Annotated in this window: 41 protein-coding genes and 8 pseudogenes (2 of these 49 cut by a window edge); 18 read left to right on the top strand and 31 right to left on the bottom strand. The window is 67.0% G+C overall.

Features of this window, described 5'->3' with window-relative positions:
* On the top strand, positions 1-291 hold the 3' end of the coding sequence (locus ACZK2V_RS01255) for a LysE family translocator (RefSeq protein WP_032128209.1). It extends 345 nt beyond the left edge of the window; 291 of the gene's 636 nt are visible here — the last part of the coding sequence; the start codon falls outside the window, past its left edge; the stop codon is at positions 289-291.
* Positions 292-481: 190 nt separating this feature from the next.
* Here ACZK2V_RS01255 and ACZK2V_RS01250 read toward each other — a convergent pair whose 3' ends face one another.
* The gene (locus tag ACZK2V_RS01250; protein WP_008264781.1) at positions 482-1,501 is read right to left on the bottom strand and encodes a ribonucleotide-diphosphate reductase subunit beta; all 1,020 of its coding nucleotides are present in this window, start codon (positions 1,499-1,501) and stop codon (positions 482-484) included.
* A gap of 118 nt (positions 1,502-1,619) precedes the next feature.
* Positions 1,620-4,022 (bottom strand): ribonucleoside-diphosphate reductase subunit alpha, encoded by a 2,403-nt coding sequence (locus tag ACZK2V_RS01245; protein ID WP_180844600.1) that lies wholly within the window; start codon positions 4,020-4,022, stop codon positions 1,620-1,622.
* 530 nt (positions 4,023-4,552) lie between these two features.
* Here ACZK2V_RS01245 and ACZK2V_RS01240 point away from each other — a divergent pair.
* Positions 4,553-5,389 (top strand): DUF2884 family protein, encoded by an 837-nt coding sequence (locus tag ACZK2V_RS01240; protein WP_121503034.1) that lies wholly within the window; start codon positions 4,553-4,555, stop codon positions 5,387-5,389.
* Positions 5,390-5,464: 75 nt separating this feature from the next.
* On the opposite strand, the gene zapE is transcribed toward ACZK2V_RS01240, so the two are convergent.
* Positions 5,465-6,565 (bottom strand): cell division protein ZapE, encoded by a 1,101-nt coding sequence (gene zapE / locus ACZK2V_RS01235; protein ID WP_032128212.1) that lies wholly within the window; start codon positions 6,563-6,565, stop codon positions 5,465-5,467.
* Positions 6,562-7,233, bottom strand: coding sequence for an alpha/beta hydrolase (locus ACZK2V_RS01230; RefSeq protein WP_180844599.1), 672 nt, complete (start codon positions 7,231-7,233; stop codon positions 6,562-6,564). The genes zapE and ACZK2V_RS01230 overlap by 4 nt, the downstream gene beginning before the upstream one ends.
* A 43-nt stretch (positions 7,234-7,276) precedes the next feature.
* On the opposite strand from ACZK2V_RS01230, the pseudogene ACZK2V_RS01225 reads away from it, so the two are divergent.
* A pseudogene (locus tag ACZK2V_RS01225) lies at positions 7,277-8,132 on the top strand (EamA family transporter).
* A gap of 59 nt (positions 8,133-8,191) precedes the next feature.
* Here the strand turns inward: ACZK2V_RS01225 and ACZK2V_RS01220 are convergent.
* From ACZK2V_RS01220 to ACZK2V_RS01210, 3 genes and pseudogenes are all read right to left on the bottom strand, one after another.
* Positions 8,192-9,632: pseudogene (locus ACZK2V_RS01220) on the bottom strand (ExeM/NucH family extracellular endonuclease).
* Positions 9,633-9,804: 172 nt separating this feature from the next.
* On the bottom strand, positions 9,805-10,323 hold the full coding sequence (locus ACZK2V_RS01215) for a c-type cytochrome (RefSeq protein WP_005407662.1): 519 nt from the start codon (positions 10,321-10,323) through the stop codon (positions 9,805-9,807).
* 205 nt (positions 10,324-10,528) lie between these two features.
* The gene (locus ACZK2V_RS01210) at positions 10,529-11,137 is read right to left on the bottom strand and encodes a TetR/AcrR family transcriptional regulator (RefSeq protein WP_005407661.1); all 609 of its coding nucleotides are present in this window, start codon (positions 11,135-11,137) and stop codon (positions 10,529-10,531) included.
* A gap of 161 nt (positions 11,138-11,298) precedes the next feature.
* Between ACZK2V_RS01210 and ACZK2V_RS01205 the strand changes: the two genes are divergently transcribed.
* From ACZK2V_RS01205 to ACZK2V_RS01195, 3 genes and pseudogenes are all read left to right on the top strand, one after another.
* On the top strand, positions 11,299-12,462 hold the full coding sequence (locus ACZK2V_RS01205) for an isovaleryl-CoA dehydrogenase (protein ID WP_014645571.1): 1,164 nt from the start codon (positions 11,299-11,301) through the stop codon (positions 12,460-12,462).
* A 10-nt stretch (positions 12,463-12,472) separates the two neighbouring features.
* On the top strand, positions 12,473-14,083 hold the full coding sequence (locus tag ACZK2V_RS01200) for a carboxyl transferase domain-containing protein (protein ID WP_180844598.1): 1,611 nt from the start codon (positions 12,473-12,475) through the stop codon (positions 14,081-14,083).
* A gap of 26 nt (positions 14,084-14,109) precedes the next feature.
* Positions 14,110-16,090: pseudogene (locus ACZK2V_RS01195) on the top strand (acetyl/propionyl/methylcrotonyl-CoA carboxylase subunit alpha).
* 18 nt (positions 16,091-16,108) lie between these two features.
* Here ACZK2V_RS01195 and ACZK2V_RS01190 read toward each other — a convergent pair.
* Complete coding sequence (locus ACZK2V_RS01190; RefSeq protein WP_071229560.1) at positions 16,109-17,305, bottom strand: putative peptide maturation dehydrogenase; 1,197 nt, start codon at positions 17,303-17,305, stop codon at positions 16,109-16,111.
* 120 nt (positions 17,306-17,425) lie between these two features.
* On the opposite strand from ACZK2V_RS01190, the gene ACZK2V_RS01185 reads away from it, so the two are divergent.
* Entirely contained in the window at positions 17,426-17,713 is a 288-nt protein-coding gene (locus ACZK2V_RS01185; RefSeq protein ID WP_049462810.1) for an NHLP-related RiPP peptide, read from the top strand.
* Positions 17,714-17,716: 3 nt separating this feature from the next.
* Here ACZK2V_RS01185 and ACZK2V_RS01180 read toward each other — a convergent pair whose 3' ends face one another.
* The 4 genes and pseudogenes from ACZK2V_RS01180 to aceB all read right to left on the bottom strand — a co-directional run bounded on the left by ACZK2V_RS01180 (position 17,717) and on the right by aceB (position 24,717).
* Positions 17,717-20,206 carry a putative peptide modification system cyclase gene (locus ACZK2V_RS01180; RefSeq protein ID WP_486322905.1) on the bottom strand — a complete coding sequence of 830 codons (2,490 nt, stop codon included), beginning with the start codon at positions 20,204-20,206 and terminating at the stop codon, positions 17,717-17,719.
* A gap of 42 nt (positions 20,207-20,248) precedes the next feature.
* The gene (locus ACZK2V_RS01175; protein WP_071229558.1) at positions 20,249-21,292 is read right to left on the bottom strand and encodes a GGDEF domain-containing protein; all 1,044 of its coding nucleotides are present in this window, start codon (positions 21,290-21,292) and stop codon (positions 20,249-20,251) included.
* Positions 21,293-21,712: 420 nt separating this feature from the next.
* The gene (gene aceA, locus ACZK2V_RS01170) at positions 21,713-23,014 is read right to left on the bottom strand and encodes an isocitrate lyase (RefSeq protein WP_004153647.1); all 1,302 of its coding nucleotides are present in this window, start codon (positions 23,012-23,014) and stop codon (positions 21,713-21,715) included.
* A gap of 64 nt (positions 23,015-23,078) precedes the next feature.
* Positions 23,079-24,717: pseudogene (gene aceB, locus ACZK2V_RS01165) on the bottom strand (malate synthase A).
* A gap of 110 nt (positions 24,718-24,827) precedes the next feature.
* Between aceB and ACZK2V_RS01160 the strand changes: the two are divergent.
* On the top strand, positions 24,828-25,796 hold the full coding sequence (locus ACZK2V_RS01160) for a LysR family transcriptional regulator (protein ID WP_180844594.1): 969 nt from the start codon (positions 24,828-24,830) through the stop codon (positions 25,794-25,796).
* 406 nt (positions 25,797-26,202) lie between these two features.
* Here ACZK2V_RS01160 and ACZK2V_RS01155 read toward each other — a convergent pair whose 3' ends face one another.
* Positions 26,203-26,583, bottom strand: coding sequence for an immunity protein TriTu family protein (locus ACZK2V_RS01155; protein ID WP_180844593.1), 381 nt, complete (start codon positions 26,581-26,583; stop codon positions 26,203-26,205).
* Between ACZK2V_RS01155 and ACZK2V_RS01150 the strand changes: the two are divergent.
* Positions 26,576-27,482: pseudogene (locus ACZK2V_RS01150) on the top strand (LysR family transcriptional regulator). The gene ACZK2V_RS01155 and the pseudogene ACZK2V_RS01150 sit on opposite strands and share 8 nt — an antisense overlap.
* Positions 27,483-27,564: 82 nt before the next feature.
* Here the strand turns inward: ACZK2V_RS01150 and ACZK2V_RS01145 are convergent.
* Together ACZK2V_RS01145 and lepB are read right to left on the bottom strand one after the other, a co-directional pair.
* Complete coding sequence (locus ACZK2V_RS01145; protein ID WP_180844591.1) at positions 27,565-28,821, bottom strand: MFS transporter; 1,257 nt, start codon at positions 28,819-28,821, stop codon at positions 27,565-27,567.
* Positions 28,822-28,944: 123 nt separating this feature from the next.
* Positions 28,945-29,571, bottom strand: a complete 627-nt coding sequence (lepB, locus tag ACZK2V_RS01140; protein ID WP_180844590.1) for a signal peptidase I — start codon at positions 29,569-29,571, stop codon at positions 28,945-28,947.
* Positions 29,572-29,753: 182 nt separating this feature from the next.
* Between lepB and ACZK2V_RS01135 the strand changes: the two genes are divergently transcribed.
* Together ACZK2V_RS01135 and ACZK2V_RS01130 are read left to right on the top strand one after the other, a co-directional pair.
* Positions 29,754-30,155, top strand: a complete 402-nt coding sequence (locus tag ACZK2V_RS01135) for a hypothetical protein (RefSeq protein WP_021203742.1) — start codon at positions 29,754-29,756, stop codon at positions 30,153-30,155.
* A 3-nt stretch (positions 30,156-30,158) separates the two neighbouring features.
* Positions 30,159-30,605 carry a 3-dehydroquinate dehydratase gene (locus tag ACZK2V_RS01130; RefSeq protein ID WP_032968155.1) on the top strand — a complete coding sequence of 149 codons (447 nt, stop codon included), beginning with the start codon at positions 30,159-30,161 and terminating at the stop codon, positions 30,603-30,605.
* A gap of 113 nt (positions 30,606-30,718) precedes the next feature.
* Here ACZK2V_RS01130 and dcp read toward each other — a convergent pair whose 3' ends face one another.
* From dcp to arfB, 3 genes and pseudogenes are all read right to left on the bottom strand, one after another.
* The gene (dcp, locus tag ACZK2V_RS01125; protein ID WP_107431618.1) at positions 30,719-32,875 is read right to left on the bottom strand and encodes a peptidyl-dipeptidase Dcp; all 2,157 of its coding nucleotides are present in this window, start codon (positions 32,873-32,875) and stop codon (positions 30,719-30,721) included.
* Positions 32,876-32,986: 111 nt separating this feature from the next.
* Entirely contained in the window at positions 32,987-33,547 is a 561-nt protein-coding gene (locus ACZK2V_RS01120; protein WP_223276957.1) for a lysophospholipid acyltransferase family protein, read from the bottom strand.
* Positions 33,548-33,593: 46 nt separating this feature from the next.
* Positions 33,594-34,021, bottom strand: a pseudogene (arfB, locus tag ACZK2V_RS01115) (alternative ribosome rescue aminoacyl-tRNA hydrolase ArfB).
* 134 nt (positions 34,022-34,155) lie between these two features.
* Between arfB and ACZK2V_RS01110 the strand changes: the two are divergent.
* Positions 34,156-34,683, top strand: a complete 528-nt coding sequence (locus ACZK2V_RS01110; RefSeq protein WP_010487093.1) for a DUF2059 domain-containing protein — start codon at positions 34,156-34,158, stop codon at positions 34,681-34,683.
* Between the two features lie 75 nt (positions 34,684-34,758).
* On the opposite strand, the gene ACZK2V_RS01105 is transcribed toward ACZK2V_RS01110, so the two are convergent.
* The 4 genes from ACZK2V_RS01105 to ACZK2V_RS01090 form a co-directional block, all read right to left on the bottom strand.
* Positions 34,759-35,502: a pseudouridine synthase gene (locus ACZK2V_RS01105; RefSeq protein ID WP_180844589.1), complete on the bottom strand. Its 744-nt coding sequence runs from the start codon at positions 35,500-35,502 to the stop codon at positions 34,759-34,761.
* 141 nt (positions 35,503-35,643) lie between these two features.
* Positions 35,644-36,222, bottom strand: coding sequence for an O-methyltransferase (locus ACZK2V_RS01100; protein ID WP_180844588.1), 579 nt, complete (start codon positions 36,220-36,222; stop codon positions 35,644-35,646).
* Positions 36,223-36,227: 5 nt separating this feature from the next.
* The gene (ubiB, locus tag ACZK2V_RS01095; RefSeq protein WP_107431620.1) at positions 36,228-37,883 is read right to left on the bottom strand and encodes a ubiquinone biosynthesis regulatory protein kinase UbiB; all 1,656 of its coding nucleotides are present in this window, start codon (positions 37,881-37,883) and stop codon (positions 36,228-36,230) included.
* Complete coding sequence (locus tag ACZK2V_RS01090; RefSeq protein ID WP_032130462.1) at positions 37,880-38,515, bottom strand: ubiquinone biosynthesis accessory factor UbiJ; 636 nt, start codon at positions 38,513-38,515, stop codon at positions 37,880-37,882. Before ACZK2V_RS01090 ends, ubiB begins: the two co-directional genes overlap by 4 nt.
* Positions 38,516-38,995: 480 nt before the next feature.
* On the opposite strand from ACZK2V_RS01090, the gene ddlA reads away from it, so the two are divergent.
* Positions 38,996-40,090: a D-alanine--D-alanine ligase gene (gene ddlA / locus ACZK2V_RS01085; RefSeq protein WP_180844587.1), complete on the top strand. Its 1,095-nt coding sequence runs from the start codon at positions 38,996-38,998 to the stop codon at positions 40,088-40,090.
* Positions 40,091-40,236: 146 nt separating this feature from the next.
* Here the strand turns inward: ddlA and ACZK2V_RS01080 are convergent, their stop codons facing one another.
* From ACZK2V_RS01080 to oleC, 3 genes are all read right to left on the bottom strand, one after another.
* The gene (locus ACZK2V_RS01080; protein ID WP_004153593.1) at positions 40,237-40,392 is read right to left on the bottom strand and encodes a DUF1328 domain-containing protein; all 156 of its coding nucleotides are present in this window, start codon (positions 40,390-40,392) and stop codon (positions 40,237-40,239) included.
* Positions 40,393-40,474: 82 nt separating this feature from the next.
* A complete protein-coding gene (gene oleD, locus ACZK2V_RS01075) occupies positions 40,475-41,467 on the bottom strand; it encodes a 2-alkyl-3-oxoalkanoate reductase (RefSeq protein ID WP_032130147.1) in 993 nt (330 codons plus the stop codon).
* A complete protein-coding gene (gene oleC, locus ACZK2V_RS01070) occupies positions 41,464-43,122 on the bottom strand; it encodes an olefin beta-lactone synthetase (RefSeq protein ID WP_180844586.1) in 1,659 nt (552 codons plus the stop codon). Before oleC ends, oleD begins: the two co-directional genes overlap by 4 nt.
* Positions 43,123-43,226: 104 nt before the next feature.
* Here oleC and ACZK2V_RS01065 point away from each other — a divergent pair, with 104 nt between their 5' ends.
* Entirely contained in the window at positions 43,227-43,652 is a 426-nt protein-coding gene (locus ACZK2V_RS01065; RefSeq protein ID WP_004135417.1) for a YkgJ family cysteine cluster protein, read from the top strand.
* A gap of 87 nt (positions 43,653-43,739) precedes the next feature.
* Here the strand turns inward: ACZK2V_RS01065 and ACZK2V_RS01060 are convergent, their stop codons facing one another.
* From ACZK2V_RS01060 to ACZK2V_RS01045, 4 genes are all read right to left on the bottom strand, one after another.
* Positions 43,740-44,630, bottom strand: a complete 891-nt coding sequence (locus ACZK2V_RS01060; RefSeq protein WP_107431622.1) for an alpha/beta fold hydrolase — start codon at positions 44,628-44,630, stop codon at positions 43,740-43,742.
* 116 nt (positions 44,631-44,746) lie between these two features.
* On the bottom strand, positions 44,747-45,763 hold the full coding sequence (locus ACZK2V_RS01055) for a 3-oxoacyl-ACP synthase III (RefSeq protein ID WP_014035559.1): 1,017 nt from the start codon (positions 45,761-45,763) through the stop codon (positions 44,747-44,749).
* Positions 45,764-45,866: 103 nt separating this feature from the next.
* The gene (locus tag ACZK2V_RS01050) at positions 45,867-46,184 is read right to left on the bottom strand and encodes a DUF4156 domain-containing protein (protein ID WP_005407628.1); all 318 of its coding nucleotides are present in this window, start codon (positions 46,182-46,184) and stop codon (positions 45,867-45,869) included.
* A 214-nt stretch (positions 46,185-46,398) separates the two neighbouring features.
* Positions 46,399-49,248: a M16 family metallopeptidase gene (locus ACZK2V_RS01045; RefSeq protein WP_180844585.1), complete on the bottom strand. Its 2,850-nt coding sequence runs from the start codon at positions 49,246-49,248 to the stop codon at positions 46,399-46,401.
* A 416-nt stretch (positions 49,249-49,664) separates the two neighbouring features.
* Here ACZK2V_RS01045 and ACZK2V_RS01040 point away from each other — a divergent pair, with 416 nt between their 5' ends.
* Positions 49,665-50,141 carry an XAC0231 family protein gene (locus ACZK2V_RS01040; RefSeq protein WP_180844584.1) on the top strand — a complete coding sequence of 159 codons (477 nt, stop codon included), beginning with the start codon at positions 49,665-49,667 and terminating at the stop codon, positions 50,139-50,141.
* A gap of 69 nt (positions 50,142-50,210) precedes the next feature.
* Positions 50,211-50,690, top strand: a complete 480-nt coding sequence (locus ACZK2V_RS01035) for a tRNA (cytidine(34)-2'-O)-methyltransferase (protein WP_005407625.1) — start codon at positions 50,211-50,213, stop codon at positions 50,688-50,690.
* A gap of 376 nt (positions 50,691-51,066) precedes the next feature.
* Here ACZK2V_RS01035 and ACZK2V_RS01030 read toward each other — a convergent pair.
* Positions 51,067-52,229, bottom strand: a pseudogene (locus ACZK2V_RS01030) (acyl-CoA dehydrogenase family protein).
* A gap of 257 nt (positions 52,230-52,486) precedes the next feature.
* Between ACZK2V_RS01030 and ACZK2V_RS01025 the strand changes: the two are divergent.
* A complete protein-coding gene (locus ACZK2V_RS01025) occupies positions 52,487-54,163 on the top strand; it encodes an electron transfer flavoprotein-ubiquinone oxidoreductase (protein WP_180844583.1) in 1,677 nt (558 codons plus the stop codon).
* 65 nt (positions 54,164-54,228) lie between these two features.
* Positions 54,229-54,630 (top strand): c-type cytochrome, encoded by a 402-nt coding sequence (locus ACZK2V_RS01020; RefSeq protein ID WP_032130140.1) that lies wholly within the window; start codon positions 54,229-54,231, stop codon positions 54,628-54,630.
* Here the strand turns inward: ACZK2V_RS01020 and ACZK2V_RS01015 are convergent.
* Positions 54,624-57,033, bottom strand: a pseudogene (locus ACZK2V_RS01015) (ATP-binding protein); it runs 1,187 nt beyond the window's last position. The gene ACZK2V_RS01020 and the pseudogene ACZK2V_RS01015 sit on opposite strands and share 7 nt — an antisense overlap.

Genomic DNA, 57,033 nt, shown 5'->3' with positions numbered 1-57,033 from the left:
ATGGGGTTCCTGACCAATCTGTTGAACCCGAAAGTGGCGGTGATGTACCTGTCGCTGCTGCCGCAGTTCCTGCATCCGGACGGCGAGGGCAGTGTGCTGATGCAGTCGATCGTGCTGGGCTCCACCCAGATCGCGGTGAGTGTGACCGTGAACGGCATGATTGCGCTGACCGCTGGCAGCATCGCCGGTTTCCTGGCCGCGCGCCCGACCTGGCAGGTGGTGCAGCGCTGGCTGATGGGCACGGTGCTGGCCGGGCTGGCGGTACGCATGGCGGTGGAAGGGCGACGCTGATTGTAGAGTCGAGCTTGCTCGACCGCTTTGCGCGAACGGCAGTCGAGCAAGCTCGACTCTACAAAGGCCCGCGTGCAGCATGACGGCCGGTAGCACCAGGCAGGCTCCGCCGGGCATGGCCCGGCGCCACCAACAAAAAACCCCCGGCGTTGGCCGGGGTTTTTTGTTGCGACAGATCTGACCGGTTCGATCAGAAGTTCATGTCGAAGGCGACTTCGCCCTGCACGCCGACCTGGTAGGCCGAGACGCGGCGTTCGAAGAAGTTGGTCAGCTCCTGCACGTCCTGCAGTTCCATGAACGGCAGCGGGTTGCGCACGTTGTACTTCTTTTCCATGCCCAGCTTGGCAAAGTGCTGGTCGGCACAGTGCTGCAGGTACTGGCGCATGTCGCGGGTCGAGATGCCGGCCACGCCACCGGACAGCACGTCCTCGGCGAACTGCACTTCGCATTCGATGGCTTCGGCCAGCATGTCGTAGACCTGCTGCTTCATCTCGTCGTCGAACAGGTCCGGTTCTTCCTCACGCACCACGCGCACCGACTCGAACGCGAACTCCATGTGCGCGCTTTCGTCGCGGAACACCCAGTTGGTGCCCGAGGCCAGGCCCGGCAGCAGACCGCGCGAACGGAAGTAGTACACGTAGGCGAACGCAGCAAAGAAGAACAGGCCTTCGATGCAGGCGGCGAAGCAGATCTGGTTGAGCAGGAACTGGCGGCGCTCGGCACGGGTCTCGATGCGCTTCAGGTCCTGGATCGAGTCGATCCACTTGAAGCAGAAATCGGCCTTCTTCTTGATCGAGTCGATGTTCTCCACCGCGGCGAACGCTTTGACGCGCTCTTCCGGATCCGGCAGGTAGTTGTCGAGCAGGGTCAGGTAGAACTGCACGTGCAGCGCTTCTTCATACAGCTGGCGCGACAGGTACATGCGCGCTTCCGGCGCGTTCAAGTGCTGGTACAGGTTCAGCACCAGGTTGTTGGACACGATCGAGTCGCCGGTGGCGAAGAACGCGACCAGGCGGTGGATCAGGTGACGCTCGCCCGGCGACATCTTGCTGTGCAGATCGGTGATGTCGATCTGGAAGTTGATCTCTTCCACCGTCCAGGTGTTCTTGATCGCGTTCCGGTACATGTCATAGAACTGCGGGTAGCGCATCGGGCGCAGGGTCAGTTCAAAACCGGGATCGAGCAGCATCTGCTTGGGCTTGTCGGCCATGGGTGTTTCCTTGAATTCCTGGGTGAGCCGCCGGGCATGGCCCGGCGCTACCGTGGGTGATGATCGTTGGCCGGGGTTGCCGGCCAGCGGCCGGCACTACCGCGCGGCGGTGCCGCTCTTACTGGCAGGCCTCGCAGGCTTCCGGGTTTTCCAGCGAGCAGGCGATGGCTTCGTCCGGGCTGAACACCTTGGCCGGGGCTGCGCTGCTCACCGTGGTCTTGGCGATCTTGGTGGCCGGGCGCGAACGCAGGTAGTAGGTGGTCTTGATGCCCTGCTTCCAGGCGTACATGTACATGGAGGACATCGCGCCGATGTTCGGGCTTTCCATGAACAGGTTGAGCGAGGCCGACTGGTCGATGAAGGCACCACGCTCGGCGGCCATGTCGATCAGCGAACGCATCGGCAGTTCCCACGCGGTGCGGTAGACCTCGCGCAGCGTTTCCGGAATCTGTGCCACGCCGGCGATGGAGCCTTCGGCCAGCTTGATGGCATCGCGCATGTCGGCGGTCCACAGGCCCAGCTTCTTCAGCTCGTTCACCAGGTAGCGGTTGACCTGCAGGAAGTCACCGGACAGGGTCTCGCGCTTGAACAGGTTGGACACCTGCGGCTCGACGCACTCGTAGCAGCCGGCGATCGAGGCGATGGTCGCGGTCGGGGCAATCGCGATCATCAGCGAGTTGCGCAGGCCGTGTTCCTTGATGCGGGCACGCAGGGCATCCCAGCGCTCAGCGTCTTCCGGCACCACGTTCCAGGCGTCGAACTGCAGTTCGCCACCGGCGGCGCGGGTGTCGTTGAACGACGGGTGCTTGCCGCGTTCCTGGGCCAGCTCGCAAGAGGTTTCCAGCGCGTGGAAGTAGATTGCTTCGGCGATCTTCTTCGACAGGGCGCGGGCTTCGGCGCTGTCGAACGGCAGGCGCTTGCGGAAGAACACGTCCTGCAGGCCCATGCAACCCAGGCCGACCGGACGCCAGCGCAGGTTGGCGCGGCGGGCGGTTTCGATCGGGTAGAAGTTCAGGTCGATGACGCGGTCGAGCTGGCGCACGGCCAGGCGCACGGTCTCGGCCAGCTTCTCGAAGTCGAACTCGTTGTGCTCGTCGAAGTGGTTGCCCAGGTTGATCGAACCCAGGTTGCACACTGCGGTTTCATCGTTGGAAGTGACTTCCAGGATTTCCGTGCACAGGTTGGACAGGTGGATCACGTTGCCCGGACGCAGGGTCTGGTTGCTGGCGCGGTTGCACTTGTCCTTGAAGGTCATCCAGCCGTTGCCGGTCTCGGCCAGCGTACGCATCATGCGGGCGTACAGCTTGCGCGCGGAGATGGTGCGGTTGGCCTTGCCCTGGGCTTCGGCCTGCAGGTAGGCCTGCTCGAAGGCTTCGCCGAACAGGTCGGTGAACTCCGGCACGACGCGCGGATCGAACAGCGACCATTCCTGGTCGGCCTCGACGCGCTTCATGAACAGGTCCGGCACCCAGTTGGCCAGGTTCAGGTTGTGCGCACGGCGGGCTTCGTCACCGGTGTTGTCACGCAGCTCGAGGAAGTCCTCGACGTCGGCGTGCCAGGTTTCCAGGTAGACGCAGGCTGCGCCCTTGCGCTTGCCGCCCTGGTTCACCGCGGCCACGGACGAATCCATGGTCTTCAGCCACGGCACGATGCCGTTGGAGTGGCCGTTGGTCGACTTGATCAGCGAACCACGCGAACGCACGCGGGTATAGCTGACGCCGATGCCGCCGGAGAACTTCGACAGCTGGGCGATGTCGCCGTACTTGGAATAGATCGACTCCAGCGAGTCCTGCGGCGAATCCAGCAGGAAGCACGAGGACAGCTGCTCGTGGGTGGTGCCGGAATTGAACAGGGTCGGGCTGGACGGCAGGTAGTCCAGGTTGCCCATGCGCTTGTACAGCGCCAGGGTCTCGGACACATCCTCGCTCAGCGCGCTGGCAATGCGCAGGAAGAACTGCTGCGGGGTCTCGATCACCTTGCGGGTGTGCGGATGGCGCAGCAGGTAACGGTCGTACAGGGTACGCAGGCCGAAGTAATCGAAGTTCAGGTCCAGCGAGATGTCGATGGCATCGTTGAGCTTGCGCGCGTTGGTCTGCACGAAGTTCAGCAGGCGGTCGTTGATCAGGCCGACTTCATGGCCACGGCTGACCGACTGCGAGAAGGCGTAGATTTCCTGGCCCGAGACTTCCTTGGCGATGTAGTTGGCCAGCAGGCGCGCAGCGAGGCGGCCGTACTCGGGCTCTTCACCGATCAGCAGGGCGGCGGTGCGGATGGACAGTTCGTCCAGCTCGCGGGTGGTGGCGCCGTTGTACAGGCCGGAAATGGTGCGGGTGGCCACGCGCATCGGATCGACGGCGTGCAGGCCTTCGGAGGAACGCTGCACCGCGCGCACGATCTTGTTCAGGTCCACCAGTTCGGTCGTGCCATTGCGCTTGGTCACACTCATCGCGTTGGCCGTCGGCGGCGACGTCAACAGGAATTCGCTTTCCTTCTCGATGGTGGCGCTGGATTCGGTGGTCACGGCGTGTGTCCTCTTGGCGTGATTGGTGGGTGCTCGATGCATCGGGTGACGCAGCCCGGGACATGACAGCCCAGGATGGCAGGACGGCGTCGCAGGGGATGAGACCCTGCGCCTGCCACTACCGTTGACGATCGCGGATGGGTACCCCGGGCACCCCCTTGAATTGGGGTTGCTGCGACCGACGGCCACAAGATAGTGGGGGTAATGGGGTCCGTCAACGCCAAATGTAGTGAAATTCGGCAATCCCTTGCGCCGCAAGGATCGTGCCATCGGCGCCCGGATCAGACGCTTCAGACCTGCCGGAACGGGCTGCGCAGTCAAGCCCGAAAGGCGTCATCGCGGTGGTACAACGCACCGCGAAAACGGAACAATGACAGCTTCACATGACAGTGATGAAACTGGCTAGGGACAACCCTGTGGATAGCTGGTGGGCAGCCGGTGGGAATCCGGTGGACGGGTGACTTCCGGCCGGTGACGCCCGCGCGCTGGCAGCGGATGCTGGCCGCTCGCTCCCGGAAAAGGATGCTCCGATGCACCTGCGGTTGCCCGCGCTGGCCCTGCTGCTTGCCCTGTTCATTGCCCCGGCGCTGGCCGCCGAAGGGCCGGACCTGCGTTCGGACCAGTGCGGCATCCATACCGACTACGACGTGCTGGTGGACAGCGGCGGCATCTGGCTGCGGCATGGCCCGCAGGCGCCGCACGAGGTGGTGTTCCACGATGGCGTGCTGAGCCTGGACGACACGATCGTGCCGGTCAGCGAGGCCGACGCCGCCCGCCTGCGGCAGATGGAGGCCGGGGCGCGGCAGCTGATGCCGGCGGCCACCGCGCTGGCCCATGAAGTGAGTGGGCTGAGCTTCGACGTGCTCGACGGGGTCTATGAGAGCCTCACCGGCACCGCCAACAGCCGCAAGGTCCGGCGCCTGCGCCGGCAGGCCGATGACTGGATCGGCGGCACGCTGGGCAAGGGTTACTGGGAACAGGCAGTGTTCGGGCCGGGCTTCGAGGCCAAGGTGCAGGACATGGCCGAGTCGCTGTCCGCGTCCATCGCCCGCAGCGTGCTGTGGCAGGTGTTCACCGGTCGCAGCGATGCGATGGAGGAACGCGCCGACCGCCTGGACGCGCAGATGGAACAGCAGCTGGAAGGCCGCGCCGAGCGCATCGAGGCCCGCGCGCAGGCGCTGTGCCCGCTGGTGCAGTCGCTGGCAGACGCCCACGACGCGCTGGAGGTGCGCTACCAGGGACAGCCGCTGCGGCTGCTGGAGCGCGGCGAGAGCGTGCGGGTGGAGCACGGCGATGGCTCGGGCCTGCATGTGTCGGCCGGGCCGGATGAGCGGCCGCGTGGGAATGCGGTGGCGCCGACCCGGTAACCGCGCGGCGGATGCCGGCCAGCGGCCGGCACTACCGGAACCCTGGCCGGCAACGCATTTACCTGGGTGGCGCCCTCACGCCCGGTGCGGGGTACCCAGGTACTCGGCGCTCTGCATTTCGATCAAACGCGAGGCGGTGCGCTCGAACGCGCCCTGCAGGCGCTGGCCGGTGTACAGCTCGATCGGCGAGGTGCTGGCGGTGCAGACCAGGTTGACGTGGCGGTCGTACAGCTCGTCGATCAGGTTGACGAAGCGGCGCGCGGCATCTTCGTTCAAACGGTCGAAGGCGGGGATGCCGCCCAGCAGCACGGTGTTGAACTCGTGCGCGATCTCGATGTAATCCGACGGGCCACGCGGGCCTTCGCACAACGCGGCGAAATCGAACCAGGCAATGCTCTTGCCACGGCCGCGCACCGGGATCTTGCGGCCTTCGATCTCGATGTTGCCGGGCTTGGCCGGCTGGCCGCCGCTCAGTTCGTTCCAGCGCGTGGCCAGCCACTCATCACTGTCGGCGGCCAGCGGTGCGCGGTACACCGGCGAGCGGGTCAGCGCGCGCATCCGGTAATCCTCGGTGCCCTCGGCGTACAGCTCCACGCAGAAGCGCTGCAGCAGGCCGATGGCCGGCAGGAAGCTCTCGCGCTGCAGGCCGTTGAGGTACAGGTTCTCCACCGCTGTGTTGGAGGTGGTGACCAGGGTCACGCCTTCGGCGAACAGGCGCTCCAGCAGCCGTGCCAGCAGCATCGCGTCGCCGATGTCGGTGACGAAGAATTCGTCCAGCACCAGCACCCGCAGGTTGCTGCGCCATTCCTGGGCGATCTTCGCCAGCGGGTCGCTCTGCCCCTGGTGCTCGCGCAGGCGCTCGTGGACGCTGCGCATGAAGCGGTGGAAATGCGTGCGGTACTTCTGTTTGATCGGCAGGCCGTCGTAGAACAGGTCGACCAGGAAGGTCTTGCCACGGCCGACGCCGCCCCAGAAGTACAGACCCTTCACCGGCTCAGGCTTCTTCCAGAACGAGGACAGGCGGTCCAGCCAGCCGTCTTCGGCGCTGTCGACCAGGCCCAGGTGGATGCGGTCCAGTTCGGCCAGCGCTGCGTGCTGGGCCGGGTCGTTCTGCCAGTCGCCACGGGCAACCCCTTCCGCGTACCGCTGCGACGGGGTCAGCTCGGTTGCACTCATGCCGCCGCGCCCAGCCAGTGCTTCACGCCGTGGGTCAGCGCGCCACGCAGATCGATCAGCTTGCGGTGGAAGAAATGGCTGGTCTCCGGCATGCGCACCAGCTCATGCGGGACGTCCAGCGTGTCCAGCCACTGGTAGACGGCCTGCGGGTCGACGATCTCATCCTGCTCGCCCTGGATCACCAGCCAGCGCGCCGGCGGCGCGATGCCATCGAAATCCCAGCGGCCGGCCGGCGGTGCGATCGAGATCAGCGCTTCCGGCTGCAGCGCGGCAGCAGCCTTCAGCGACACGAACGCGCCGAAGCTGAAACCGGCCAGCCACAGGCGGTCGTCGGGCCGCTGGCTGCGCACCCAGGCGGCGACGGCTTTCAGGTCATCCTGCTCGCCCACGCCATGGTCGAACTCACCGGCCGACGCGCCGACGCTGCGGAAGTTGAAGCGTACCGTGGCGATGCCCAGCTCGCGCAGGGTGGTGGCGGTCATGGTGACCACCTTGTTGTGCAGGGTGCCGCCTTCGGTGGACAGCGGATGGCAGATGATGGCCACGATCGGCTGCGCCGGCACATCGGCCTTGGGCAGGTCGACGACCACTTCCAGCGGGCCGGCCGGGCCGGCCAGTTCGAGGCAGGCGGTTTCGCCGGGGGCGACGGGGAACGAAGGCTTGTGCATGGCACCATGATACCGTCCCCTGCCCCTGCCCTGTGCTCGCCCCATGCTCTACCTGTCCTTGGCCGTGATCTGCAGCGTGCTGGTTTCGGTGTTGTTGAAGGTGGCCGGACGCCGCCAGCTGGATGTTTCGCAGATGGTCACCTGGAACTATCTGGTGGCGGCAACGCTCACCGCCGTGGTGCTGCAGCCGCCGCTGGACGCACTGCGCGCCACATGCCCCGTGGCTGTCGCTGCTGGCACTGGCGGTGGTGCTGCCATCGATCTTCCTGGTGCTGGGCCGCGCAGTGGCGGTGGCCGGCATCGTCCGCAGCGACGTGGCGCAGCGCTTGTCGTTGCTGCTGTCTTTGGCCGCCGCCTTCCTGTTCTTCGGCCAGACTGCGACGCCGTGGAAGCTCGCCGGTCTCGCCCTGGGCCTGCTGGCGATGGTGGCGATCAGCCTGCGCCCGCGCGGCCCGGCGGTGGCGTCCTCACCGGGTGGCTGGGGCTGGCTGCTGGGCGTCTGGGCCGGGTTCGCGGTGGTCGACGTGCTGCTCAAGCAGGTGGCGCTGTCCGGCACGCCGTCGATGGCGGCGGTGCTGGCCAGCTTCAGCGTGGCCTTCGTGCTGATGCTGGCACTTCAGCTGTGGCGGCACGCCAGTGGCCGCAGCCGGTTGGCCTGGCGCAACCTCGGTGCGGGCGCGCTGCTGGGCCTGCTCAACGGCGGCAACATTCTTTTCTATGTGCACGCGCATCAGTCCATGCCGGAGAGCCCGGCCACCGTGTTCGCCGGCATGAACATCGGCGTGGTGGTGCTGGGCGCGCTGGTGGGCGTGTTCGCCTTCGGCGAGGCCACCACGAAGTGGAACCGCGCCGGGCTGGCGCTGGCGGTGCTGGCGATTGGATTGATCGCCTGGGGCTGAGCCCGGCCTCGGGGTCAGAGCCCATTTCGTTGGAATGGGATCCGACCCGGCGCTGGCCGTTATTTATCGAAGCCCAGCAGCAGCGGATCGTGGTCGGAACTGCGCCACGGGCCCTGCACGTTGCGGCCCTGGTAGCCGCTGGCGTCCTGTTCGTCGGCATTGCTGTGCCACTCGGCGGCACCGCGCAGGCGCTGGGCCATGCCCGGGCTCAGCAGCGCATGGTCGAGGCGGCCGGTATAGCCGTTGTAGACGTAGCTGTAAGGATGCTCGACCTGGGCGACCTTGAATGCGTCCTGCCAGCCCAGGTCATGCAGGGTGCGGATCGGGTCTTCCATCGCGTAGGCGTTGAAATCGCCCAGCAGCACCACGTCCTTCACCTTCAGGCGGCCAGCTTCGGCCTGCACCCACTGGTTCAACTGCTTTGCCGATTCCACCCGGGTGGCATTCCAGCAACCCTGGCCATCGTTGCGGTCGGCATCGCCGCCGCTGGCATCACGGCAGCCCTTGGACTTGAAATGGTTGGCGACCACCATGAACGGTGCGCCCTTGCCCTGGAAGGCCTGCGCCAGCGGTGCGCGGCTGTGTTCGGCGAAAGGACCGTCGGTTCTGGTCAACGGCTTGCCCAGCGGCTTGAACGCGCTCCTGCGATAGATGATGCCAACCCGGATCGGGTTGCTGCCCGGCCCCTCGCCGGCATCGACGAAGGCCCACTGCTTGTCGGCGGCAAGACCGGCGTTGAGGGCGCTGACCAGTTCGGCGATGGCCGACTGCGGGCCATAGCCATCGTTTTCCAGTTCCATCAACGCGGCGATGTCGGCACCGAGCGCGTTGACCGTGGCCACCAGCTTGCCGACCTGCGCCTTGTGCTCTTCCAGCGTGCGCGCCGCGCAGGGTCGGGAAGCCACCGCCCTGGCCATCGCCATTGAAGAAGTTCTCCAGGTTGAATGCAGCGATATGCAGGCTGCCCGGCACCGTCGGCACCGCCGGACGCTTCAGCTCGGGCAACGTGAGTGCACCCTCGACCTGCAGGCGCGGACGGCCCTGTGCGTCCACGTGCACGACACCTTCCACATTGCGCAGCTGCATGCCGGTGCGCAGCACCGGGTTGGCTGGCAGGTAGGCCACGCTGGCCGGGTCGCGGGCTTCGCTGCCGTCGTCCAGCAGCAGGCGGCGGCGCTGGTTGTCGGCCATCACCTGCTCATAGCCGGCAGTACCCGGCGCGGCCACTTCGGTCGGCTGCCAGAGGCGGCCATCGAAGGCCACGGTGAGCTGCCCAAAGCGCTCCAGGCCATCGGTGCCGGCCAGGGTGAGCGGTGCGGCGATGCGCACGCGCTGGCCATCCAGCGCACGCCAGTCGGCCGGCGCGGTGGTCAGCACCACGGTGGCGCTGCTGCGCGCGGCGGACGGCGACGCGACCGGTGCGGCCTGCGGCTGGGCCTGGGCAAAGGCGCCGGCCGGCAGCAGCAGGGACAGGGCAAGGGCGAGGGAACGGCGGCGCATCGACGGGCGACTCCATGGAAGAGGCGCACAGACTAACCCTGAAATGCGAAACCCCGCCTGCGGGCAGGGTTTTGACCTTGGTGGGCAAAGCCTGGGTCGTGCCGGCCGCTGGCCGGCAACCTCATGACCTTCGTGCGATGCGTGGTTGCCGGCCAGCGGCCGGCACTACCGGTTACTTCAGGTTGCCCAGCATCCAGTCCACGGTGGCGTGGATCTGTTCCTCGGTCAGCGCCGGGTTGCCGCCCTTGGGCGGCATGATGCCGCCATCCGGACCGGTATAGCCCTCGATGGCGTGCTTGTAGAGAGTGTCCTTGCCCTGTGCGATGCGCTTGTCCCAGTGCGAATGGTCCAGCGTCGGCGCCATGCCCACGCCGGTGGTGTGACAGGCGGTGCACAGGTTGTCGAAGATGACCTTGCCGTCCTTGGTGCCGCCGTAGGCCACCTGCGAGGCGGCCTTGGCCAGCGCGGCGGCCTTGGCCGCAGCCTGCGCGGCGGCGCCGGTGCTGCCGGCATAGACCGCGCCGGTGGGCGAGATGCGCTGCTCGGTGCGCTTGGCCGCGGTCGGCGACACCTCGGGCGGAATCCGGGTGTGGATGTAAGCGGCAAGGAGGATGAGGCCGAGGGTGATGGTCGCCAGCAGCGCGATCACCATGGAGAAGCGTTTCAGGAACTCCAGATCGTAATTCCGCACTCTTCGTTACCCCTGGCTGATAGTCGTTGGACCACGGCTGAGCGACTGCGTGATGGACCGAGTATAGAACGCGCTTTGCGTGCGACAACAGGCGTCACTGCTGGTGCGGCGCAGCATTCGGACCCGGTAGTGCCGGCCGCTGCCCGGCATCGCCAGCCCGCCGGATGGATCGTGCAGAAGCCGGCCAGCGACCGGCTCTACCGGATTACCGGGCGCCGATCGCGCGCAGGCAGAAGCTGCAGATCGCATCCACCAGTGCGTCTTCGTCGCGGTGTGCTTCGCGGCTGGGCGCGGTCGGGCCGACCATCGCCTCGGTGAAGGCGCCGACGAGGCAGGCGGCGGCCACATGCGCGTCCTGCGCCGGCAGCTCACCGGCGGCCACGCCCTCCTCCACCAGCCGCAGGAACACGTCGCCGAAGGCACGACGACCACGCATGCGCTCGGCTTCCACGTCCGGGTCGACCGGTTCGACGATGAAGGCATGCGCCAGCCCCGGCCCGGCCAGGGCGCGGCGGACGAAGGCGGTGATCGCCAACCGCAGGCGCTCGCTGGCCACCTCCGGGCCGCTGGCGATGCGCTCCATGATCGCGACCTCGTGGGCCACCGCGGCGTTGAGAACCTCCACGAACAGCTCGGCCTTGGACGGGAAGTGCCGGTAGATCAGGCCGGTGGACACCCCCGCCTGGGTCGCCACGGCGGTCACCGGGGCATTGCGCCAGCCGCCGGTGGCGACCAGCTCACGGGTGGCCAGCAGGATCCGTTCACGGGCCCCGGCCAGGCGTTCTTCCATCAGTGCAGAGCGTTTGTAGGCCATGTTTTGATTCTAGTTTCAATTTTTGAATTTGTATTCACTTCTTACCCGAACCCCGCTACGCTGGGGGCCAATCGCCCGTGCGGGCAGCGGTCCTGCAGACCGCCGCCCGCTCCCCCGCCGGGCGCGCCCATTTCCTGCCATCCCGTCGTGGAGCCACCACAATGCACGTGCCATCCCTGAACTTCGACCTTGGCGAAGACATCGACCTGCTGCGCCAGAGCGTGGCCCATTTTGCCGCCGCCGAGGTCGCACCGCTGGCCGCCGAGGCCGATGCCAGCAACCAGTTCCCGCTGGCCCTGTGGCCGAAGCTGGGCGAACAGGGCCTGCTCGGCCTCACCGTGGAAGAAGAATACGGCGGCACCGGCATGGGTTACCTGGCCCATGTGGTGGCGATGGAAGAAATCTCGCGTGCCTCCGGCGGCATCGGCCTGTCCTATGGCGCGCACTCCAACCTGTGCGTGAACCAGCTGCGCAAGAACGGCAACGAAGAACAGAAGCAGCGCTTCCTGCCCGGCCTGTGCAACGGCAGCCTGGTCGGCGCGCTGGCGATGAGCGAGCCGGGTGCCGGTTCGGACGTGGTGTCGATGAAGTTGCGCGCCGACAAGCGCGGCGACCGCTACGTGCTCAACGGCAACAAGATGTGGATCACCAACGGCCCTGACGCCGACGTTCTGGTGGTCTATGCCAAGACCGACATGGAAGCGGGTGCCAAGGGCATCACCGCGTTCCTGGTCGAGAAGGGCATGAAGGGCTTTTCCACCGCGCAGAAGCTGGACAAGCTGGGCATGCGTTCTTCGCCCACCTGCGAGCTGGTGTTCCAGGATTGCGAGATTCCTGAAGAGAACGTGCTGGGCCAGGTTGGCGGTGGCGTGCGCGTGTTGATGTCCGGCCTGGACTACGAGCGCGTGGTGCTGTCCGGTGGCCCGCTGGGCCTGATGGCTGCGGCGATGGACGTGGTGATGCCGTACGTGCACGAGCGCCACCAGTTCGGCGAGCCGATCGGCAGCTTCCAGCTGATCCAGGCCAAGATCGCCGACATGTACGTGGGCCTGGGTGCCTGCCGCGCGTATGTCTATGCCGTGGCACGTGCCTGCGACCAGGGCCGCACCACCCGCCAGGACGCCGCCGGTGCCATCCTGTACGCCGCCGAGAAGGCCACCTGGCTGACCGGCCAGGCGATCCAGATCCTCGGCGGCAACGGCTACATCAACGAATACCCGACCGGCCGCTTGTGGCGCGATGCCAAGCTGTATGAGATCGGCGCCGGCACGTCCGAGATCCGCCGCATGCTGATCGGCCGCGAACTGTTCCAGCGCACCCTGTAAGGCCAACGCGATGACCGTCCTGAACAGCCAGCTGCAACCGGGCAGCGAAACGTTTGAAAGCAACCGTGCCGCCATGCAGGCCGTGGTCGACGACCTGCATGCCACCCTCGCCCGCACCGCGCTGGGCGGCAGCGAAGCCGCGCGCGCCAAGCACACCGCACGCGGCAAGCTGCTGGTGCGCGACCGCATCGACGCCCTGCTCGATCCCGGCAGCGCCTTCCTGGAAATCGCGCCGCTGGCCGCGCACGGCATGTACGAAGACGCCGTGCCCGCCGCGGGCGTGGTGGCCGGCATCGGCCGCGTCAGGGGCGTGGAATGCGTGATCGTGGCCAACGACGCCACGGTCAAGGGCGGCACCTACTACCCGATGACGGTGAAGAAGCACCTGCGCGCGCAGGAGATCGCCGAGCAGAACCACCTGCCCTGCATCTACCTGGTCGATTCCGGTGGCGCCTTCCTGCCGCTGCAGGACGAGGTGTTCCCCGACCGCGATCATTTCGGCCGCATCTTCTACAACCAAGCCAACCTGTCCGCGCAGGGCATCCCGCAGATTGCCTGCGTGATGGGCAGCTGCACCGCCGGCGGCGCCTATGTGCCGGCGATGAGCGATGAGACGGTGATCGTGCGCGAGCAGGGCACGATCTTCCTCGGCGGCCCACCGCTGGTGAAGGCGGCCACCGGTGAAGTGGTGACGGCCGAGGAACTCGGCGGTGCCGATGTGCACACGCGCATTTCCGGCGTGGCCGACCACATGGCCGACAACGACCTGCAGGCACTGGCGCGGGTGCGCGCGATCATCGCGCAGTTGAACTGGCGCAAGCCGGAACCGGCGATGGCGGTGCAGGCCAGCGAAGAACCACTGTTGCCGGCACACGAACTGTACGGGGTGATCCCGGCCGATACGCGCAAGCCCTACGACGTGCGCGAAGTGATCGCGCGCCTGGTCGATGGTTCGCGTTTCGATGAATTCAAGCCGCGTTACGGCGCAACGCTGGTGACCGGCTTTGCGCATCTGAACGGCTACCCGATCGGCATCATCGCCAACAACGGCATCCTGTTCTCCGAGTCGGCACTGAAGGGCGCACACTTCATCGAGCTGTGCACCCAGCGCAACATCCCGCTGGTGTTCCTGCAGAACATTACCGGCTTCATGGTCGGCCGCAAGTACGAACAGGGCGGCATCGCCAAGGACGGCGCCAAGCTGGTGATGGCCGTGGCCTGCGCCAAGGTGCCCAAGTTCACCGTGGTCATCGGTGGTTCGTTCGGTGCCGGCAACTACGGCATGTGCGGCCGCGCATACTCGCCGAACTTCCTGTGGATGTGGCCAAACGCGCGCATCGGCGTGATGGGCGGCGAACAGGCCGCCAGCGTGCTGGCCACGGTCAAGCGCGATGGCATCGAAGCCAAGGGCGGCCAGTGGCCGGCAGTGGAGGAAGATGCATTCAAGGCACCTATCCGCGACCAGTTCGAGCAGCAGGGTCATCCTTACTATGCCAGCGCGCGCCTGTGGGATGACGGCGTGATCGATCCGGCCGACACCCGCCGGGTGCTGGCCCTGGCGCTGTCGGCCAGCCTCAACGCCGCCCCGCAGCAGACGCGCTTCGGCGTGTTCCGCATGTAACCCGTGCCATGACCGAGTCTGTTGCCATGTTCACCAAAGTCCTGATCGCCAACCGTGGCGAAATCGCCTGTCGCGTCATCGCCACCTGCCGCCGCCTCGGCATCGCCACCGTGGCGGTGTATTCCGATGCCGACCGCAACGCCCGCCACGTGCGCCTGGCCGACGAAGCCATCCACATTGGTCCTGCCGCCGCACGTGAGAGCTACCTGCGCGGTGATGCCCTGCTCGATGCCGCACGCCTGACCGGCGCGCAGGCGATCCACCCCGGTTACGGCTTCCTGTCCGAGAATGCCGACTTCGCCGACGCCTGCGCCGCCGCCGGCATCACCTTCATCGGCCCACCGGCCAGCGCCATCCGCGCGATGGGTGACAAGAGCGCGGCCAAGGCACTGATGGCCAAGGCCGGTGTGCCGCTGACCCCCGGCTATCACGGCGACCAGCAGGCGCCGGACTTCCTGCGCGCACAGGCCGACGGCATCGGCTACCCGGTGCTGATCAAGGCCAGCGCCGGCGGCGGTGGCAAGGGCATGCGCAAGGTCGAGCGCAGCGAGGACTTCGTCGATGCGCTGGCCAGCTGCCAGCGCGAGGCGGCCTCGGCGTTCGGCAACGACCATGTGCTGGTCGAGAAGTATGTCGAGCGCCCGCGCCATATCGAGATCCAGGTGTTCGGCGACAGCCACGGTGAGGCGGTCTATCTGTTCGAGCGCGACTGCTCGGTGCAGCGCCGCCACCAGAAGGTGCTGGAAGAGGCGCCGGCGCCGGGCATGAGCGCAGAACGTCGTGCTGCAATGGGCAAGGCGGCAGTCGATGCCGCGCGCGCGGTGGGCTACGTCGGTGCCGGCACGGTGGAGTTCATCGCCGGCCCGGACGGCGATTTCTACTTCATGGAAATGAACACCCGCCTGCAGGTCGAGCACCCGGTGACCGAGTACATCACCGGCACCGACCTGGTGGAGTGGCAGCTGCGCGTGGCCTCGGGCCAGCCGCTGCCGCTGCGCCAGGAACAGCTGGCGATCCACGGCCACGCCATCGAAGCGCGCCTGTATGCCGAAGATGCCGACCGGGGCTTCCTGCCCTCCACCGGCACCCTGCGCCGCCTGCGCCTGCCGACCCCGTCGGCCCATGTGCGCGTGGATACCGGCGTGGAGGAAGGCGACAGCATCACCCCGTACTACGACCCGATGATCGCCAAGCTGATCGTCTGGGACGTGGACCGCGAGGCCGCACTGCGCCGCATGAGCCAGGCGCTGGCCGACTGCCAGGTGGTGGGCGTGACCACCAATGCCGGTTTCCTGCGTCGCCTGGTCAACACCGATTCGTTCGCGCACGCCAAGCTGGACACCGCGCTGATCGAGCGCGAGCAGGCGGCATTGAGTGCAGTGGGCGACACGGATGATGCCCTGTGGCTGCTGGCCGCTGTGGCTGCGGTTGCAAGCACGGGCGGCGCCAGCACCGACGCGCGATCCGCATTCGCCGTGGCAGGCCCAGGACGGCTGGCGCCTTGGCGCATCGGCACCGCGCGTGCTGCCGCTGCAGCAGGGCGAACGCAAGCAAACACTGAAGGTGTGGGCGCAGGCCGATGGTTGGCGCGTGCAGCGCGATGACGCCGCGCCGGTGCAGGTGCTTGGCACGGCCGATGCACAGCATCTGACCGTGCAGCTGGGCGAGCGCCGCTGGTCACCGCAGCTGCTGCGCGAAGGCGACCAGCTGTATCTGTTCGGCGCCGATGGCCAGCACCGCTTCACCCTGCACGATCCGGTGGGCGAATCGGACCACGCCGTGGCCGATGCCGGCAGCCTGCTGGCGCCGATGCCGGGCAAGATCGTCGCGACACTGGTCGCGGCCGGCACCGAGGTCAAGCGCGGCACGCCGCTGGTGGTGCTGGAAGCGATGAAGATGGAGCACACCCTGCAGGCACCGGCAGACGGCACGGTGAAGGGCTACCGCGCCAAGGCCGGCGACCAGGTGGGTGATGGTGCGGTGCTGGTGGACTTCGAAGCGGCGTGAACGATGACGCGCCGGGCCCTAGGGCCCGGCTGCATCGGCATTCCCTGCGCGTGGGTCCGCCCGCGGCCACACGTGGCCATCCGGGTCCAGCTCCGCGGTGATCTTTGTGCCACTGCGCCAGCCCAGCCCGCAGATCGCCAACGCACCTTCGGCCATCGGCTGCAGGCCAAGCGCACGCCCGGCCTCGGATTCATTGATGGCCGCTGTAACAAAAGCGCCCAGGCCCAGTGCGGTGGCCGACGCATACAGTGCCTGTGAAACATGGCCTGCATCCAGCGTGACAGCGCGGTAGGCCTTGGCATGGTTCCGATACTTCCAGAAGTTGCGCTCGAAGCGGCACACCAGCACCAGCAGCACGTGTGCATCGGCGAACCAATGCTGCCCGGCCAGCAAGCGCTGGCACAGCGACTCCAGGTCCTGTGGCTGTGCCGGCAGCCGGCCCAGCTCGTGCGCCACCGCATGGTAGTGATACAGCCCCGGGGCCATTCCCTCCACGTTGCGTACCAGCAAGTAGGCCTCCAGCGGATGCAGGCTGCCGGCTGAAGGCACGTTCTTCTTCAGGAACCGCACACCTGGATCGGTTTCCACCTCGGCCTGTGCCATCAGCACCTGCTGCAGCACGCGCGCCAGCAGTGGCAACGGCAGCGCACGCGCGCTATCGAAGTTGCGGCAGGTAGCCCGTGCCTGCAGCTGCGACTGCATCGGATCATCCTCGTAGCACGGCAGTGCCTGTGCTCCATGTATACGCGGAGGTGCCTCGGGTGGCGGACTGCCGTAGCTGCGCACCAGATCGCGTGCGGTCACCAGCTGGTGCTGCTCCATGTCCTGCACGCTGTCCACCTCGTCCCAGCACGACTGCTGGTAGTGCAGCGCCGACAGCGGCCACCAATGACTATCGCGCAGGCGCTGCTCGGCAGCGCAGGCCTTGGCGTGGGCCGGATCATCGCTGACCAGCAGGCCCTGCTGCAGCAATGACAGCACCCGACCGCGCGCGTCCGCTGCTTCCGGCAACGGCTGCCACTGTTCGGCACTGCAGGCCAGCAACCAGGCACAGCTTTCCGCGTCGATCACCTGCACCGACGGCAGGTGCGCCGCACGCACCTGCAGGACCGGCTGCAGCTGCACGCCGGTACCACCAGCCAGCAGTTCCTGCAGGTTGAAGGACGGGCGTTCGACCGGCTCGACGAACAAGGTCCGGCAACGACGGAATCTCATCGCAATGGCATCCGAGGGCTGTTCGGGGCGCCGATCATAGCGTGGCGGGTGCACGTACCCATCAACTTCGCGGCGCCACCGCCGATAATTCCATTTTCCCATTCTGCTGGTGCTGATCCCATGTCTGCTTCCCCCCTTTCCGCCGACGTTGTCCAGCAGCTGCTGGAGCGCCTGGCCAGCGATGATGCCTTCCGGTCCGAGTTTGCCAAGGATCCCGGCCTGGCCCTACTCGCACTAGGTGCGGACGAAGACACCGTGCGTGCCTGCCGTGCATCACTGGCGTCCCTGGGCAGCAAGATGGAGTTCGCCCAGGCCGCATCACGCATGCGGACCCTGCTTGGGACACGCGCCGCCTTCAATGTGCCGTTCCTGTTCGAGGATGGCTTGCCTGGTCTCCAGCAGGAGTAACGATCAGGGTGCCGCTGCGTCCGGGCTGCTGTGAGAGGCCACGGGACTCTCGATCAATGCCAGCCGCTGCACGTCGTTCACGTTCAACGGCAGCAGTGCGTAGTCGCCGATGTTCTCTGCAAAGGCCAGGCCGGCATGGTGTTGAAGCCAGCGCAGCTGACGCTGCGCTGCATCGTGCTGACCCTGGGATCGCAGCAGATCCAACTGCAGCACGCGCCACTGGAACAAACTTGCCTGGCGCTGCTGCGCCAACAACTGCTGTGCACGCAGCGTTTCTCCAGCGTCCAGGGCCATGCGTGCCTGCAGCAGGTTCCACAGTTCGCGCAGGCGCGGATCGTCGTCGCGTTCGGGCAGCGCCTGCAGCGCGTCCCTTCGCTGCATGACCACCGTTGCCTGGCCGGCGCGCAGCGCATGGTAGGCAGCGGCAAGAGCGATGAATGCGTTGCGCCGTGCCGGTGCAGGCTGGTCACGATCGATCGCCGCGAGCGCGCGATCGAGCACCTGCTGGTACTCATGTCCCGGCACGGAAACGCCTTGCCGTGCACGCCAGGCCAGCGCCTGCAAAGCGAGGATGTCACACATCCCACCTGCGCTGGGGCACTGCGACGCAGCCTGCTGCATGTCGCCCGCAGCTTCAGCGCTGCGACCCTGCATGGTCAGCACGGCAGCCCGCTCCATGCGTGTCCCGGGGCCCAATGGCCCCATCGCGGTGAACCCGGCGTTGGCCGCGTCGAAATCGCCAGCCAATGCGGCAATCACCGGCTCCATGCCATCGCCGTTCCAACCCGGGTGCAGCCGCGCACCGCGCAGGGCTGCTTCCGCTACGGAGGCTTCGCCACGGGCCAATTGGATGCGTGCAACAAACGCCAGCACCAATGCACGGCGCGAATGCTGGCGTCCCAGCAGCGGCTGCGTCGCGGCCAGTGCGCCATCGTAGTCACCCTGCGCGAACTGCACCATCGAGTAGTTCATCCAGCCGGCCGGGTCGTCCGGGTACAACTCGGTCAGCATGCGCCATTTGTCAGCGATGCGTGCAGGCGGTGCCCCTTCGAAATCGGCCGCCCAGGCATCGAGATAGAGCTGGTCGCGCGCGGTCAGGTGCGTACGTTGGCTGACCGCCTTGCGGTACAGCGCCGCGGCCTGCTCCAGATTGCCCTTTGCGTGCTGGATGTTCATCTGCCCGACGTAGGCGAAGGCAAAGGCAGGATCCAGCCGGGTCGCCTGCTCGAAGAACATCAACGCATCGTCATAGCGCGCGGCAGCCGTTGCATCGACGCCCTTGGCATAGGCATGCAGTGCGTCCAGATTGGCGGTAGCCACGGTTGGCAGCGGCCGCTGGTCTGCGCCGACGTCACGAAGCGCTTCGCCAAGGTCCGTACGCAGCGCCGCAACCACGTGATCCGTCGAGGCGAGGATCGAATCCAGCCCGCGACCGTCGGCAAAGCGTGTGTAAACGGTCTGTCCGCTACGCGGATCCACGACTTCGACACTGACCCGTACTTTGCCATTGAGCTCCAGCACACTGGGGATCAGTACCGCACGAACTCCGTCACGCAGCGCGACCTCGATGGCCAGCCTGCGGTCCAGCCGCGCCTGCGGAGGGCGCTGCATCAGCTGCAGGGTGTCACGCACCTTCAGCTCGCTGAGGATGTTGACGAAACGCGACTGCCCCAGGCTGATGTACAGCGCCTGCTCCAGGCTGCTGTCCAACTGGGGATATGCCGTGGCGTTGTGCACCGCCGCCACGATCACCCAGTCGCGTTCGGCGAAGGCGATGGCCGGTGCCGGCCGAAACAGCGTCCACAGCACTCCGCATAGCGCCAGCATGAGTGCCGCCTCGGTCACCAGCGCCGCTGGGCGACGCCACAGCGGCAGATCCCGCCACGCTTTTTCACCCGAGCGCGGGCGACGTAGCGGGGCGCTGCCACGCAACCCCACTTCGAATACTTCCTGGCGTTCGCCGATGCCCTTGAAGCGCCAGCAGCCGTGATCCTTCCAGCGCAGCTCGTCAGCCGCCCAGGGCAGTTCGCTGGCTGCCCGACGCGTCATCTGTTCGGCGGCCGCGGACAGCAGGACCTGTCCAGGCCACGCCAGCTGCATCAGGCGCGCAGCCATGGGCTTGGCCAGGCCTTCCACCTCCACCGGTTTTGCGCCGTGGGCAACGGCCTCGGCACTGTTGTTCCACAGCAGCACGTCACCCACGTGCAGGCCGGCGCGTGCACGCAGAACAACGCCACGTTCGCGCCCCAGTGCATCAACGGCGTTCTGGTAGGAAAGAGCAAAGCCGATGCCATCGATGGGACGTTCGAACAGGATGAACAATCCGTCAGACCGATCGATCAGCTGGCCGTTCCAGCGCTGCTGCAGGCCAAGCACCAGGCGGTCATGCTGCTGGAACAGCTCAGCGGCGGCAATGTCACCGATCCGCTCGACCAGCTGCAGCGAATCGCACAGATCGGTGAACAGCAGAGTCCGCACCTGCGAACTCTGCATCGGGAGAAAATCCGGAATGCCGTCCATTGCCACCTCTGCTGCTCATTGTCCGCTTTCGGAGTCGCCGCCCCAGCGCAGGCAGTTGCCACCATCGCGCTTGGCCTGGTACAGCGCGCGGTCCGCGTTGGCGTACCACTCGCTCCAGCCTGCCTCCGGCGCCAGCAGGCTGGCACCGATGCTGACCAGGCTGACGTGCGGCGTGCCATGACTGCGTTCGAGCAGGCCATGCACCGCGCTGAGGATGAACTCGGCCGCGTGCTGCACGATCTCATGGTTGCCACGGCGCAGGATCAGGCAGAACTCATCGCCGCCGAGGCGGCAGGCCAGGTCCTGCTCACCGGCCATCGAGCGCAGGATGTTGCCCATGCTCTGCAGTACACGGTCGCCGGCCTGGTGGCCGTGGCGATCATTGATCTGCTTGAAGCGGTCGCAGTCGATCAGCAGCAGTGCCTGCGGCAACCCTTCGCCATCGGCGCGGCATTCCTGCAGGTACAGGGTGAGGCCACGACGGTTGTGCAGCCCGGTCAGTTCATCGGTACGTACCAGTTCACGGGTGTGGGTCAACTGGTGGGTGGTGATGTACAGGTTGTCCAGCGCGGTTTCCAGATCGTGGTTGCGCCGACGCAGCTGGCTGATCAGCGCCTGCTCGTTGGTCAGCACGCGCATGATCGTACGGCGCAGGAAGTAGGCGACCAGGCCGGGATCGGATTCCACCAGGCGATGGAAGTCGGCCGGGCCCAGCTCCAGTACTTCACAGTCGGCCAGCGCGCGTGCACTGGCGCTGCGCAGGTGATCGCCGACCAGCAGGCCAAGCTCACCGAAGAACTCATGCTGGCCGAGCGTCTTGATCACCAGGTCCTCGCCGAAGTCCAGTTCGATCTGGCCTTGGAGGATCACATACATCCGTTCGCCGCGATGGCCACGCTGGAACAGCCATTGTCCGGCATGAAGCTTGCATGGACGGGCAAATCTGGCGAACAATGCGACCTCGGCAGCGGACAGCAGCGCGTGCACGATCTCGGCCATCGCCACCCGGGCGATACCTGACGTCACATCACTGTTCTCGGCCGCACCCCTGCCGGTCATTCCCTGCACCCGCCGCCAGCGTCCCCTGGTGAGCCGCGGAGCATAGCACCGCTTTAAAGTGTGCGCCCTATCTCATTTTGACCCGTCTGCCGATCTTGATTGATGTGAAGATCGGTGGTGGCCCGTTCTGGTCACGGGTGTCCGGGCAAAACCCCTGCTGGATCAATCCGATGCTGGGTTTCACAGGCTTTCGGCCAAGTTGCCGGCACGCGGGGGTGCGCCTGATTGACGCTGGCTGCGCGCTGCTCCCTTGCATCGATACAACAACGCCGGCAGGTCCCCCGACCGGCCGGCGTTGTCTGGCCCTTCCCTGGCCACCCTGATCGGATTTCGAGGCTTCGGTAGCGCCGGCCGCTGGCCGGCTTCCCTGTGGTGCCCGAAGGATCGCGTGGTTGCCGGCCAGCGGCCGGCACTACCGCATCACGCCGCGCGTTCGCTGCGCCCGCCGTGGAACTGCTCTTCCTCAGTCGAGCCGGTCAATGCGGTGGTCGACGACTGGCCCTGCTGGATCGCCTGGGTCACCGCATCGAAGTAGCCGGTGCCAACCTCACGCTGATGCTTGACCGCAGTGAAGCCGCGCTCGGCCGCTTCAAACTCGGCTTCCTGCAGTTCCACGAACGCGCTCATCTGTCGACGTGCATAGCCGTGGGCCAGATTGAACATGCCGTAGTTCAATGCATGGAAGCCGGCCAGGGTGATGAACTGGAACTTGTAGCCGTAGCTGCCCAGCTCGCGCTGGAACTTGGCGATGGTGGCGTCGTCCAGGTTCTTCTTCCAGTTGAAGCTGGGCGAGCAGTTGTAGGCCAGCAGCTTGCCCGGGAACTTCGCATGGATCGCCTCGGCGAACTTGCGCGCGAACTCCAGGTCCGGCTTGCCGGTCTCGCACCACACCAGGTCGGCGTAGGGCGCATAGGCCAGGCCACGACTGATCGCCTGGTCCAGGCCGTTGCGGGTCTTGTAGAAGCCTTCCACGGTGCGCTCGCCGGTGGCGAATGGCTTGTCGTTGCCATCGATGTCGCTGGTCAGCAGATCCGCGGCTTCGGCATCGGTACGTGCCACCAGCAGGGTCGGCACGCCCAGCACGTCGGCGGCCAGGCGCGCAGCGTTGAGCTTCTCGATGGCCTCGCGGGTCGGCACCAGCACCTTGCCGCCCATGTGGCCACACTTCTTCACCGAGGCCAGCTGGTCTTCGAAATGCACGCCGGCGGCACCGGCCTCGATCATCGCCTTCATCAGTTCGAACGCATTGAGCACGCCGCCGAAACCGGCTTCCGCATCGGCCACGATCGGCTGCAGGAAGTCAATGTCGTCCTTGCCTTCGGCGTGGTGCAGCTGGTCGGCGCGCAGCAGCGTGTTGTTGATGCGCTTGACCACCGCCGGCACCGAATCGGCCGGGTACAGCGACTGGTCCGGGTACATCTGCCCGGCCAGGTTGGCGTCGGCCGCCACCTGCCAGCCGGACAGGTAGATCGCCTTCAGGCCGGCCTTGACCTGCTGCATGGCCTGGTTGCCGGTCAGTGCACCCAGCGCGTTGACGAACTCGCGCTCATGCAGCGATGCCCACAGCTTCTCTGCACCCAGGCGGGCCAGCGAATGCTCGATGTGGACGGTGCCGCGCAGGCGCACCACGTCGGCGGCGCTGTAATTGCGCTGGATGCCTTCCCAACGCGGGTTGGTATCCCAGTCGTGCTGGATCTGTTCGGCAGTGGGCAGCTTGCTCATGTCTTTCTCCAGTTCGGTTCGTGCGTGCAGCGGGGAGGGAAACGGCGGGATACGCGGGCGGCGATCAGTCGATGCGCGCGTAGGCCGGCAGGGTCAGGAAATCGGTCAGTTCGTCGCTGCGGCTCAGTTCGCCGAGCAGGGTGATGGCCTCGCCGATGCGTGCACCACCGGGCAGCGCGGCGGTATCGCCCAGCCGTGCCGGCAGCTGCGACAGGGTGGAATCCAGCAGCGCCAGGTCGATCGCGGTGCCATCGTCCAGTTGCTGGCCCGGCGTATGCAGCCACTGCCACAGCTGGCTGCGGCTGATCTCGGCGGTGGCCGCGTCCTCCATCAGGTGATGGATCGGCACGCAGCCGTTGCCATCCAGCCACGCCGCCAGGTAGCGCACACAGACTTCCACGTTGCCCTCAAAGCCGGCACGGGTGATGGTGCCCGGCGGCCGCGCGATCAGTTCGTCGCGGCCGACGCGCACATCCTGGCGCAGCACGCTGTGCTGGTTTGCACCGGGCATGTGTTCGTCGAAGATCGCCATCGCCACCGGAATCAGCGCCGGGTGCGCCACCCAGGTACCGTCGTGGCCGGCAGTGACCTCGCGCAGCTTGTCGAGCGCGCACACGGGCCATCGCCTGCTCGTTGGCAGCGGCATCGTTGTTGATCGGAATCTGCGCGGCCATGCCGCCCATCGCATGCGCACCACGGCGATGGCAGGTCTGGATCAGCAGCTCCGAATACGCCTTCAGGAACGGCTGGGTCATGGTCACCTGGCCGCGTTCGGGCAGCACGCGGTCGGCATGGCGGCGGAAGGTCTTCAGGTACGAGAAGATGTAATCCCAGCGCCCGCAGTTCAGGCCGACGATGCGGTCACGCAGCGCGTGCAGGATCTCGTCCATCTCGAACACCGCCGGCAGCGTTTCGATCAGCACGGTCACCTTGATCTGGCCATGCGGCAGGCCGAGCATCCCTTCGATGTGCGACAGCGCGGTCTCCCACAGCGCCGCCTCTTCCATGCTCTGCAGCTTGGGCAGGTAGAAATACGGGCCGCGATCCTTGGCCTGCAGGGTGCGGGCGTTGTGGAAGGCAAACACCGCCGCGTCGAACAGGCCACCAGCGATGAACTGGCCATCGATGCGCACGTGCTTCTCGTCCAGGTGCCAGCCGCGCGGGCGCACGATCAGCACCGCCTGTTCGTCGAACGGGCGCAAGGTGTAGTGCTTGCCGGCCTTCCCGTTGGATGCCGGTGCGGTGTACTCGAGATCGCCACGCACCGCGGCGGCCAGCGACTGCTGCCCGGCCAGCAGGTTGCGCCAGGTCGGCGAGGTCGAATCCTCGAAGTCGGCCATGAACACCTTGGCGCCGGAGTTCAGCGCGTTGATGACCATCTTCGGGTCGGTCGGGCCGGTGATCTCGACGCGGCGGTCCTGCAGCGCGGCCGGCAGCGGGGCAACACGCCAGTCGCCGCTGCGGATCGCGGCGGTGTCCTCGCGGAAGTCCGGCAGGCCGCCCTGGTCGAAGAACGCCTGGCGCACGCGGCGTGCCTGCAGCCGTGCCTGCCGGCCCGGTTCCACCGCACGGTGCAGCGACACCAGCAGGGCCAGCAGCGGCGCCGGCAGCAGGGTGTCCTGGCCGGCCACGCGGGTCGCCAGGGCGATGCCGGGGGTGGCCTTGCTGGCGGGGGTGGGAACAGCGGAAGCGACGGCGGACATGGGGCGACTCCAGCGGTGGGGGAACGCCTCCACGGTGCCGTCGGCGCCGAGTATTTGGCAAAACAGTTTTTGCAATGCTCTACATAAGTTGTGCTAATACTTGTGACGCCATGACCACGCGCCCTTCGCCAAGTCCTCGTTTTTCCTACAAATCCGACCGGTTGAAGCCGCTGCGCGCGTTCTGCCAGACCGTGCGCCTGGGCTCGGTCTCACGGGCGGCTGAGGCGCTTTTCGTCAGCCAGCCGGCCATCAGCCTGCAGCTGCAGGCGCTGGAGCGTGAGCTGGGGGTACCCCTGTTCGAGCGCAGCGGGCGCCGCCTGGTGCCCAGCCGCGAGGGCCAGCTGCTCTACGAGATGGCACAGCCGCTGGTGGAGAGCCTGGACGGGCTGGAGGCGCGCTTCCGCGACAAGGTGCGCGGCCTGGACGCGGGCGAGCTGAACATCGCCGCCAACAGTTCGACCATCCTGTACCTGCTGCCGAAGATCGTCGAACGCTTCCGCCTGCACCATCCGGATGTGCGGCTGACCCTGCACAACGCGATCAGTGCCGATGGCACCGACCTGCTGCGCGAGGATGCCGCCGACCTGGCGATCGGCTCGATGACTGATGTGCCGGCCGATCTCAGCTACGCACCGGCCTACCGTTTCGAGCAGGTGCTGATCGCGCCGCACGACCATCCGCTGGCCAGCGGTGGCGAGCTGGAACTGGCCGACATCGCGCGTTTTCCGCTGGTGCTGCCACCGAAGCGGCAGATCACCTACCGCCTGGTCGACCAAGTATTCCAGCGCCACCGCATCGCCTACATCGTGGCATTGGAAGTGGGTGGCTGGGAGGTGATCAAGCAGTACGTGGCGATGGGCATGGGCATTTCCATCGTGCCGGCGCTGTGCCTGAACGAGGCGGACCGCGAGCGGCTGGCGGCGCGGTCGATGAAGCGCTGGTTCCCGGAGCGCAGTTACGGGGTGATCGTGCGGCGTGGCAAGGCGCTGTCGGCGCAGGCGCGGGCGTTTGTGGAGCTGATCCAGCCGGAGTTGTTCAGTCCGCGCGACTACGACCAGAGCGGGCATTCCGAGCGGTGAGGGTTGTTCGGCAGGGCTGCGCCCTGCACCTGCCGAATCAACGTCAACGGCAACTGCAACGTCAAAAGGCGGGCTTCCGTGAGATGGCGGGGTAGGTCCGGTTGCGGGGGACGCTGCAAGTACGTCCCTGTAAGCTCGGTCGCCGCTTGCTCGTGTGCGCTGTCCTGCGCACACGGCAAGACCGGGGTTGGGCGTCTTGCCCAACCCGCCCGAGGCATGCCTCGGGCCCATGCGGCTCACGCCCCCGCAACCGGACCCACCCCGCCTTCGACAGATCACTAGCGCAGTTGGTAGGTGTCGACCTTGGTCGACACGGTAGATCCACGCCATGCGTGGGTGACGTACAAATGATCGAACTGTTGGATCCACGGGCTCTGACCCTGCGTGAAGCTCACGGCGGGAGCGATTACGCCGTGGGACCGTGCACGATGGCGAGCCATTGCGCGAACGCGGTGTCGAAATGTGCGGGCTGCAGGTTGGTCCAACTGCATTGGTAGATCCGCTGCTCTGATTCAACATCGAGAATCTCGGCATCGCATTCGCCGGAACTCCAGTAGGTGATGCGGGCGATGACCTGCGCGGTACCGATGTCAAGCCTGCCAGCCGTGTTGGCGGTGGGGGGACAGCGCGTGGCGATGCCATGGGGTGCAGCCCAGGCCAGGAAGGCGTTCAACCATTCGCGGTGGATTGTCGGGTCGAAGGGCATGGGGTTCCGGCCAAGGTGGATTCCTGACCGTAAGATAGGCAGGCCGACCGGGCGCGTCATCTGCCGCTGCTGCATGTCCATCGAACTCCGCCATCTGCGCTATTTCCTCGCCGTTGCCGATACGCTGCACTTCGGACAGGCGGCGGAGCGGCTGGGCATGTCGCAGCCGCCGCTCAGCCAGCAGATCCGCCAGCTGGAAGATCTGATCGGTGCGCGCCTGTTCGTGCGCAGCCATCGTCGTGTGCAGCTGACGCCTGCCGGTGAGCTGCTGCAGGAACGTGCACGCGCCATCGTGCAGCAGGTGGAAACGGCGGTGGACGAGGTGCAGCGCGCGCAGCGCGGTGAGCAGGGTGAGCTGCGCATCGGATTGACCCGCGCCACGCCGCTGTCACCGCAGATTCCGCGTTCAATCCTGCAGTACCGCCAACGCTATCCGCAGGTGCGGCTGCAGCTGAGCGAGATGAACACCCTGCAGCAGATCGATGCACTGCTCGATGGCAGCCTGGACGTGGGCATCATCCGCAAGCGCGCGTTGCCGCCGGAACTGGTGGCGCACAGCCTGTTCGTCGATCCGCTGGCGTTGATCGTGCATGCCGACCATCCTGCCCTGCGCAGACTGTCGAAGCAGGGCACGCTGTCGATGCGCGACTTCGCGCAGGAGCCGTTCGTGGCGTTCCGCCGCAGTGCCGGTGCCGGCATCCACGACCACATGATCGCGCTGTGTGCGGCTTCCGGGTTCACTCCGCGCATCGTGCAGGAAGCCGGTGAGGCATCGACGCTGATCAGTCTGGCCGCTGCTGGCCTGGGTGCGGCGATCCTGCCGTCGTCCTGCGATCACATCCGGGTGGAAGGCGCGCTTCGTCGCGCTGGCCGATGCCGGTGCGCATTCGGAAGTGCAGCTGGCGTGGCACCGCGAGGGTGTGACGCCGTTGATCCGCAACTTCGCCGGGCTGTTGCGTGAGGCGTTCGCGGAAGGGTGAGGTGCAACCCACCCGGTAGCGGCCAACCTTGGTTGGCCCACGGCCACAGCGCCGACCAAGGTCGGCATCTACCAGAGCAGGATCACGCCGTCACCGGCTGCGGGGCGCGCTGCTGCAGCGCCCAGACAATGCCACCGCCGATCAGGGTCAGCACGGCGGCGAACAGGCACACGCCCAGCCAGTCCCACGCCGCATAGGCCAGGCCGCCTACACCACCGAGCACGCTGGAACCCAGATAGTAGGCAAACAGATACAGCGCCGAGGCTTCCGCGCGCATTGCACCTGCGCGGCTGCCGACCCAGCTGCTGGCCACGGAGTGACCGCCGAAGAACCCAAACGTGACCAGCGCGATACCCAGTGCCATCGTGCTCAGCCACGGCATCGCCAACAGCGCGATGCCGGCACCAATCAGTGCGAACGAGATCGACAGGATGCGCCCGCGCCCGTAACGCGTCGCCTGCTGGCCCATCCACGCCGAACTGAAGGTGCCCACCAGGTACACGCTGAAGATCAGCCCCACCACGGTCTGGCTGAGGTGGTACGGCGGCGCCAGCAGGTGATACCCGAGGTAGTTGTAGAGGGTGACGAACACGCCCATCAGCACGAACGAGGTAGCGAACAGCCACGGCAGCCCCGGGTCGGCGAACAGCGTGCGCCAGCGCGACGGCAATTGGCGCAGGCCGCCGCGACGTGCATGGAAGTGCCGCGACGGTGGCAGCTGCAGCCACAACAGCACGGTACTGGCGATGGCGATGATTGAGACGACGCCGATGCCCCAGCGCCAGCCCCAGTGGTCGGCGATGATGCCGGCCAGCAGGCGCCCGCTCATGCCACCGATGGCGTTGCCGCCGATGTACAGGCCCATCGCCAGGCCCAGCGCGCGGCTGTCCATTTCCTCGACCAGGTAGGTCATCGCCACTGCCGGCACGCCGCTCAACGCCAGGCCGAGCAGGGTGCGCAGTACCAGCAGCGTGGTCCAGTCATCCACCAGTGCCGTGCACAGCGACAGCGTGGCCGAGGCCAGCAGCGCGGCGATCATCATCGGGCGGCGGCCAACCGCGTCGGAGAGCAGGCCGGCCAGCAGCATCGCCACTGCCAGCGTGCCGGTGGTCAACGACAGCGACATCGCGCTGCCGGCGGCGGACACGCCGAAATGACGGCTGAACTCCGGCAGCAGCGGCTGCACGGTGTACAGCAGGCCGAAGGTGGAAAAGCCGGCCAGGAACAGCGCCAGCGCGGTGCGGCGGAAGGCTGGCGTGCCCTGCTGGATGCGGGTCTCGGCGATGGGATCGACAGTGGGGGGGCGGCGTTCGACGGCCGCCGCGGTTTCGCCAGTCATGGGATCGATGGGCCGGTGGGGCGGCCAAGCGTGGGAGGGAACGGGCCTCAGACTAGGCCCGTCGATCCAGTCGATCCATAACCTGGTAGGTCAGGATTGATACATAAGAAGTATCAATTCAGCTTACAGACGCTGCCACTCGAAACCGTCGCCACGACGGTAGTACACCGCCACGGCGCGGCCGTAGAGCTTGTCGGCGTCAACGAAGCCGAAGAAGCGACCGTCGAAGCTGTTGCCACGGTGGTCACCCAGCACCAGTACCTTGCCGTCCGGCACCACCAGGTCAGCGATGTCCGGGCCGCCGCCCATGTCCAGGTCGAGGCGGGCATGGCGGTCGCCGAAGGCTTCCACGTCCTGCAGGTCGGCGGTCTGCAGCGGCTGGCCGTTGATGCTCAGATGGCCTTCGCGCAGCTGCACATGATCACCGGCCACTGCAGCCACGCGCTTGATCAGGCGGGTGCCGTCGGCCGGCGAGTCGAATACCGCCACTTCGCCGCGCTGCGGGGTGCCGGTCGCCATCAGTTCCTTGCCGGTGAACGGCAGGCGCAGGCCATAGGCGCGCATGTCCACCACCACCCGGTCGCCGGGCTGCAGGGTCGGCTGCATCGAGCCGCTGGGCACCACGTAGTGGTTGGCGAGGGTATCGCGGGCGGCGGCGAGCAGGCCGAGCATCACCAGCAGCGGCAATGCTTCCTTCTTCAGCCAGGCCAGCGCGCGTTCGGAAAAGGGAGGGCGGGCAACAGCATCCATGACAGGCTCCGGGTAGGTGATAGCGGTATCAGACCACACGCAGGCGCCGCAGGTTCCCGGTAGCGCCGGACACGGGTTACGCAGGTTTTACGCCCCGGCCCGGCAGCGGGCATCGCACCTTTACGGGCAGCACGCGCATCGTGTGCCCACCGCGCCGCAGGGCGCATTCCGCAAGGTGTTGTATGACCCTCCTGGTGATCCGCCACGCATCTTCGTCGGCGCCGCGTCCGCAGCTGCCGGCACAGTTGGCCGGCCATCGCGTGCTGTGCAGCGACTGCGCCAGCCTGTCTGAAGTGCGCCAGTGCCTGTGCCAGCCGCAGGCGCGCTCGGCCGACTGGGTGCTGCTGGATGTCGGCGTGGCCGACGAGGCGCAATGGCAGGCCGAGGGGGGCGCGCTGCAGGCGGCGCTGGAACGGTTGCCGGCGCAGTACATCGAACTGCAGTCACCCAGCGAACCCGGCCTGGATGCGCGCCTGCGCCTGCAGCATGGTCCTGCCGCGGTAGTGGTCGACCAGCGCAGCCAGCAGGCCGGCTATCCGCTGTCGCTGGCCATCGTCGGCCGCCGCCTGGCACAGGAGGGCTGAGCCATGTCGATCTTCATCATCCGTGGCCCGGAAGCGTCCGGTGCGTTGATCCGCACAGCAATGCCGCTGCCGGCGCCGGTACTGAAGTCGCTGGTGCATCGCGCGATCGACGCCGGTACCAGTGTGGCGATCCGTGCCTGCGGTTCGGAACAGGAACTGCTGGATGCGCTGCGTGTGGCCGACCACAGCCGCGGCGAGGTGACCCTGCTGGATCCGGGTGCATGTGCCAACAGCCTGCGCCTGCAGCGCCTGCTGCCCTACCTGCACAACGCCTATGTGGAAGTGCATGACGACGGTGCAGTGGCCGAGCCGTGCCTGCCGGCCGGTGTCGGCCAGCGCCTGGGCATCGCCGCTGGTTACGGCGCGCAGAGCTATGTGCTGGCGCTGGATATCGCGCTGGATCACCTGGGCCTGGCCGAGCAGGCGAACCGGGTGCACGTGGGGACGTAAGCCGCTTGTGTAGAGTCGAGCTTGCTCGACTGGCTTTTCGCGGAAAGACCGTCGAGCAAGCTCGACGCTACACAAAGAAAAACGGCGGGGTTGCCCCCGCCGTTTTCTGTTTCTTATTTCAGCCCGCGGAACTTCAGCAGCGGTTCCACCGACGGGTCCTTGCCGCGGAAATCGCGGTACAGGGTCGACAGCTCCACGCTGTTGCCGCGCGAGAGGATCTTGTCGCGGAACTCCTGGCCGTTGGCCGCGGTCAGGCCACCGTGTTCGGTGAACCACTGGTAGGCGTCATGGTCCAGCACTTCGGCCCAGAAATAGGCGTAGTAACCGGCCGAGTAACCGCCACCCCAGATGTGATCGAAGTAGGTAGTGCGGTAGCGCGGCGGCACCTGCGGCAGGTCGACCTTGAACTTCTTCAGCGCGCTGGCTTCAAAGGCGCCAACATCCTGTAGCGGGGCGTCAGCCTTCTGCGTGTGCCAGGCCAGGTCGAGCAGTGCGGCCGACAGGTACTCGGTGGTCGCATAGCCCTGGTTGAAGCTGCGTGCCTTGAGGATCTTGTCGACCAGTTCCTGCGGCATCGCCTCGCCGGTCTTGTAGTGCTTGGCGTAGTTGGCGAACACCTTCGGATCCAGCGCCCAGTGCTCGTTGAACTGCGACGGGAACTCGACGAAATCACGCGAGGTGGCGGTGCCGGCGATCGACGGGTACTTCACGTTCGAGAACATGCCATGCAGTGCGTGGCCGAACTCATGGAACATCGTGGTCACGTCGTCGAAGCTGATCAGCGCAGGCTGGCCGGCGGCCGGCTTGGTGAAGTTGCAGACGTTGTAGACCACCGGCTTGGCACCGGTCAGGCCGTCCTGCTCGACGAACACGTCCATCCAGGCACCGCCGGACTTGCTGTCACGCTTGAAGTAGTCGGTGTAGAACAGGGCCAGCGAGGTGCCGTCCTTGTCGAACACTTCGTACACCTTCATGTCCGGGTTGTAGGTCGGAATGTCGGTACGCGGCTTGAACGTGATGCCGTACAGCTGGGTAGCGGCGTAGAAGACGCCGTTCTGCAGCACGTTGTCCAGTTCGAAGTACGGCTTGATCTGCGACTCGTCCAGATCGTACTTGGCCTTGCGCACCTGCTCGGCGTAGAAGTCCCAGTCCGAAGCAGCGACCTGGAAACCACCCTTCTGCGCGTCGATCACCTTCTGGATCTCGCCGGCTTCGGCACGCGCCTTGGCAGTGGCGGCCGGCACGGTGTCGGTCAGCAGCTTGAGCGCGGCAGCCGGGGTCTTGGCCATCTGGTCGCCCAGCTGGTAGTCGGCGAAGGTGTCGAAGCCGAGCAGCTTGGCCTTCTGCGCACGCAGCTGGGCCAGGCGCTGCACGGTCTGCCGGGTGTCGTTGGCATCGCCACGCTCGGCGCGGGTTTCCGAGGCCTTCAGCACGGCGGCACGCTGGTCGCGGTCACTCAGCGAGCCGAGCACCGGCTGCTGGGTGGTGTTCTGCAGCGGCAGCAGGAATTTGCCATCCAGCTTGCGATCCTTGGCTGCATTGGCGGCATTGTTGATCGCATTCTCGTCCAGGCCGGCCAGCTTGGCCTTGTCGTCGACGACAACGGCCGCAGCGGCGGTGGCCGCCACCAGGCGGGTGTGGAACTGGGTGGAAAGGGTGGTTTCTTCCACGTTGAGCTTGCGCAGGCTCGCCTTGTCGGCGTCGGACAGCTGCGCACCGGCGCGCACCAGACCGTCGTAGTAGTGCTCGACCAGGCGCTTCTGCACCGGGTCCAGCTCCAGCGTGTCACGCTGGTCGTACAGCGACTTCACGCGCGCGAACAGCTTCGGATCGAGGTTGATCTCGTCCTGGTGCGCGGCCAGCTTCGGCGCCACGTCTTCCTGGATCTTCTGGCGCGCATCGTTGGTATCGGCCTGGACCAGGCCGAAGAAGATGCGCGACACGCGGTTCAGCGTCTCGCCGCTGCGCTCCATCGCCACGATGGTGTTGTCGAAGGTGGCCGGCTCGCTGCTGTCAGCGATCTTGCGCACGTCGGCCAGGTGCTGGCGCATGCCTTCTTCGAACGCCGGCAGGTAGTCGCTGTCCTTGATCTTGTCGAACTGCGGCGCCTGGAACGGCAGCGTGCTGGCGCTCAGCAGCGGATTGGTGGAGGCTTCGGCCGGCTGCTGGGCCGGGGCTTTCTGGGCATCGGACACGGGGGTGGACTCCTTGCCGGAACAGGCCGCCAGCGCCAGGCTGATGGCGGCGGCCAGGACTACGGTACGCGACATGTAAAACACTCCTTGGGCAGACGGTACGGGATACCAGCCCTCCACCCTACTCCTGTCGCGCTCGCCCGGCATGTGCCGGACGTGGCGTCTATGCGGCGGCCTGCGGCTGGCTCAGACCGTACCGCGGGTCTTGCCGATCCAGGGCCGGTAGAACTCGCGGATGGCGGCCATGTCGGCGGCGTCATCGCCGGTCGGCGTGAACAGCGGGCCGATGCCGATGGTCTTTTCCGGGTAGTGGAAATACGCGGCCAGGATCGGCACGTCGGCCATCCGCGCGATCTTCAGGAAGCCGGCCTTCCAGTCCTTCACGGCCTTGCGGGTGCCCTCGGGCGTGATGGCGAACCACATCTTCTCGTTGTTGCGCAGCAGGTCCACGGCCTGGCCGACGGTGCCCTGCGGCGAGCTGCGGTCCAGCGGGATCACGCCCAGCTTGTGCAGCAGCGGGCCGAGCGGCCACCAGAACAGCGATGCCTTGCCCAGCACCTTCACCTTCATGCCCAGCGCGATCTTCGCGGCCATGCCCCACAGGCCATCCCAGTTGGACGAATGCGGGGCGATGATGAAGACCAGCCTGGGGATGTCAGGCAGGGTACCGGTCACCTTCCAGCCGCCCATGCGCAGGGTGCAGCGCGCCAGCCAGCGCAGGAAGGCGTTGGGTTTGACCTGCGGCATCTGCGGCGGCACGGCCGGCAGCAACGAAGTCGGGTTGTTCAAGCAATCACTCCCAGTCACGTGATGAGCGCCCGCGCTTGATCTGCGCGCCCGCGTTTGGCGTCCAGACGACGCAGTTTCGACCCGAGGGTCGGCTTGGTGGCCTTGCGCGGCTTGGGCACGCTCAGCCCGGCCTGGATGAAGGCCGCCAGCCGATCGCGCGCATCCTCGCGATTGCGATCCTGGGTCCGGAAACGTTGCGCGTCGATGACCAGCACGCCTTCGCCGGTCATGCGCCGGTCACGCCGCGCCAGCAGGCGCGCGCAATGGTTCGGGCAACGAGGGCGAGTTGGCCACATCGAAACGTAGTTCCACCGCGGTGGAGACCTTGTTGACGTTCTGGCCACCGGCGCCACTGGCACGCACGAACCGCTCGACGATCTCGCCGTCGGGGATTTCAAGCTGCGCGCTGATGGTGACCGGTCCACTGCCCATCCGCGCATTGTAGCGGCAGCCACGCACCGGAGTGCGGCATCGCGCCCCGTATGCCGCCGATCAGGTACCGAACACGCCGCCTTCGCCTTGGCTGCGGGTATGCTGGCCGTCCCATGTACTGCAGGAAGCCCCGCATGACCCGCACCGCACCCGCCCTGCCGTCCCTGCTGCGCCGCGCCGCCCTGCTGCTGGCGCTGGCCGTGGCCAGCGTTCCGGCCCTGGCCGCGCCACCGACCGATGGCGACATCAACCGCCTGCTGTCGGCCTCACGCGCGCAGAGCATGATCGACACCATGCTGCCGCAGATCGAGGCGATGCAGCAGCAGCAGTTCCAGCAGGTAGCCGCACAGCGCCAGCTCAATGCCCAGCAGCAGGAACAGCTGAAGCGGATCCAGGCACGGACCAGCCAGACCCTGCGCCAGGCCCTGTCCTGGCAGCAGCTGCGGCCGATGTACGTGGACCTGTACAAGAAGACCTTCAGCAAGGAAGACGTGCTGGCGATGGCCGAGTTCTACGAGAGCGCGGCCGGCCAGAGCCTGCTGGACAAGACCCCGGCGCTGATGCAGAACGTGATGGTGGCGATCCAGGCGCGCATGCAGCCGCTGTTCGCGGACCTGCAGAAGGATCTGGAAGCGATCGTCAACGAGCCGGAAAAGAAATGAGGTAGTGCCGGCCGCTGGCTGGCTCCCCATTACATCTGGAATCGCGCAGATGCCGGCCAGCGGCCGGCACTACCGTCAATCGATATCCACCTGCCAGCCGAACAGGTCCAGCGCCTTCTGGAACCCGCCGTCCAACGGCGCACGCACGTCCACCGTGCCACCGTCCGGATGCGGGAAGCGCAGGCGCTCGGCGTGCAGCAGCATGCGGTGCACGCCCTGCATGCGGAAGATGCGGTTGTGGCGACCATCGCCGTGGCTGGTGTCGCCGATCATGTGATGCGAGAGGTGCTTGAGGTGCCGGCGGATCTGCCGGAAACGCCCGGTCTGCGGCTGGCAGCGCAGCAGCGCGTAGCGCGAGCTGATGAATTCACCGACCGGCACCGACAGCTCGCCGGTGGCCAGGCGCTGGAAGTCGGTGATCGCCGGCTTTTTCACCGGCTTGCCCGGGCCGCCGTCCAGATCATGATCGACCTGCCAGGCGAGCTCGGCCGGCCAGCCCCGGCAGACCGTCAGATAGTCCTTCAGCACTTCGCCGCCCATCAGTGCCTTGCCCAGCGCGCTGGCGGTGTCGCGGTCGAAGGCCAGCAGCAGGCAGCCACTGGTGGCCCGGTCCAGGCGATGCACGAGGAAGATCGGGCGGCCCAGCTGCTCGCGCAGGCGGTCGGCCAGGAAGTCGTCTTCGCCACGGGCCAGCTTGCTGTCGTGGACCATCAGCCCGGCAGGCTTGTTGACCACGGCCAGGCGCTCATCCAGGTGCAGCAGCTGCAGGGGCGCGGTGTCGGTCTCGACCGCGGCGAGGGTATCGGGTTCGGTGCTCACGGCAGGATTATCGGGGCTGGGCATTGAATGGGGTAGAGCCGGCCGCTGGCCGGCTGTCTCCGGGCAGTCGGATGGCTGCGGTTGCCGGCCAGCGGCCGGCAACAGCGTGCCAACCAAGATTGGCACCTACCTGTAGAGCGGTCAGGCGCTGCGCACGGCCAGCAGCTCGCCGTTGCCCACCGGCACCAGGCTGGTGCTGAAGTCCGGATCAGCGTCCAGCAGCACGCGCAGCGGTTGCATCTCTTCCGCATGCGAGGTGGCGTTGTCCACCACCAGCAGGCCACCCGGGCGCAGCACACGACGCAGCTGCGGCCACCAGCCGGCGTACTGCCCGCGGTCCGAATCGAGGAACAGCAGGTCGATGCAGGCATCGGCGGCCTGCGCCAGCCAGAGCCCGGCATCGTCGTGGACCAGCGTGATGCGATCGGCCAGACCACTGCGCGCGAAGGTATCACGCGCCATCGCCACCTTGTCCTCGGCGTATTCCAGCGTGGTCACGTGGCCGTCGATGGCGGCGGTTGCCTCGGCCAGCCACAGCGTGGAATAGCCGTTGGACGTACCGATTTCCAGCACCCGGCGAGCGTTGCCGAAGCGCACCAGCACCGACAGGAATTCACCGGTGTCGGGCGTGATGTTGAGCATGCGTCGGCCGCGCTCGCTCTCGCGTGCGTCGTTGTCGGCGCCGAAGCGGATCAGTTCGTCCTTGAGTGCCTGCAGCATGGGGCCTACTTCCACCACGCGCGCAGCAGCGCCACTGCGCCGAGCGCACCGGACAGCCAGCTCCACGCCGGCACGTCGCCCCAGTACCAGCCCGGCGGCTGCAGCACATACATCAGTGCAGCGATGGCCAGCAGGCCGACACCGGTGATCGCGCCGACCGCATGCTTCTGCAGGCGCTGCACGCTGGCATCCAGTGCGGCTAGGTCGCGCGAACGCATCGACAGTTCGTGGCGGCCTTCCACCTGCTGGGTCAGCCAGGCGTGCACCAGGCGCGGCATGTCCGGCGCATGGGTCATGATTTCCGGCAGGCGCTTGCCGATCTCGCGTACCACCCGGCGCGGGCTGTAACGCTCGCGCAGGATCTTCGCCAGCACCGGCTTGGCCACCGCCCAGATGTCGATCTGCGGGTCGAGCTGGCGGCCGACGCCTTCGATGTTCAGCAGGGTCTTCTGCAGCAGGATCAGCTGCGGCTGCAGGGTCAGCTGGTAACGCTGGGCCACGCGGAACAGCTTCATCAGCACTTCGGCCAGCGAGATCTGCGACAGCGGCCGGGTGAAGTACGGCTCGCACACCGAACGCACGGCGGCCTCGAGGTCATCGATGCGCACGTTGTCCGGCATCCAGCGTGCCTGCACGTGCAGTTCGGCGATGCGGCGGTAATCGCGGTTGAAGATGGCCATGAAGTTCTCGGCCAGGTAGTACTGATCTTCCTGCGAGAGCTGGCCCATGATGCCGAAGTCCAGCGCGATGAAACGCGGGTTGGCGCGGCGCGCCGGATCGGTGTCGACCCAGATGTTGCCGGCGTGCGCATCGGCGTGGAAGAAGTTGTCGCGGAACACCTGGGTGTAGAACACCCGCACGCCCTTGGCGGCCAGCGCCTTGCGGTCGATGCCGGCCTTGTCCAGTGCGGCGATGTCATCGGACGGGATGCCCCACACGCGTTCCAGGGTCAGTGCCCGCTCGGCGGTGTGGCTCCAGATCACTTCCGGCACGTACAGATCGTCGCTGTTTTCCCAGAAGCGGCGCAGCACGCTGGCATTGGCGCCTTCGCGCTGCAGGTCCAGCTCGGCAGCCAGGGTGTTCTCGACTTCGGCCACCACTTCGCGCGGGCGGATCTTGTCGGCGCGCGGGTGGGTGCGCTCGACCAGGGCAGCCAGCGAATTGAGCAACGCGATATCGGCGTCGATCTGCTTCTCGATGCCCGGGCGCAGCACCTTGACCACCACCTGGCGGCCATCGGCCAGCGTGGCTGCGTGCACCTGCGCGATCGAGGCCGAGGCCAGCGGTTCGGTATCGAAGCTGGCGAAGGCCTCGCTGACCGGCAGGCCCAGCGCTTCCTCGACGATGCGACGCGCGGTCTCACCATCGAACGGCTTGACCCGGTCCTGCAGCAGGGTCAGTTCATTGGCCACATCCGGCGGCACCAGGTCGCGGCGGGTGGACAGGATCTGGCCGAACTTGACGAAGATCGGGCCCAGATCCTGCAGCGCCAGACGCAGGCGTGCACCGCGCGACTGAGCGGCGATGTCGGCCGAGGCGCGCGGCACGAACGGCTTGGCCAGGCGCAGCCAGCGCTCGGCAGGAGTGCCCTGCAACAGGTCGTCGAGGCGGTAACGCAGGATCACCCGGCCGATGCGGCTGGCACGCAGCACGGCCTTCATGCGGCACCCCGCAGACGCTGCACGCGTGCACCGAGGCGTTCGACGTCGTCGCGCAGCACGTCCACATCGTCGTGGAAGGCATCCAGCTCGGCACGCGGCACCACGTCGCGCGATTCCTCGGTGATGAACTCGGCGGCGCTGTGGGCCAGGTCGATCGCGCCCTGGCGCGCATGCTGCAGGGCGCTGCGCAGGGTGTTGGCCACCTGCACGCCCAGCACGTCGCCGAACACGCTGACGAACGGCTGCTGCCAGTCAGGATCGAAGCCCTTGGCCAGCTGCTGCAGGCGACGCGCCAGTTCGGCATCACCGGCCACGCGCACGCGACCCTTGCCGTTGTTGTCGCCGCGCCGTGCGTTGGCCAGCAGCGGCAGCTGCGCCAGCACGCCGGCCAGGCTGCTGCGCACGGCCAGGTCGGCTTCCTGCGCGTCCACCGGGCCGACCCGCAGTGCATCACCGTCGACGCTGATGCGCATGGCCAGCGACGGCGCTTCCAGGGTCAGGTCGATGTGCCGGCCGTCGAGGCTGGCCAGTGCATGGCGGGTATCCGGATCCAGCGCCAGCGCGCGGTTCAGGGCGATCTGCAGGGCGCGGCCAGCGACCGGCTTGAGGGACTTGAGCAGGGAGAGAGCCATGTGCGCATTCTACCTGCGTGGGTGGGGGGCTTGGGCCGGGCTGCCGCCCGGCACCCGCAGATGCCACTGCGAGAGCAACATCAAAGGCTGGCTTCCTGTGGAGAGGCGGGGTGGGTCCGGTTGCGGGGACCGCTGCAAGTACGTCCCTGTAAGCTCGGTCGCCGCATGCTCGTGTGCGCTGTCCTGCGCACACGGCAAGACCGGGGTTGGGCGTCCTGCCCAACCCGCCCGAGGCATGCCTCGGGCCCATGCGGCTCAGGCCCCCGCAACCGGACCCACCCCGCCTTCGACAGGTTCCTGCGATCTGCCGGAACGTGCTCTGGTAGATGCCGACCTTGGTCGGCGCTGGATTTCCGAGGGTGCCAACCAAGGTTGGCCGCTACTCGAGCCGGCCGCCAGGCGGTTCATCTGTGCCTCACCTGTGCGGCAATGGAAGGTTCATGCTGTACGGCCACGCAACGCACAGGACATCGCAACACCATGGCACGGACCCGGGTCGGCATCATCTTCGGGGGCAAGTCCTCCGAGCACGAAGTTTCGCTGCAGTCGGCGAAGAACATCCTCGATGCGCTTGATCGCGAGCGCTTCGAGCCGGTGCTGGTCGGTATCGACAAGCAGGGCCAGTGGCATCTGAGCCAGCCGGATACCTTCCTGATCAATGCCGATGATCCGTCGCGCATCGCGCTGCATCGGTCCGGTACGTCGCTGGCGGTGCGCCCGGGTGTGGAACAGGCACAGCTGCAGCCCTCCGATGCGGCCAGCGCGCTGGGCCAGATCGATGTGGTACTGCCGATCGTGCACGGGCCGCTGGGCGAGGACGGTGCGCTGCAGGGGCTGCTGCGCATGGCGAACCTGCCCTTCGTCGGTTCGCCGGTGCTGGGCTCGGCGATGGCGATGGACAAGGACGTGACCAAGCGCCTGTTGCGCGACGCTGGCCTGCAGGTGGCGCCGTGGCTGTGCATCCGACGTCACCAGGCCGCTGACGTTGATGTCGATGCGGTGATCGCGAAGCTCGGCCTGCCGTTGTTCGTGAAGCCGGCCAACCAGGGTTCGTCGGTGGGTGTGAGCAAGGTCAAGGATGCGGCGGGCTTCGCCGCGGCACTTGCATTGGCGCTGCGCTATGACCATAAGGTGCTGGTCGAATCGGCGGTGGCCGGCCGTGAGATCGAGTGCGCGGTGCTGGGCAACGAACAGCCGCAGGCCAGCCTGTGCGGCGAGGTGGTGGTGCACGACGAGTTCTACGCCTACGACACCAAGTACATCAACGAGGATGGCGCCGAGGTGGTCGTGCCGGCGGATATCGATGCTGCAACCCAGGCGCGTATCCAGCAGATCGCGCTGCGGGCCTACCAGGCGCTGGAGTGTGCGGGCATGGCGCGCGTGGATGTGTTCCTCACCGCAGACGGCGAGATCGTCATCAACGAGGTCAACACGCTGCCGGGCTTCACCCGCATCAGCATGTACCCGAAGCTGTGGGGCGCCAGCGGTGTGGACTACACCACGCTGATCACGCGCCTGATCGAACTGGCGCTGCAGCGCCATGAAGCCGATCGCGGATTGCACAGCGCTGTGTAGCAGCGCTCTCTGTAGAGTCGAGCCATGCTCGACTGCTTTTCATGAGTCGAGCATGGCTCGACTCTACAAAGATGCGTGCCGACCGACGGTCGGCACCCACCGGAAAGAACAGTGCCGGCCAGCGGCCGGCACTACCCAGCGGTCTTCTAGCCGCGCTTGCGGAACATCGAAATCACTGCCAGTACCAGGAACACAACGAACAGGATCCAGGCGATGTTGCTGGCGGCACCGGCGATGCCGGAGAAGCCGAGCACGGCAGCGATGATGGCGATGACGAAGAAAATAACGGCGTAATGCAGCATGGTGCTCCTCGCAGATGTCCGGGCCGTTGGATGGCGTGGGTCCATCCTCCCGATCTGGCGGTGTGCAACCAGTGATGGCGACCTATGCGGCAGATGAAGCCTTCAGCCTGCGCAGCCCTTCTTCAATGCTGACCTGCGGCACGTAGCCGAAGTCACGGCGCGCCGGCTCCATGCTGTACCAGTGCGGCGTGCACAGCTGCTCGGCCAGGAAGCGGGTCAGCGGCGGCTCGCCACGCAGGCGCAGCAGCGGCCACAGCCGCTCGCAGACCGCACCGATTCGATAAGCGGTCTTGAAGCTGATCGCCTTGTCCACCGTTGGTGCCCCCACAGCGGACAGCAGCTTGTTGACCAGCTCGCGCATGGGCAGCGGTTCGCCGTTGGAAATGAAGTAGGCCTTGCCCGCACACGCGGCACCCGGTGCCAAGGCTTCGAAGGCGAGGAAATGCGCGAGCGCGGCGTTGTCGATGTAAGTGGTATCGACCTTGTTGTTGCCATCGCCGACCAGCCGCAGGCGGCCCTGCCGCGCACGTTCGGCCAGGCGCGGCACCAGCTGCTGGTCGCCCGGGCCCCAGATCAGGCGCGGGCGCAGCGCCACCGTCGCCAACGAGGCGTCATTGGCCGCCAGCACGCGCTGTTCGGCGATCGCCTTGGTCGCCGCATACGGTGCCTGGAAGTCCTCGCCGTACGGCACCTCGTCAGCCCCCAGGCCTTCCACCGGGTGGGTCGCGCGGTGGGTCACGCTGGGCGTGGAGGTGTAGACCAGCCGGCTGATGCCGTGCGCGCGGCAGGCGGCGATCACGTTGTCGGTGCCGACCACGTTGGCCTGGTGGTAGCTGTCATAGCTGCCCCAGGCGCCGGCCTTGGCGCCGTTATGGAATACCGCATCGACGCCGGCCACCGCGTGCAGCACCGCCTGCGCATCGGCCAGATCGCCACGGATCTGTCCCACCCCCATCGCCTGCAGTTCCGGGTAGTGGCTGCGGTTGAACGCCAGCACCTGGTGGCCACGTTCGACCAGCCCGCGGCACAGCGCCTGGCCAAGGAAACCACCACCACCGGTGACCAGGATCTTCATGCGCGCTTCTCCAGTTCGGCGCTGGCCCAGACGGCGAGCTTCTCGCGGCCGATCTTGGCGTTGTGACGGATATCGACGGGGAACGCGGGATGCATCAGGAAGTGCTGCAGGCCGGCTTCTGGCGTGCGGGCTGCTGCGTGCGCACGCAGCGCTTCCTGCAGCGCCGGGCTGTCTGACTGACCACGTTGCAGCTCCACGCACAGCACCGGCACCTGCGCACCCGCCGGGCCAACGCCAACCAGTGCCGTGCGCGCCACGCCCGGCACGGTGTTGAACACCGGCTCCACCTGTTCGGTGTACAGCGGCCCCTGTGCGGTTTCCACGCGATGGGTCTTGCGGCCGCAGAACCACAGGCGGCCCTGCGCATCGAAGTAGCCCACGTCACCCATGCGATGCACCACGCGCGTGCTGCCATCGGCCAGCGTCTCGCGGATCTTCGCCGCCGCGGTGGCCTGCGGGCGGTTGAAGTAACTGTCGGTAGCGGTCGGTCCGGCCACGGTAATCTCGCCCACCTCGCCGGTGGCCAGCACGCGCGCCTGCGACCAGTCGGCCAACGGTGCGTCATCGATGGCGATGATGCGCACCTCATTCGGTTCAACCACGCTGCCCACGCAGGTACCGGCACCGGCCTCGGTGGCCGCGCGGGTACGCTCCAGCTCGCGGCCTTCCACCACCGCCACCGGCAGGCACTCGGTGGCACCGTACGGGGTCCAGAACTGCGCATCGGCCGGCAACAGGCTGCGGATGGTGGCGACCACATCCGGCGGCACCGGGGCGCCGGCCGAGGTCACCCGGGTCACCGTCGGCAACGGCCGGCCGTGACGGGCCAGCACCCGCATCAGCGCAGGCGAGCCAAACAGTTGGGTCACGCCGAAACGCTGGATGGCATCGTGCAGGCGTGCCGGGTCGGCCTGTGCCGGCCGGGTCGGGTCCATGTCCGGGATCACCGAGGTCAGGCCCAGCGCCGGGTCGAACAAGGCAAACGGCGGGAAGGTCGGCAGGTCCACCCCGCCCGCTTCCATGCCAAAGGCACTGCCCAGCAGCTGGATCTGGCCGACGAAATGACGGTGGCGGTAGACCACGCCCTTGGGCACGCCGGTGGAGCCGCTGGTGAACAGGATCGCGGCCATGTCCTCGCCATCGGTGGCGGCCAGCATCGCCCCCCCGTTGGCACCGGCGCGCTCCAGCGCGGCCAGCGTGGTCCCGCCCCAGCCGAGGCGGCGGCCGACGGTGACCAGGCGGGTCGCCGAGGGCGCCCAGCGCAGCGCCAACCGCGCCACGTGTGCCAGCGGAATGCCAATGAAAGCCTCCGGCTGCGCCTCATCCAGGCACTGCTTCAGCGCGCGTTTGTCGATGCCCGGGTCGACCAGCACCGGCACCGCACCCAGTTTGAACAGGGCAAACATCAACAGGAAGAACTCCGGCGACGGCCGCACCATCACCACCGTGCGCACCCCGCGACCGATCCCGTAGCCTGCCAGGCCAGCCGCCATGGCGTCGCTGCGGGCGTCCAGCTGGCGGTAATCCAGGGTCACGTCGTAGGCGGCCATGCCGTTGCCGGCGCCACGGCGGCCCGGGCAGCGGATGGCGATCTGGTCGGGCCGTTCACGCGCCAGTTCAGGCAAACGGGCGGCAATATTGCAGGGTCGGTTCATCCGTTCATTGTCGCCGCTTACGGAATTTCTTGCGCGGCGGCCCACTTCGTGGAAAATCCGCACCCTCGTTCCTGATTCCGACTGCCGCCCGAGGCGGCTTGCCCATGCAACATCCCTGCATGACCTGCGGCGCCTGCTGCACCCAATACCGCGTGGCCTTCCACTGGATGGAATCAGACGAGGTCACCCCCGGCGGCGTACCGCACCAGCTGACCGAGGTGCTGGACCCGCATCGCCTGTGCATGCGCGGCACCCACTCCAAGCCGGTGCGCTGCGTGGCGCTGGATGCGCAGATCGGCGTGTATTCACGCTGCACCATCCACCCCAACCGGCCCAGCGTGTGCCGTGAGGTGGATGCATCGTGGGAGTACGGCAAGGCCAGCCCGCAGTGCGACAAGGCGCGCATTGCCTATGGCCTGGATCCGTTGACCCTGGCCGACTGGCGCTGGCGCGACGAAGCGGGCAACGACGACGACCACCCGGACGACAACGGCAACAGCCCGTCACCGCAGGCGCCGATCGCGGCGTAGGGGTAGTGCCGGCCGCTGGCCGGCAACCTCATGAACCCGGCGCGCGACAGCGCTTGCCGGCCAGCGGCCGGCACTACCGGGATCCGATCAGAGCGGGTTGGCGTCCAGGAACGCGCGGATTTCCGGCACCAGAACTTCATGCTTGTCTTCCAGCACGTAATGCCCGGCATCCTCGAAGGCATGCACCTGGGCCTGCGGTAGCGCGGCCTGGAAGCCCTTCAGGAAGTGGTGGTCGAACACGAAGTCGCGCAGGCCCCAGCCGAGGAAGGCCGGGCGGTCCGCGAACGACGGCAGCGCTTTGCCGGCACGCTCCAGCAGCGACCAGGCCTTGTCGGCCGGCGACAGCGGGATGTCCTGCATGAAACGGATGGTGCTGATGCGGTTGGCGTAGTTGTTGTACGGCGACACGTAGGCGCGGCGCACATCGGCCGGCATCTTCCGCTCCACACCCAGCCACGAGGCACCGGACGAGAACGCGTTGAAGGTGCGGATGATCCACTCGCCGATCTTCCAGTGCCGGCCCAGCGCGATCTGCCACGGCATCGTCTTCGCCGCCGGCATCGGGAACGCGGCGGTGTTGAGCACCACCAGGCGCTTCACCTGGTCGTGGTGCGACAGCGCCCAGCCGAAGCCGATCATGCCGCCCCAGTCGTGCACGGCCAGGGTCACCGGACCGGTGATGCCCAGGTGCTTCAGCAGCGCATCAAGGTCGTCCACGCGCGACTGCAGCGTGTACTCGTAGCGGCTGTCATCGGGTTTGTCCGACAGGCCCATGCCGATGTGGTCCGGCACGATGCAGCGGTACGTGTCCGACAGGCCGGCCACCAGCGTGCGCCAGTAATAGCTCCACGACGGGTTGCCGTGCACCATCACCACCACTTCGCCATCGCGCGGGCCTTCGTCGAGATAGTTCATCGACAGGCCGGGGCGGACCTCGAAGCGCTGCGGGTGGGCGGGGTAACCGGGAAGCTGGGACATCGGATCGCACCTGTAGAAAGGGCCGGTAGAACCGGCCCTTGGACACTTGGAAGATCATCGCTGTCCGTCGCGAGCGATTGGCGAGGCAATCGCGCAGCAGGTCAGCGGTGACTTTTTTACCAGACCACTTCAGCCATCGAGCAGTTCAGGCCCGAGCCAATGCCCAGAAGCGCGATGCGATCGCCCTTCTTCAGCTTGCCCAGCTGCTTGAGCTTGCTCAGCACGATCGGCACCGAGGCCGGGCCGATGTTGCCGTGCTCGCCGAAGATGGTCATGACCTTCTTCGGGTCGATGCCGAAGTTCTTGATGAACGCAGCAGTGTGCGGCTGGCTGACCTGGTGGATCACGAACTGGTCCAGCTCTTCCACGGCCCAGCCCAAGGCGATCTTGGCGGCGGTGAAGGTCTTCTGGGCCAGCTTGATGCCTTCGATCAGCAGCAGGCGGGTGTCGGTGACCATGCGGTCCAGGTTGCCCAGGCACAGCTGGTTCCACTCGGTGGCCGAGCGGGTCACGCCGCCCTTGTAGCGCGGCGCATCCGGCACCAGCTCCGAGCGCGCCATCACCATCGCGGCGGCGCCCGAACCCGTGGTCAGGGCGGCCAGCTCGTTGCGGAAGTCGTCGGCGGTGACGTCCGGGGCGGTCATGCGCTCCAGGGTCTTCTCGTACACCAGGTTGGCGGTCTCGCCATCCACCACCAGCGCGTAGTCGATGTCGCCGCGCTCGATCATGCGCGCCGCGATATCCATGCCGTTGATGAAGGCCAGGCAGGCATTGGCGACGTCGAAGGTCATGCACTCGTCGCTGACGCCGAGGTTGCCCGACACGATGGAGGCCGTGGACGGCTCCAGGTAGTCGCGGCTGACCGAGGTGTTGACCAGCAGGCCAACCTGCGTTGCATCGATGCCCGCGTCTTCCAGCGCCTTGCGGCCGGCCATGGTGGCGGCATCGGACGCAAGCACGCCGTTGTCCCACAGGCGGCGGGCATGGATGCCGGCGATATCGCCGAGCACGTCGGTGCGGATACCGAGGCGATCCAACGTCGGCTGCAGCCGCTCGTTGATTTCCTTGGTCGTCAGCGTGTGCGGCGCATCAACGTGTGCCAGGCCGGCGATCGAGACATTCTTGAAGAGCATCGAGGTTAGCGCCAAGGCTCAGGCAAAAGGGGGCGCTATTCTATAACCCCCGGGGCCTTCACCGCATCTTTACGAATTCAGGCTTGGCCGTATGGTGAAGGGTTCAGCGCGGCGGGCACTGGAAAGCGGCGAAGCGCTGACTGCCATCGGCCGGAGCCGCGGCGGCCTGCACGGCATTGGCACCGGCGCTCGGCGCCTCGTTGCGGGCCAGGGTTTCCAGCTCTTCCTGCACACGCAGCGGGTTGCGGTTGTAGAAGCCGACCTTGCTCTTCACGGTGACCACCACCTCGCCCTTGGCGATGCAGCCAGCGGGAACCGGGCCTGCCGGCAGCACGCGGGTCGCCTTGCCGGCCGGTTCGATCGGCACCCAGGTACAGGCGGTGACGGTGAGCAGCAGGGAGGAAAGCAGCAGAACGCGCATGGGCAGATCCTGGAAGGGTATGGGGGGATTCTGCCTGAACAGCCTGAATCGGGGGTAGCCGGTGGGTGGGGTCAGATCCCCCGCAGGGGAGCCTGACCCCGCCTTCGGGTCACGGAGTTGCCGGCCAGCGGCCGGCACTACCAGAGCAAGGTTGCCGGCCAGCGGCCGGCACTACCCGGGGAGGCCTGCCCGCGGGGGCGGGCAGGCGCATCCCTTATTTCTTGACCGGGTTGCCTTCGGCGTCGATCACGGTCACCTCGCCCAGGTTCAGCGCGCGCACGGCCGCTTCGGTCTGCTTGAGGTCACCCACCACCACCCAGGTCAGCGCCTGCGGCTTGATCTCGGCGGCGGCCTGCTGCACCTGTGCCGGGGTCATCGCCTCGATCTCGGCCTTGCGGCGCAGCACGTAGTCATCCGGGCGCTTGAACTGCACGATCGAACCGATGGTCGACGCCACCGCGCTGGCGGTCTCGTAGGCACCGGGCAGGCTCAGGGTCTGGATGTTGCGGATGCGGTTGACCTCGGCGGCGGTGGCCGGCTTGCTGCCGTCGGCGAACGCGGCGATTTCCTTGCGCATTTCCGCCATCGCCGGGCCGGTCTTGTCGATCTGCACCGGCGCGCTGGCCATCCACGGGCGCTGGCCCACCGAATTGATCGCGCTGCTGCGCGCACCATACGACCAGTGCTTGTCCTCACGCAGGTTCATGTTCAGGCGCGAGGTGAAGTCGCCACCGATCACGCCGTTGGCGATATCGAAGCGGGTCGAGCTGGTGGCGCTGGACGGCGCGACCACCTGGCCGGCGAACAGGTTGGCCTGCACCGCGCCCGGCTGGTCGATCAGGAACACACGCGGGCCCTTCGGCAATGCGACGTCGGTCGCCGCCTTCACCTGCGGAGCATCGCCGGCAGCCTTCCAGTCGCCCAGCTGCTTGTCCAGCAGCGGCACGATTTCCGCCAGCGTGGTATCACCGACCACGATCAGGGTGCCGTTCTGCGGGCGCAGCCAGTCGTGGTGGAAATCAACCAGATCTTCGCGGGTCAGGCCGCTGATCGCCGCCTCATCGCCACTGCCGGTGAACGGAATGGCATACGGGTGGCCCTTGCCATACAGCAGTGGCGGCAGCACGCGCATCGCCACCGCACCCGGGTTGACCTTCTCCTGCTGGATGCCGGCGATCCAGGTCGCCTTGACCCGGTCGATCTCACCCTGCTCGAAGCGCGGCTCGCGCAGCAGGTCGCGGTACAGCGCCAGCGACGGTGCCAGGTTTTCCTTCAGTGCCGACAGGTCCACGCTCATCGAGTCCAGGCCGGCCGAGGCATCCAGGCTGGCGCCCAGCGCATCGGCAGCATCGGCGAAGGCCAGCGAGCCGAGCTTGCCGGCGCCTTCGGTCATCAGGCTCATGGTGAAGTTGGCGGTGCCCGGCTTGCGGCCCTGGTCGGCGCTGAAGCCGCCCGGGAACTGGTAGCTGAACTGCACCACCGGAATCTCATGGCGTTCGGCCAGGATCACCTGGGTGCCGTTCTTCAGCGTGGCGCGCTGCAGCGCCGGGAACTTCAGCTGCGGGAACTCGCGGGTCTGCGGTACGCCGGCCTTGCGGTCGACCTGCTCCGGCAGGGTGCTGTACTTGGGGTCCACCGCGGGAACGTTGAACGGCTTCGGCGCCTGGCTCGGGTCTTCCTTCAGCGCCACACGCTCACCCGGTGCGATCACCAGGGTGTGGCTGCCCTTGTCCAGCCACTGCGCGCCCAGCCGGCTCAGATCAGCGGCACTGGCCTTCTCGCTGTTGGCCAGCGAGGTGCGGAAGCAGCCCGGGTCGCCGGTGAACACCGCGCACTCGGCCAGTGCGTCGGCCTTGCCGCCGAAGCCGCCGATGCGCTCGATGCCGCGGATGAAGCCGGCGCGGGCACCGGTCTTGGCGCGCTCCAGCTCGGCCGCGGTGGGGCCCTGCTTGATCAGGCGGTCCAGTTCCTCGTCGATGATCTTCTCGACCTTGGCCGGGTCCTGGCCCTGCTTGACCGTCGCCATGATCACGAAGTTCGAACCCAGCTGCGAGGTCGAAAGACCCGAGGCGATGCTGTCCACCAGTTTGTCCTGGTGCTGCAGGCGCTGGCTCAGGCGCGAGGACTTGGCACCGCCCAGGACCTGCGCGAACAGCTGCAGCTGATCGACATCCGTGGTGCCGACCTGCGGCACGTTCCAGGCGCGGTAGATGCGCGCCTGCGGCACCTTGTCGGTCATCGTCTCGCGCGTGTCGGCGTTGCGCTTGGCCACGTTCACTGCCGGCTGCGCCATGGTCGGGCCGGCCGGGATGCTGCCGAAGTACTTGCCGACCTTTTCCTTGGCAGTGGCCAGGTCGATGTCGCCGGCCAGCACCAGCACCGCGTTGTTCGGGCCGTACCAGGTGCGGAACCAGGTCTTCACGTCATCCAGCGACGCCGCGTTCAGATCGTTCATCGAACCGATCACGCCGTGGTGATACGGGTGGCCTACCGGGTACAGCGCCTTGTTGAGCTGGTCCCAGGCCTGACCGTAGGGCTGGTTCTCGCCCTGGCGCTTCTCGTTCTGCACCACGCCACGCTGCTCGTCCAGCGCCGCCTGGTCGATCGCACCGACCAGATGGCCCATGCGGTCCGACTCCATCCACAGCGCCATGTCCAGCGCGGTGGTGGGCACGTTCTCGAAGTAGTTGGTGCGGTCGGTATTGGTGGTGCCGTTCTGGTTGGTGGCACCGACCTGCTTGAACGGTTCGAAGAATTCGCCGTCGTGGTTTTCGCTGCCCTGGAACATCAGGTGTTCGAACAGGTGCGCGAAGCCGGTACGGCCGGCCGGTTCGTCCTTGCTGCCCACGTGGTACCAGACATTGACGGCGACGATCGGCGCCTTGCGATCGGTATGCACGATCACGCGCAGGCCGTTGGGCAGGGTGAACTGCTCATACGGGATATCGACCTTGGCCGGTGCGGCCGGCTTGGCCGCCAGCGCATGGGAAGGCACAAGCGTGCCCAGGGCGGTGCTGAGGGCGACGGCCAGCAGTGCAGCGCGCGGGCGAAGGGCGAGAGACATATCCGGATCCTTGGTCACATAGGTGAACCCCGATCCTAGCCTGCGCAGGCAGCGGCAGGAATCGGTCGCCAGTCACTGGGGGTGTTTGCCCCGATGGCCATCCAGCCCGGCGCCCACGGACGCTCCTGAAACGTCACATGCGCCGGCTTAAGGCGTCCGGACAGTGTCCGCGGCACATCGAATGGACAGGTGTCCGCCCACCGGACACTTTCCGATGAACATAAAACCCTTATAAATCAACAACTAAAAGTTGGCACAGGGATTGCTTGGTACTTCCTGCGCCAGGAAGGGCTTCAGACGAAAGCTGACTGAAGACTGAACAAATGCAGGAAACCGAAAATTTTCCTTGCAAGCCCAGAATCGGTGTACTACCTTACTACCACACCACTGATCACCAACACTAAACAGGCCCCGTCATGAACACCAAGACCATTGCCATCGCCATCGCCCTGATCGCCGGCACCGCGGTTGTTTCGTCGGTGCAGGCCTCCGAATCCATCAAGACCCTGTCCACCGTGCAGGTCCGCCCGGCCGCCGACCAGCTGGCCCAGCAGGCCTGGGAACAGGCCAGCGGCATCCCGACCCTGGCTACCGTGGAAGTGCGTCCGAGCGCCGACCAGCTGGCCGAGCGCAACGGCTACGTTGCCGCCCCGGTTGCTGCCGCGATGCCGATCACCACCCTGGCCTCGGTGGAAGTGCGCCCGAGCCTGGAACAGCGCGTCGCCCTGGCCGCCGAAATGGAAGCCCAGCGCTACGCCGCCACCCTGGCTGCTGCCGCCACCAACGTCGCCAACTCGGTCATCGTCAACCTGCCGGCCCTGCAGGTGCGCCCGAGCGCCGCCGACCTGCAGGCCCTGGCCACCGAAACCGCCCAGGTCCTGCTGCGCCCGTAAGCGGTGCCGCCCTGCCCAGCGCAGGGCGTGCGCCGTAAAGGCGGCGGTCGTCGCAGGTACACTGCGCCGATGAATGCCGCGCCCCAGTTCCATGTGATCCTGTTCCAACCGGAAATCCCGCCCAACACGGGCAATGTGATCCGGCTCTGCGCCAACACCGGCGCGCAGCTGCACCTGGTCGAGCCGCTCGGCTTCGCACTGGAAGACAAGCAGCTCAAGCGCGCCGGCCTGGACTACCACGAGTACTCGCGCCTGCAGGTGCACCCCGACCTGGACACCGCGCTGGCGCGGATCGCACCAAAGCGCTTGTTCGCACTGAGTACCCGGGCCAGCGTGCGCTACGACAGCGTGGCCTTTGAAGATGGTGATGCCTTCCTGTTCGGCCCGGAAAGCCGCGGCCTGCCGCAGGACGTGCTCGATGCCTTGCCCGATGGCCGCCGCCTGCGCCTGCCGATGCGGCCGGACAACCGCAGCCTCAATCTTTCCAACACCGTTGCGGTGGTGATGTACGAAGCGTGGCGGCAGCACGGGTTTGCGGGCGGGGCGTAACGCCACGCGTCTCTCTTCTGCCTGGTCGTTGCTGTGGCGGGCGCATGCGTTCATGGGCGTTACTTTTCTTTCCGCGCGGAAAGAAAAGTAACCAAAAGAAACGCGCCGCCATCCGCGAGCCGGTGCTGCGCACCGGTGCCCTGCGCTCCTCGGCCCGCCGGGGGACGGCGCGGAACTCGCTGCGCTCAGACACCCGCGCCTCTTCGCCCCCGCCGGACCTGCGGTGCTCGGCTCGCTTCAAGGCGGACCCAACAGCCGCGCGGTACAGGCTGTCCTTGAACCCATCTCGGTACGGTGCGCGGTTCGGTACACCGATCGCTCGCCTGCGAATACGCTACTGGGCAATGCCGGCCAGCGGCCGGCACTACCGGTGCACTCAGAACGCGTTGATGCCGGTCAGTTCGCGGCCGATCACCAGCTGGTGCACGGTCTCGGTGCCTTCATAGGTGATCACCGATTCCAGGTTCAGTGCATGCCGGATCGCCACATGCTCGGTGGTGATACCGGCCCCGCCCAGCAGGTCTCGACACTCTCGGGCGATGTCGATGGCCATGCGGCAGTTGTTCCACTTGGCCAGGCTGACCTGCTGCGGCTGCAGCTGGCCGGCTTCCTTCAGGCGGCCCAGCTGCAGGGCCAGCAGCTGCGCGGTGGTGATGCGACGGGCCATTTCGGCCAGCTTGATCTGCGCGCTCTGCGTGGCGGCCAGCGGGCGACCGAACAGCACGCGTTCCTTGGCATAGCCCAGCGCTTCATCCAGGCAGGCAATGGCAGCGCCGATCGGGCCCCAGCTGATGCCGTAGCGGGCCTGGGTCAGGCAACCCAGCGGGCCCTTCAGGCCCTTCACGTTCGGCAGGCGGTGGCTGTCGGGCACGCGCACGTCGTCGAAGAACAGCGCGCCGGTCAGCGATGCGCGCAGGCTCATCTTGTGCTTGATCTCCTGCGTGGTGAAGCCGGCCATGCCCTTTTCCAGCACGAAGCCCTGGATGCCGTCCTCGGTCTGCGCCCAGACGATGGCCAGATCGGCCACCGGGCCGCTGGTGATCCACATCTTGCTGCCGCTGATGCGCCAGTCGCTGCCGTCGCGCACCGCGCGGGTCTTCATGCTGGCCGGATCGGAACCGCCGTGTGCCTCGGTCAGGCCGAAGCAGCCGATCAGCTCACCGCGCGCCATCGCCGGCAACCACTGCTGGCGTTGCTCCTCGCTGCCGTAGGCATAGATCGGGTACATGCACAGCGAGCTCTGCACCGAGACGAAGCTGCGCAGGCCCGAATCGCCGCGCTCCAGCTCCTGGCAGATCAGGCCATAGCTGACCGCACCGAGGTCGCCGCCACCGTATTCGGCCGGCAGGGTGGCACCGAGCAGGCCCAGCGCGGCGATCTCCGGCACCAGCTCTGAAGGGAAGCGGGCCTGGTCGAAGGCATCGCCGATGATCGGCAGCACGCGCTCGTTGGTGAAGCGGGCGACGCTCTCCTGCACGCGCGCTCTTCCTCGTTGAGCAGGGAACGGACATCGAACAGATCGTACGGATGCAAAGCCATGGCACTCACGCGCAGTCAGGACCGGGCCATTGTCGGTCATCCGGGCAGAACGTGCCGGCCAAGGTCGGCACCCACCAGAGCCACGGCCCTACGCTGCATTGCAGCAATCCGGGTGTGAACATCGTCGATCTAGCTCGATCACGCGCGGCCCGGTACCCTGACACATTCAAACAACCGTTTCGCTCGTGGCTGCACGCGCGATTCCCAGGCACCGCCGGTGGCCCCGATGCCGGCCCTACCCACGAGTCATGCAATCGATGAGCGCTGAAGCCAACGCCCTGCCCCCGCGTGAAGTAATGGAGTTCGACGTGGTGATCGTCGGCGCCGGCCCCGCCGGCCTGGCCACCGCGATCCGCCTGCGCCAGCGCGCGATCGAAGTCGGCCGCGAACTGTCGGTGTGCGTGCTGGAGAAGGGCTCCGAACCGGGCGCGCACGTCCTGTCCGGCGCCGTGATGGATCCGCGCGCACTGACCGAACTGTTCCCGGACTGGGCCGAGCGCGGCGCACCGCTGAAGCAGAAGGTCACCCGCGACGAATTCCTGTTCCTCAGCGAAACCGGCGCACGCAGCACGCCCAATGCGCTGCTGCCGGAGTGCTTCCACAACGAAGGCAACTACATCATCAGCCTGGGTGAAGTGACCCGCTGGCTGGCGCAGCAGGCCGAAGCGCTGGAAGTGGCGATCTTCCCCGGCTTCGCCGCAGCCGAGGTGCTGTACGGCGACAACGGTGAAGTGATCGGCGTGGCCACCGGCGACATGGGCATCGAGAAGGACGGCAGCATCGGCCCGGCCTTCGAACGGGGCATGGCGCTGCAGGCCAAGTACACGATCTTCGCCGAAGGCGCACGCGGCCACCTCGGCCGCCAGCTGATCGCGCGCTACAAGCTGGACGAAAGCAAGGACCCGCAGGCCTACGGCATCGGCATCAAGGAACTGTGGCAGATCGACCCGGCCAAGCATGAGCCGGGCCTGGTGGTGCACGCCGCCGGCTGGCCGCTGGACAGCGACACCTACGGTGGTGCGTTCCTGTACCACGCCGACGGCGGCAAGGTCGCCATCGGTTATGTGGTTGGCCTGGACTACAGGAACCCGTGGCTGAGCCCGTTCGAAGAGTTCCAGCGCTTCAAGACCCATCCGTCCATCCGCAAGCACCTGGAGGGTGGCACGCGCATCGGTTACGGCGCGCGTGCGATCACCGCCGGTGGCCTGCTGTCGCTGCCCAAGACCGTGTTCCCCGGTGGCGCGCTGGTCGGCTGCGAGGCCGGCTACCTCAACGCCAGCCGCATCAAGGGCAGCCATGCCGCGATCAAGACCGGCATGCTGTGCGCCGATGCCGCATTCGACGCGCTGGCCGCCGACCGCCAGCACGATGAACTGAGCGCCTACCCGAAGGCGTTCGAAGCCAGCTGGCTGTTCACCGAACTGCAGCAGGCCAAGAACTTCAAGCAGTGGTTCAAGAAGGGCCAGACCGTGGCCACGCTGATGACCGGCGTGGAGCAGTGGCTGCTGCCGAAGCTGGGCGTGCGCAATCCGCCGTGGACCCTGCACCGCACGACGCCGGACCATGCCTGCCTGGAGCCGGCGGCCAAGCACACCCGTATCGCCTACCCGAAGCCGGATGGCGTGCTGACCTTCGACCGTCTCAGCTCGGTGTTCCTCAGCAGCACCAACCACGACGAGAACCAGCCCAGCCACCTGACGCTGAAGGACCCCAGCATTCCGGTGAAGGTGAACCTGGCCGAGTACGCCGGCCCGGAAGCCCGCTACTGCCCGGCGGGTGTGTACGAGTTCGTCGGTGAAGCCGATAACGCGCGCCTGCAGATCAACGCGCAGAACTGCGTGCACTGCAAGACCTGCGACATCAAGGACCCGACCCAGAACATCGTCTGGGTGACCCCGCAGGGCGGTGGCGGCCCGAACTATTCGGGCATGTGATTGCTCCGGGCTGCGACCGCGTGTCGCAGCCCACCTGCCCCGCTGCGTCGCTATCCTGCCCGCCCATGCGTGCTTTCCGCCTGCTCATCACCATTGCTTTGACCCTGGCGGCCACGGCCTGCCAGCGCCCGCCTGCGGCACCGGCCACGCCGGAACAGGCGCAGCAGCAGGCCATGCAGCGCGCGTTCGAGCTGTGCGCCGGCTGCCACACCGTGCAACCTGGTGGCATCCACCGCTTCGGACCCAATCTGCACGGCGTGATCGGCCGCCGCGCTGGCAGCCTGCCGGACTATGGCTATTCCGACGGCATGCGCCGCGCCGATATCACCTGGACCGCGCAGACCCTGGATGCGTTCCTGCAGTCGCCCACCCACGTGGTACCCGGCACGCGCATGTACAACGCCTTCCCCAGCGCCGAACGCCGCGCACTGGTGATCGCCTACCTGCAGCAGCAGTCGGCTCAGTGAGCCAGGCGCTGCAGCTGTCGCTGCAGCCGTGCCACAAATTCCGCCACCGCCGCGAACAACGGCGCCACATCGGTTTCCGCCGCATCCTGCAGACGCTCCACCAACGCATTGGCCTGCCCGGCCAGCACTGTCGCTCCCACCGCGCCCAACCCACCGGCCTGACGATGCAGGTGCAGTGCGGCCGCCTCGCGATCTCCAGCCTGCAGCGCGCTGCACGGCGGCAAGATCGCCCTCGCTGGCCTGCAACAGGCTGTCGCGCAGCTGCTCGGCCACCGCACGTGAGCCGAAGCGCCGCTGCAGGCTGTCCAGATCGGGCAGCGTCCCAGCATCGTCGACGGCGGACCCGGCCTGCGGCTCCTCAAACGACTGTCCCTGCGCCTGCGGCAACCAGCGCAGCAGTGCGGTGCGCAGCGTGGCCAGTGACAGCGGCTTGGCCAGCACTTCGTCCATGCCGGCCTCGCGGCAGCGCCGTGCATCGTCATCCAGCACGCTGGCGGTCAGCGCCAGCACGGTCAGCCGCGGCTGGCCGTTGCGGCCCTCGCGTTCGCGCAGCAGGCGGGTGAAACCGAAGCCATCGAGCACCGGCATCCGGCAGTCTGTGATCACCAGATCGAAACTCTCCGACGACAGCCGATCCAAGCCCTGCTGGCCGTCACCGACCATCACATGCGGCACCCCCAGCTGCTGCAGTCGCCAGGCCATCATCGCCTGGTTGGTCGGGTGGTCTTCGATCACCAGCACCCGCGCCTGGCGCAGCGCCGGCGGCAGCAGCGAGGCCTGTTCCTGCTCGGCGGCCAGCGCTTCCACATCACCGCTGCCGGCTTCCACCAGCGACAGCCGCACCTCGGCGCGGGTCCCTTCGCCCAGCGTGCTGTGCAGCTCCAGCTCGCCGTCCATCATCTGCACCAGGCGCTGGCAGATGCTCAGGCCAAGGCCGGTACCCCCATGGTCGCGCTGGATGTAGGCACCGGCCTGAGTGAACGGCGCAAACAGGTGCTGCAGCTGTTCCGGCGCGATGCCGATGCCGGTGTCGGTGACGCTCAGGCACAGCGGCTGGCTGCCGTCTTCGGCGGTCGGCCCCAGCACGTCCAGCTGCAGCCGCACTTCGCCGCGCACGGTGAACTTGATGGCGTTGCTGAGCAGGTTGAACACGATCTGGCGCAGGCGCACGCCATCCACTTCGTGCGCGGCCGCCAGCTGCGGGTCGATCTGCACGTGCAGGTCCAGCCCACGTGCACTGGCCTGCGCCGACAACAACCGGCACACGCTTTCCAGCAATGGCCGCAGCGGCTGCGGCACCGGTTCCAGGCGCAGTGCGCCGGCCTCCAGCCGCGAGTAGTCAAGAATATCGTCGAGGATCTGTCGCAGCATCTGCGCCGAATCCTCGATCACCCCGAGGATGCGCTGCTGCTCGGCATCCAGCGGCGAATGCGCCAGCACTTCCAGCATGCCCAGCACGCCACTCATCGGCGTTCGGATTTCATGGCTCATGGTCGCCAGGAAACGCGACTTCGCCTCCGCCGCCTGTTCGGCGTCGGCCTTGGCCGCAGTCAGGGCCTCGGCCTGTGCACGCGCCTCGCTGACATCCACCCAGTATCCACTCCAGGTGACCACGCCCGCTTCCGCCGCATAGGGATGGGCCTGGCTGCGCACCCGCGCGCGCCGGTGCCTTCAGGTCGCAGCCGGAACTCGAGAACAAGCGGTGCGAACTGGCGCGCCGCCTGCTCGACCGCATGCAGGATGTGCTCGCGGTCGTCTTCCTCGATGCGCTCCAGCAGGCACATTGCATCCTGTTCGGCCTGCTGCCGGCTGATCCCGAACAACGCCTGCAGGTCACCGGCAATGAACGGGAAGCTGAGGGTTCCATCTGCCGCGCGGCGAGCCTGATAGACCACGGCGGGCAGGTTGTCGGTGACTTCGGCCAGGCGCTGTTCCAGGTGACGCCGTCCGGCCACCTCGCGGCGCAGCCGCCAATGCCCGATGGCGTGCACCAGCAGCGCGGTGAGCAGCACCAGCAGCAGCGGCACGCCCCAGCGCATCGCGCTGTTCCAGTCCAGGCCGTTGCGGTACTCGACGGCCAGCCAGTCCCCGCGCAGGGCCTCGCGCTTGCGCGGCGTCATCTGCAGCAGCAGGCGGTCGAAGGTGGTGGCCAGGGCGGCATGGCGGCGCTCAACCGCCAGCACCAGCTGATCGTTGAAACCTGCCGGTGCCGCCACCTGCAGGCGCCCCGGGAAGCGGTTGCGCAGCAGATGGTCAACCAGTGCCAGGTTGCCTACGTAGGCATCGGCGTCGCCATTGATCAGGCGCTGCAGGGCCTGTTCCGCGCTGCGTGCCGCGATGATCCGCGCCTGCGGCGCCTGCTGCAGCACATAGCCACGCACACGTTCCGGATCGGACAGCAGC

It is taken from the genome of Stenotrophomonas sp. 93052_Sma (genome assembly GCF_056481145.1).
The sequence above is the reverse complement of the archived record's forward strand: the minus strand, read 5'-3'. Positions and strand labels throughout refer to the sequence as shown.

Excerpts from the sequence above, each read along its gene's own strand:
- ACZK2V_RS01080 (WP_004153593.1), bottom strand. The coding sequence starts at position 40,392 with ATGCTGCATTACGCCGTTATTTTCTTCGTCATCGCCATCATCGCTGCC.
- ACZK2V_RS01065 (WP_004135417.1), top strand. The coding sequence starts at position 43,227 with ATGCAACATCCCTGCATGACCTGCGGCGCCTGCTGCACCCAATACCGC.
- ACZK2V_RS01175 (WP_071229558.1), bottom strand. The coding sequence starts at position 21,292 with ATGACCGGCAGGGGTGCGGCCGAGAACAGTGATGTGACGTCAGGTATC.
- lepB (WP_180844590.1), bottom strand. The coding sequence starts at position 29,571 with ATGGATGCTGTTGCCCGCCCTCCCTTTTCCGAACGCGCGCTGGCCTGG.
- ACZK2V_RS01180 (WP_486322905.1), bottom strand. The coding sequence starts at position 20,206 with ATGCAGAGTTCGCAGGTGCGGACTCTGCTGTTCACCGATCTGTGCGAT.
- ddlA (WP_180844587.1), top strand. The coding sequence starts at position 38,996 with ATGGCACGGACCCGGGTCGGCATCATCTTCGGGGGCAAGTCCTCCGAG.
- ACZK2V_RS01190 (WP_071229560.1), bottom strand. The coding sequence starts at position 17,305 with ATGAGATTCCGTCGTTGCCGGACCTTGTTCGTCGAGCCGGTCGAACGC.
- ACZK2V_RS01200 (WP_180844598.1), top strand. The coding sequence starts at position 12,473 with ATGACCGTCCTGAACAGCCAGCTGCAACCGGGCAGCGAAACGTTTGAA.
- ACZK2V_RS01025 (WP_180844583.1), top strand. The coding sequence starts at position 52,487 with ATGAGCGCTGAAGCCAACGCCCTGCCCCCGCGTGAAGTAATGGAGTTC.
- zapE (WP_032128212.1), bottom strand. The coding sequence starts at position 6,565 with ATGAGTGCAACCGAGCTGACCCCGTCGCAGCGGTACGCGGAAGGGGTT.
- ACZK2V_RS01045 (WP_180844585.1), bottom strand. The coding sequence starts at position 49,248 with ATGTCTCTCGCCCTTCGCCCGCGCGCTGCACTGCTGGCCGTCGCCCTC.
- oleC (WP_180844586.1), bottom strand. The coding sequence starts at position 43,122 with ATGAACCGACCCTGCAATATTGCCGCCCGTTTGCCTGAACTGGCGCGT.
- ACZK2V_RS01110 (WP_010487093.1), top strand. The coding sequence starts at position 34,156 with ATGACCCGCACCGCACCCGCCCTGCCGTCCCTGCTGCGCCGCGCCGCC.
- dcp (WP_107431618.1), bottom strand. The coding sequence starts at position 32,875 with ATGTCGCGTACCGTAGTCCTGGCCGCCGCCATCAGCCTGGCGCTGGCG.
- oleD (WP_032130147.1), bottom strand. The coding sequence starts at position 41,467 with ATGAAGATCCTGGTCACCGGTGGTGGTGGTTTCCTTGGCCAGGCGCTG.
- ACZK2V_RS01055 (WP_014035559.1), bottom strand. The coding sequence starts at position 45,763 with ATGCTCTTCAAGAATGTCTCGATCGCCGGCCTGGCACACGTTGATGCG.
- ACZK2V_RS01040 (WP_180844584.1), top strand. The coding sequence starts at position 49,665 with ATGAACACCAAGACCATTGCCATCGCCATCGCCCTGATCGCCGGCACC.
- ACZK2V_RS01060 (WP_107431622.1), bottom strand. The coding sequence starts at position 44,630 with ATGTCCCAGCTTCCCGGTTACCCCGCCCACCCGCAGCGCTTCGAGGTC.
- ACZK2V_RS01035 (WP_005407625.1), top strand. The coding sequence starts at position 50,211 with ATGAATGCCGCGCCCCAGTTCCATGTGATCCTGTTCCAACCGGAAATC.
- aceA (WP_004153647.1), bottom strand. The coding sequence starts at position 23,014 with ATGAGCAAGCTGCCCACTGCCGAACAGATCCAGCACGACTGGGATACC.
- ubiB (WP_107431620.1), bottom strand. The coding sequence starts at position 37,883 with ATGAAGGCCGTGCTGCGTGCCAGCCGCATCGGCCGGGTGATCCTGCGT.
- ACZK2V_RS01020 (WP_032130140.1), top strand. The coding sequence starts at position 54,229 with ATGCGTGCTTTCCGCCTGCTCATCACCATTGCTTTGACCCTGGCGGCC.
- ACZK2V_RS01145 (WP_180844591.1), bottom strand. The coding sequence starts at position 28,821 with ATGACTGGCGAAACCGCGGCGGCCGTCGAACGCCGCCCCCCCACTGTC.
- ACZK2V_RS01185 (WP_049462810.1), top strand. The coding sequence starts at position 17,426 with ATGTCTGCTTCCCCCCTTTCCGCCGACGTTGTCCAGCAGCTGCTGGAG.
- ACZK2V_RS01135 (WP_021203742.1), top strand. The coding sequence starts at position 29,754 with ATGACCCTCCTGGTGATCCGCCACGCATCTTCGTCGGCGCCGCGTCCG.
- ACZK2V_RS01130 (WP_032968155.1), top strand. The coding sequence starts at position 30,159 with ATGTCGATCTTCATCATCCGTGGCCCGGAAGCGTCCGGTGCGTTGATC.
- ACZK2V_RS01250 (WP_008264781.1), bottom strand. The coding sequence starts at position 1,501 with ATGGCCGACAAGCCCAAGCAGATGCTGCTCGATCCCGGTTTTGAACTG.
- ACZK2V_RS01210 (WP_005407661.1), bottom strand. The coding sequence starts at position 11,137 with ATGGCCTACAAACGCTCTGCACTGATGGAAGAACGCCTGGCCGGGGCC.
- ACZK2V_RS01155 (WP_180844593.1), bottom strand. The coding sequence starts at position 26,583 with ATGGACATGCAGCAGCGGCAGATGACGCGCCCGGTCGGCCTGCCTATC.
- ACZK2V_RS01160 (WP_180844594.1), top strand. The coding sequence starts at position 24,828 with ATGACCACGCGCCCTTCGCCAAGTCCTCGTTTTTCCTACAAATCCGAC.
- ACZK2V_RS01100 (WP_180844588.1), bottom strand. The coding sequence starts at position 36,222 with ATGCTGCAGGCACTCAAGGACGAACTGATCCGCTTCGGCGCCGACAAC.
- ACZK2V_RS01240 (WP_121503034.1), top strand. The coding sequence starts at position 4,553 with ATGCACCTGCGGTTGCCCGCGCTGGCCCTGCTGCTTGCCCTGTTCATT.
- ACZK2V_RS01120 (WP_223276957.1), bottom strand. The coding sequence starts at position 33,547 with ATGCCGCAGGTCAAACCCAACGCCTTCCTGCGCTGGCTGGCGCGCTGC.
- ACZK2V_RS01050 (WP_005407628.1), bottom strand. The coding sequence starts at position 46,184 with ATGCGCGTTCTGCTGCTTTCCTCCCTGCTGCTCACCGTCACCGCCTGT.
- ACZK2V_RS01090 (WP_032130462.1), bottom strand. The coding sequence starts at position 38,515 with ATGGCTCTCTCCCTGCTCAAGTCCCTCAAGCCGGTCGCTGGCCGCGCC.
- ACZK2V_RS01205 (WP_014645571.1), top strand. The coding sequence starts at position 11,299 with ATGCACGTGCCATCCCTGAACTTCGACCTTGGCGAAGACATCGACCTG.
- ACZK2V_RS01230 (WP_180844599.1), bottom strand. The coding sequence starts at position 7,233 with ATGCACAAGCCTTCGTTCCCCGTCGCCCCCGGCGAAACCGCCTGCCTC.